We start from the raw sequence: 57671 nt of genomic DNA on the forward strand, positions 1-57671 counted from the left end.
AATCACTCATATACCCGCAGGAAAAGCTGTATGTACAAACCGATAAGGCAGCCTACATCAGCGGAGAAGACATCTGGTTTCGCGCACATCTGACGGATGCGTTATCGCACATACCCGATACTACCAGCCGCTATGTATATGCCGAGCTGCTCAATCCGGCCGATTCGCTGCTGAAACGTGTAAAGATAAAACCTGCAAACGGAGTATATCAGGGATATATGCCTACCGATGAAGATATTCCTGCAGGCGAGTACCAGTTGCGCTGCTATACAAAATATATGCAAAATATGGGTGAGGACTATTTCTTCAGGCGGAAGGTGACTATAGGCGATCCACTGTCGGCGCTTTACCGCACACACACCGACTTCGAATACACCGAGGACAAGAAAAAAGTAAACATAAAGATCTATTTCACCGAAATAGAAAGCGGCAAGACTATACTTCCCGAAAATATCATGATATCGGAAAGCGACGGCGACCTGAAAAAACATAAGATAAAAGAAGACAGTTGTATCTACCTTTCGCGCAAAGCCCCTGCCGATAAAAAAAGCCGCGTATTATACATATCTTACGACTATCAGAAAAAATTTCATAAACAATACATCCCGATCCCCTACCCTCATAACGAATTCGACGTAGCTTTCATGCCCGAGGGCGGTAATCTGCCAGCAGGCATACATTCCCGCATCGGATTCAAGGCGATTAATGCAAACGGAACGGCGGAAGATATCACAGGTATCGTTGTCAACGAAAAAGGCGATACACTAACCTATTTCGAATCCAAGCACCTCGGCATGGGCTCGCTGACGACATTCTCTCTTCCCGGGCAGAAGTTCTTCGCCATATGCAGGAACAAAAACAATGTAGAAAAGCGGTTCCCGCTGCCGGCCTCTACTGCAAATACAGTCTCACTGCAGGCATACTGGCTACGAAACCAACTGAATATCGCACTGGCAAAGTCCGAAGATATAACCTCACTCAACTCCGATTACTATCTCGTGGTGCATTGCCGCGGCAACGTGCTGTACTCTGAGAAATGGAACAACAGCAAGGACTTCATCACCTTCCGCAAGGAAGAACTGCCTACGGGCGTCATACAGGCAGTACTTGCCGATGCACAAATGAACCCCGTCAGCGAACGGCTGGTATTCAATATCAATGAAAACGACCTGACAAAGGTATCCTACAGTACAGCCCGCCAGCAATATAAAAAACGGGAAAACATAGAAAACCGTGTATCCGTTACCGACAACGCAGGCAACCCGCTGAAAGGCGATTTCTCCATATCGGTAACCAACAGCAACGATATACTGCCCGATTCTACAGTCAATATCCTGTCGTCGATACTGCTGGCATCCGACCTGAAAGGTAATATCGAATCGCCCGCATCTTATTTCAGGGGAGACCTTACGAATGCACACCCCGGGCTGGATCTGCTGATGATGACGCAAGGCTGGCGGCGTTACAACATAGGCCGAATACTAAAAGGTGATCCGGAGTCGCCGGCCATTATGCCCGAAACGAGCCAGACCATATCGGGAATAGTAAAAGGCGGGTTGTTGATGACCAAACCGGCAGCCGAATATCCGGTGAATATACTGGCAACTAACTTCCCGTTTGTAGCAAGTGGGGTTACGAATAAAGACGGGCGTTTTGCCATGACAGGATTCGAGACTCCCGACAGTGTGAGGTTTATCATACAGGGAAACAACAAGAAAGGCGGTTCGCGGGTAGAACTGCTGCTTGATATCGATACATTCCCGCAGATAAGGAGGTCGGCACCTTTGTCTTTGTCAGGTATCGACGGTTTCGAAAAATATATGCAAAAAGCCGACGAGAAGTTTATGATAGACAACGGCATGCGGATGATATACCTCAAAGAAGTGGAGATAGTGGCTAAACCGAAGATAAAAGTAGGGAAACTGCCTTATTCATCCCCTATGAACAGGCTCTTTACGTCTGAAGATATAGAGAAAACGCATGCCCATGACATGTATTCGCTGCTTGGCCGTATGGGAGGCATATGGGTATCGGGCACGAGAATTACTATGCGCAATGCAGAACCGCTTATATTAGTAGATAATATGGAAATGAATAATACAGAACTACACATGATACTTCCTGAGCATGTTGATGAAATAGAAATTTTTTCGAGTTCAAGTGCTTTCTTTTATTTCGGGCAACGTGCCACCAACGGCGCTATAGTGATAACCACTAAAAAAGGGAATATGGGTATTCCCGGCAAAGAACCGTTCAATATAAAAACAATAACACCCTTGGGTTATCAACCCCTCAGAGAGTTCTATTCCCCTAAATACGAAACGGCCGAACAACGCAACGATGCCACTCCCGACCTGCGTACTACAATTTATTGGAATCCCACTATCAAAACGGCAGACGACGGTACGGCAACTTTCAGTTTCTATTCGGCCGATACTTCTGCTGCATATTCCGTTGTTATCGAGGGTATGACCAGCGACGGAAAAGTGATATATACGACAGGAAAGATAGAAGTAAAGTAATAGCTTTATTAATCACTAAAGTGAGTGTAGAAACAGCATACAGTTAGTTTCTGCACTTTCTTTGTGTCACATTAACAAAACTTAGCATTAGAAGCCCCTATTCTTAAAATGTAATTATAACACAATAATATTCGACCTTTAATGTAAAAGAAAGTTAAAAACGAGGGGTGCCGGACAGCTTTTTCATAATTTTGTCCGTCTAGTATTTGATTCTGGTCGATCCGGAAGCAGACAATCCCGTCTGACGGCCAAATCGGTAAATGCATTATCTCACTCCATTTCTGCACACGGTATTATTTCTATTTTATACGGCCTTACTGTATAAGGCTGCATATAACTTCACATCCTAAATAAAATTTGCGACAGGCAGAACTCAGGAGACGGGTTCGGCAATAAGGAGACAATTTTTTTATCTGATAATATTTTAACCAGAGAATTATTAGAGCTTTATTAATTAAAAATTTTATTTATGAAAAAGTTATTTTATTTGAGCTTTGCAACATTAGCAATGTTGTTTTCTACTGTGTCTTGTAGTGATGACGATGAAACACCGCCACCGCCACCCCCTGCTAAAACACAACTTGAAGAGGTTATCGAAAAACTGGGCACAATCGAAGATGTTACCAAATTTACTGAAGTGCTGAAAAATGTAGACGGTGCAAACCTGGGTGAAGATGCCCTTACTGTATTTGCCGTAAAAGACAAAACAGAAGAACCTGCACCTAAAGCCGAAGAAGGCGAAGAAGAGGAAGAAACCGAAGTTACCAAGGATAACATTACCCGCCATATAGTCAAAGGAGACGTTACTTTCCCTGCAACCGAAGGAGAAAACATTATCGTTGAAAGTGTGAAGGGCGACCCTGTAAAGTTGACAATGAAAGACGGTAAAGTGCTCGTCAACGATGTGGCACTGGAATCTACAAGCGCTACCGAAGCAGGTAAGAGCAAGATATATGTAGTGGCAACTGTACTTCCCGATCTGGATATACCTGAATTCAAAGCTTCATACACAGTATACGAAGCTAACGAAGAATGGACAGGAGGCGTTGCTGAAAAAGTAGTATCGGAAAATGCCAAAATTACATTCTATGTGCTCGACGGCGAAGAATACAAGGAAGTGGGCAGTGTAGCCACCGACAAAGACGGAAAAGCTGCTTTCGAACACTACTATGAAGAAGGATTACTATACAAGGTAGAAAAAGAAGGTAAGACATCGCTCCGCGATAATTATTTGCTAGTAGGCCTTTTCACTACGCTGGAACAAATAGAAGAAGCCCCGGAATACAAGACAGAGACAGCTTTGGATAAGGTTGCTTTGGGATCGTTGAGAGTGGCTGACATAGACGGCGACAATATTATCGATGAAAAAGATAAAGTTGCCGACTATCTGTCAGTTGACAATGAAGCCGAAAACACCGACCTGTTCATTGTCTCTGCCACCTATAAAGCAGAAGAAGAAACTGAAGAGTAAACAGCTCATTAAGGAGACTTTTTTAAATTGGTTAATTTTTGTCCGGGTGAGTGATCATCCGGACTTTTTTTATGCCCTCCGGTCAAAAGATATCCGCACGGTGGTAAATAAGCAGGGCGAGCAGGGCGCAAGCCACAATAAGGGCGATATAGCCTACTTTCCGCCTCAGAGACAATCTCTTCCCTTCTTCGAAATACGAAAAAACGGAAAAAATATAGGCTCCGGAGGTAAAGAGCAGCGTGGCATAAAATACGTAAGTGGAGATATTATTTCCGGTATTATCTTTCAGCATATTGCCTCCCTCGTAATTACTGAAAAAATAATCGTCGAGCAGGACAAAAGCGAAGCCCGAGACGATGTACAGGAAGTAATAGCGCCGCCCCTGAATGACTTCGGGAAACACAAACAAAAGTAGCGGTATGACAAGGAAGTTGCACATCATATGCGCCATAGGAAAAAAGTACCTGATCAGTGTCCAGATCAGATAAACGCCAAGTATAAAACCTACGGCTTTCGGCCAGTTGTAGGCTACATTCTCTTTAAAATTTCTGTGGTGAAATATTTCACTCATATGTATTAATCTCTTCAAAGGTACTGCCATTATCATTTCGTGAGTAAACATGCAAAAGCAAAAGAAAGTTTATAGTGTGCATCTATTATGCAGCAAATAAACCGATATAGGCAGCCTTTCTACATCCCTGTATATATTTAGACTTTAGTAATTTGTGTATACCCATTTCAAATATAGGTATTTATTTCTTATTTTCTATTTATCGGAATGAAATATATTTATCTATAGTGTAAATCGGCCTTTGACTTTTTGTTTTGAATCGTAGATTGAATTATTTCTAACGCACCCTACCGGCTTTGTTTTTCATTTTGCCCTGATGCAAAACGAAACAAAAGGTGACGAGAATTAATATACTTTTCCAAGTATCATCGTGCGTCAGCCTGCGCCGTTAGCTTCAAGTACGGGGTACCCGTAGGGTGAAAAAGGCGTAAAACAAAAACGTGTTTGAGCTTATCTGCCGATACGGATTAAGCAAAATTCTGAGCAAGTTTTTTTGTTTAGCCTTTAAGCCCGTTACGGGTCGGGCATTGAAGTGGGGCGCTAAAGCGTTTTTGGTTCCTTTTGGGGATTAGGCCAAAAGGAACGCAAATAATTTTCAATTACGCGCAGCAACAAATATTTAGAAACTACAATTCAAACATTAAATAACAATAATCAAAAAATACACTATGCTAAAAATCGAATTCAACGAACAAAAAATCTCCGTTCCGCAAAGCTGGGAAGAAATCAGCCTTGCCGACTACGAAAAATGGTTTATGCACAAGCCAGAAGATAAAATGGAATATGTGCGCCTGATTGCCGACATCTGCAAGACAGACAGCGAGCTCCTGCTCAACTCCCCTACCCAGCTCTTCGAAACCATATCCGGTGCGCTGCAATTCGTATTCGATACCGAGTTTGATCCTGCCACAAAGGTGAATATCGGCGGGCAGGACTACTTTATCTCCCTGTCGGACAAGCTTACACTGGGCGAATGGATAGACATAGAGGAAACATTGAACAGCGACAGCGAGACCAAGATTTCGGAGATACTGGCTATCGTATGCCGCCCTGCAGGCGAAAGCTACAATACCGATACTGCCGCAGAACGTAAGGAACTGTTCCGCAAGCTCAGCTGTGACAAAGCCCTGCCGTTGCTCGCTTTTTTTTTGCACAGAAAGAAAGAATCAGAAGCGATTTTGCACCATTATTCGACAGTAGTGGCTCAGGCAAACCAGTTTCTAAAGGATACAAAGACTTTTGCAATAAATGGGGGTGGTATAAAACGATTGCCGATCTGGCAGAGGATAAGATATATCTATTTGACCAAATCACTGGAAAAGCAGTTGTCGAAGTTTTCGGATTTCTCCTCTATCGGATAGACAAGTCACGCGCTGAGGAAGAGCAGTATAAATTTGAAAAGCAAATAAGGAGGTAGCAGACGAAAGGGAGTATGTTGAAACTGAATATCAGCCTGCTCCCTTCATTATCTTCTTACCCAATAGAAAAAATGCAGTAAATTTATTTTTCCTTATCAGTTTTATCAGATAATATATAGCTGTGGTAACTATCAGCGCCGGAATAAAATACAGGAACGAGGTCATAAAATGCCCACTACTTTCCACGAAATAAAAACGGGAAACAGTAAAGCAGGCCAATCCCTGAATAAGGTAAATACCCATAGTCTCAGTACCCAGTTTGGCTACGAATCCGGTAAACCGCTTTTTAGCTGCCAGTTCATAAATATAATACGTCGCCGTAAGGAAGCCCACCGACATTATTATTCCCGTGAAAAGGCGCAGGATAGCTGTCCGCAGGTGATAGATATCAGAGGGGGTGAAGTATATAAGATCTTCTTTAGTCCACACCAGATAACATGCAGCCGAGAGCAGCACAATTATCAGAAAATATTTCTTACAGATCGCGTACAGCTTACTTATATCCACAGAAGCCAGTAAGTAGCCGATGATGAAAAAACAAAACATATCTTTGGTAAATGCCAGTACTACATTGCTGGTAAAGAAAAGCGGCACCAGCATAGAAAGCAAACCGATGAGGGCGATGAGATACCTGTTCGTTATTCGCAACAGTTTCATGCAGCCCGCCAGCACCGAATGTATCAGCACTGCCCAGATAAACCAATAAGACGAGATAATAGTTGCAAAAACATAATACCATACGTCGATATCGCGATGCGGAGAGATTGCAATATCCACCGTAGCCATGATCGAACCCCATACTATAAGCGGTATAAGCAGGGTATAAAGCCGTTCCCAGATAAACTTCCCTGCAGATTTCCTTTTCAGCGAAGAGTAGGCAAAGTAGCCGCTGACGCCGATAAAGAGGGGCATATGAAAAGTATAGATGAACTTATATACGTAATCGTCCCAGAAGCCCACACCCGCATACTTGAGGTATTGTATGGCGTGGCCGGAGACTACCAGCAAGATAAGCAGTCCCTTCAGGAAATCGGCATATATATTACGATCCTTCATACTCATTGGCTACGTACGTTTTTAAACTTCTAAATACTTTGCAGTACAATTGTCAGTAATCAAAACGTTTTCTTACCGACAGGCATGCAAAACTGCGCCGGTAATACTATAGCTTCTGAAAAAGGAATGAAAAATGAACCGTAAAGGAGTATACAGGTTTATATTCCGTGCCGATGCATAAAATGCATTTTCAATCCTGCTGATAAAAAGTAAATATGCTATGGTTATACCAATAGCAAAAAGAACAAATAATTGTTCCATAGTTTGCATAGTTTGCCTTTATTGTCATATACACTTATACAAATATACTGAAAAACCTTTTTATGCAAAAGTTATAAGCAAAAAACTTACTTGATATCAGGCTGATAGAACAACAAAATAAAAAAGCCGGAACAGATATTTATACTGTTCCGGCCGTATGTTATACAGACTTATAATTGTCGACTATCGTCATTCACTTTCAAATCCGGTACCCTTCTCTATGAACTTACCGTCTTTATCGAATTTGAGACTAACTTTCAGTTCGGGCATCACCAGATACTCTCCCTCGTAATTATGCCCTATTCGGAAAATCTTGTTATCCGGATAATTATCGGCAACATATTTCAGCACTGAGGCAGGCAGCAATGCAGTCAGCTTATCCGGCAAAACTTCTCCTGATAAGTGGCATTCCACCCAGTCACCTTTTTTATCTACCTGTAAAAAACAATTCCCGACATCTGCCCGAAAAGTGTATCTAAATATAATCCGTTTCGGATTATCGGTTTGGCGGACAGGCGATATTGCGCCCACCTTCTCACTTATATATTTTTTAATGAAATCTTCTACAACTTTTGTCGGCGGTTCTATTATACCCGATTCGTAATCTATAAGTAACTCTGCTCCTCTGTCGTTAGATACAGTTATTTTACAATAAGTTTCATACTTCTTGAGAGTTTGTATTTTCGGCTCTTTATATCTTTCATACAAAGCATCTGAAACAGTCTTAGGCAAAGTTTTCAGTAATGCATCCGAGACGGTGCCCCCAGACTGATACCAGTTGTCACCATTGAAAGAAACAGTCGACCCTCCGGCGAATCCTACCTGCAGATAACCTGATAACTCCAGCTTATCTTTTTTAAATAATTCGACTACATACTCTATTTTCTCTCCTTTGAAGTGGTCGGTAATAAAAGTGCTTATTTTTTGTGGCAAAGGCTTCTTGCCTGTTACATCATAGCCTTCGATACGGTCATGTGCAGTAGCAATGACAACATCATTATTCAAATATACCCTATACCCGTAATCGTAAAGCTGGTATTTAAGGACTTTGACATTTGGCTGTATCTTTTTCAAATCATCATAGAATCGGGGCCACAAAATTTCTTTATCAGTGGCAATGCCGTTCGGGCATTCCACCATGCGCCAGAATCCGAATTTATTAAATGTCGCAGTCACATCACCGGAAAGCTTCACGGTATATTTATCATATTCGGCATACTTATCATATTCGCCGTTATCTACATCGATATTCTGTACTGTACTGTTCGGGAAGTGCTTTTCTATAAAAATACGGGCATCTGTGGGCAGTTTGTTGTAAGGAAAACTTTTTTCATCCTCATTATCATCAGAGCAGGCTGAAAAAAACGTTATCAGGCTAAAAATTAAAGTAAATACAAGTTTCTGTTTCATAGTGTTTCGGGCTTAATAATTGAAAATTATCCAAAGATAAATAAAAAGCGGAATGCTGCAGAGTATTATATATTAATTATTTGCCCGCAAATACACTATTCAACAGAATTCGGAAACTTTATCTATATCATAAAAACATCATTTAAACAAACCGGTATGATAAACAGTATTTTAAAAATCTTCCGCCAGCAGGCGCAGGAGCACAAGACAATCAAAGCGTTTTATTACAACCGCAACTACGAACTGGGCAGCGGCAAGGAAACACATCCCCTCTTCTGGCTCGAAGACCCCGTTACGGGGCGCAATCAGGATAATGTATTCAGCAATTCTGTCAACTTCTCCGTTCTCTTCCTGCCGTCTACCGAAGAATCGGTGCAGCATCTGCAAAACCTTGCTTTCTCCATCGGTCTGAACATCATAGAACGGATTAAGAAAAATCCGGCCTGTGGCATCAGCATCCGCCCCGACTGGACATATACTACACTGCGCAACTACTATGATAATGATGCCTGCGGGTGCCGTTTTTCGGTGAACTTCACGCAGGTGAATATGCAGAATCTGTGCCTGATAGATGAACAGTTCGAGGAAGGAAAACAGTTCGAAGAAGACAGCAAACTAAACGATTTCGAAGTGTCGCCTGTCAATAATTGTGAAATTTTTGTCCACAAGCTGCCCGATTTCGACATTAAAACCAGAAAATAATGGAAACGGCAGTTACAAAAGTTATCGAAGCCATTGCCGCCGATGTGATGCTGCTGTCGCAAACCCTGCTCGGCAACGACAGCATCGGTATAAATAGCAAGACGGGTAGAAACACTTTGAAAGGCAGTTCTTTAGTCGACAATATGAAAGTAAACACACGTATCAGCGGCGAGTCTGTCGTTATCGAAACCCTGTTCGACAACTATATAGAATTCATAGAGCAGGGACGCAAACCGCGCTCGGGCAAACAACCGCCTATCGATTCTCTTCGCGACTGGGCGCTTTCGCGCGGCATACCTACCGACAACAGTACACTGTTCCTTATCAGCAGGGCTATCTGGCGCGACGGACAGGAGCCCCGCCCCATATTGGCTACACTGGAAGAGGAAATAGAAAAGCAATTCGACGACAAATGGGCCGATATGCTGCTGGATGCGGTAACGGAAGAGGTAAGTAAATATTTTGAATAAAAACAGTAAAGTAAATATAAATCATGGGAATAAAAACAAACGATATAGCTAATATAGAGGAGCCTGTGGAGGTGTCTTTGGCGGGGAATCCTAATTTTGTGGTATTTGAGGGGAAAAATGGCAAAGCTTTTAAACTAAAGGTAAAACTTAAAAATTGGGGGGAGTACTTACCATATGATGAAGAAAGATTGCGATTTGCTAACTATTCGGCTTTTTCTGTCTGGGATAAAACAAAGGATGAATATTATCATTTTATGGGTAAACCGACCGGAGCTATAGAATATAATATACAAAACGGACGGGTCATAGATGAAAACGTATATGATGACAGAGACTATTCATTTTTTACTATAGGTTTGGAAAATGGTCCTGAGCAATTTGTAAGTTTTAAGGATACATTGGCAGCAAGCCCGTTTTTTAAAGGGAAATATGATGTCACTTTCGAAGATGAAAAAAAAGAGGTTATATTATTTACATCGAAAGGCTCAGGAGAAGAATATGATTTCGAATTTATCCTATACCATGCCGACACAATAGATTATTCCAAAACAGTAGGAAACTCGAGCACTTATAAAATTGGTTTCAATGTTATAAGTACAAACCTCCATTCAGATAATAAACCCGCAGAGATTAAACTCATAGATACAGCAACCAAAACAAAACATATACTGAAAGCAACTACAAATATAAGCGAAGTAAGCAATGATACATTTTTTGTTGCAAAAAATAAAGATTATTCGGTGACAGCTGAGAATATTAGGGCTTGCATGATGAATAACTCTTTTTTAAAAAGTAATTTTCATATTACAATACCGACTGAAAAAGGAAAAAACGGAACAACTGTTTGGCTTATTCCAAAAGGCAAAGGTGCTGCATATACATTTGATGAAATTGACCCAAGCTTTTTTATTAACAAAATAGAAAAAGAATTTGAAGATGGCGATGTAGATATTCTCTTACAAGACAAAGAAAGCTGTGAAATCCAACTCGACCTTTATAAATACATAAAACCGGAACCGGAAGATGAAAGTCTGAAAGATGAATACATAACTACCTTATCAAAAACCTATTACGGACAACCTGCATGGTTCGATGTTAATACTATATGGGCAAATACAAACCAATACTCCGATAGTTTCCTTAATGATGCTATTAACTGGTGCGATACGGGTACGGATACGGCATTTCGGTTTACGGCAAGAAAGTTTGACGGAATAAATAATGAAACATTTTTCTACTCGGATAAATTATATGCTATTACCGGATATGACCGCAATCTGACAGAAAATGATCTGTCGAAGTATGTTTACAATACGGGTAAAAACAATGAAGTGTTTCCTCTTACCCGTCAGCCTGTTCTGACGCATATCAAAGATCAAAAGCAATATTTCAATTTCATACTTTCCGACACAGACAAAGACACTGATTGTAAGCTCGGTATCCTTTACAAAGCTTATACACAATCGGGTAGTTATCTGGGCACTGCAAAAACGGATGATCAGGATAAATCGCTATTTAATGTGGTGAATACTATCCGTCTCGATATAGATAATGCCGTACTGGATAAATACCCCAAGGCGGGCATTGTAAAAGTCTGTCTGTGCCGCAATGGTGAGGCGGTTAGCAAGCCTCTCACGTTCAAGATTCTGCCCGACTGCCTGTATAAAGTCAATGATTTCGCATTCCTAAACGCACTGGGCGGCTGGAGTTCTTTTAACTTCGGTGGCATGGAGCAGACTGATTTCAAATCGGACAAGACGACTATCCATCGCACGCAAACACCGGGTTTCAATATAAGCAGCCGCATCGAATCGGTTTTCAATAAAGAAGTTACCGAGCAATTCGTTGTACAGACAATGCCTATCACAAGAGAGGTTGCCGAGTGGTTGAAAGAACTGAGCACATCTGTAGCTGTGTATGAACTGTCGACATCTCGTTATGTAATTGTAGATGAACTGAATGTAAAACATACCAGTAAAGACGATTTGTTTACATTACAGATGAAATATCATTATTCCGATTCGTATAATGCGAATATAAAATAAGATGGTTTGTTGAATGTAAAATAGCCCCTCCCAACCTCCCCAAAGGGGAGAAATAGCCGCTCCTTCGGAGGGGGTTGGGAAGGCTTATCTTACATTATCCAGATCAATCACCCTGCTCACTCCTACCTGACCGGCAAAATACGAATCGTGCGAAACCAGCAATACCGTACCCCTGTATTCATTTACGGTATTGGTAAGTATTTCTATATTCTGGATATCGATATTGTTAGTGGGTTCGTCGAGGATAAACATATCGGGTGTACTTTCGGATACCATCAGGCAGCACAGGGCCATTTTCATCTTCTCTCCCCCGCTGAGCAGCCTGCAACTTTTATTCCATGATTCGTAAGGAAAAAGGAAACGATTGAGGATAGTCTTTATCTCATAATCCTGCATTCCGCTACTGAATTGCTCAACTTGTTCATACACGGTCAGCTTATCATTTATTATAGAATAATCCTGATCGAGGTATACGTAGCTGAAATCTGCCTTCGTTAATATGCCCTCCGCCGGCTCCAATTCTCCGGTTATCAACTTTAGCACCGTAGTCTTTCCCGACCCGTTGCTTCCTCTGATGGCTATACGGTCGCCACTCCTTATCTGAAAGTTGAGAGGCTCTGTCCATAAGAGAGAAGCCCCGTAGCTAAATTGGATATTTTCGGCAGTCACCAATATTTTTCCCCTGTGGAGCACCGAGGTGTTAAAATCGGTCTTCATCCCTTCAATGTCGGGTATCCGCGCTTGCAGTTCGGCTATATTCACGGCTATGGAGCTCATTTTGTCGGCATGTATATCTTTCAGTTTCGAATTGCTCTTCTCCGCCTTATCCTGCAAAGTATCCATCGCCATTTTGCCTACTCCTTTCTTCATGTTGTTTTTCTTGCCTCTTACTTCATGCTTTTGCTTGCGCTCGGCTACTTCGCGTGCTGTTTTGCGGGCAAGGCGGAGTTCTTTCTCCTTGTCTTCGAGACGTGCCTGCAACGCCTGCAGTTCAAGCTCTTTTTGCTCTTTATAAAATTCGTAATTGCCGGGATAAAAAGCCATGCCGCTTTTGCTCAGTTCGTAGATAGCCGACATACGGTTGAGCAGTGCGCGGTCGTGGCTGATGATAACAATAAGCCGCCGCGACTGCCCGATAAGATGATACAGCTTTTCCCTGTAACGGAAATCGAGATGATTGGTCGGTTCATCCATCAGTATTATATCCGGCTGGTGTATCTCGATACCCGCCAGAAAAACTTTGGTCTTCTCTCCCCCGCTGAGGCTATCGAGCTGCGTAGAGAATGAAATATTTTCCAGCCCCCATTCGGATAAGGCTGCCAGAGAACGCTCTTCTATAGTCCAGTCGTCACCCAATATAGCGAAGTTCTGTTCAGCCGCATCATTACTGAGAATTGCATATAATGCCTGCAATTTATCATCTATTCGCAATGCTTCTGCAACGGTCATATGATTGTATTGACCGAAATGCTGAGGCACATAATAAGGCTGCGACGAACAGATAATCTCTCCGGAAGAGGGCACGAGATTTCCGGCCATTAATTGCATCATAGTTGATTTGCCCGAACCGTTATCGCCTGTTATGGCTACTTTGTCTCCTTTGGAGACATAGAAGCTGATATCCCTGAAAAGAACTTCCTTATCGGGATGAGTATATGTAATTTCCTGTACCGATATAGACATAATATCATTGGTTTAGATGGTAAGACATAAATTTTACGGGATTGCGGGAATAGCCCGCCGGAAAGTACGGATGCAACAATGCGTTACATAGCTGACTTTGTAAACGGAAGTATCTTAATACTTGAATTTTTATGAATTACATGTCGGTAAAATTGAATCTAACAAGTGAATAAAAAGGATATATCACCAGATCCGGCTCTGATGAGCGGACAACCTGTATCTGGAAAGGTTTTTTTAGATTCTCATTGGAGTAATTTTGATATTATAGTGCAAAAGTAATAAATATTTCTGTATGTGCAATACGTTATGGTCGTGAGTTTTGAGGTATAATGGCAGCAGCGTCTGAAAACTTTTAAAGGAAAGTATTTTTATTTTTACAAAAAACACTATCTTTGCACTCGCTAAAAGCAATTAAGGTGAGGTCCGGTAGCTCAGCTGGATAGAGCAACAGCCTTCTAAGCTGTGGGTCGTGGGTTCGAATCCCGCTCGGATCACTGAAAGATCGGAAACTAACAGACAACTTTCCGGCAAAATAGGACAAAATCCTCTAAATGATTAATTTAGGGGATTTTTTTATTCCCCCTCTTTGACAAGAAACGACATATTGAGGTAATCATATGACCCTAAATCGGTGCCAAAATCGGTGCCATTTGAAGGTCTATTGAAAATGGCACCGAATTAGAGTATAATTGTTTGATTTGTCGGAATTTGGCAGCGTAATGTCTTCCATGTTTTTGTAGTAAAAATTTAGTTTTACAAACAAAAAACAAGAAGATTATGAAAGCAACATTTTCAGTTTTATTCTATCTCCGTAAAAGTGGAAAAAACGGTAAAAACGACCCCTTAAAAACGGCGGAAAATGGCCATTAAAAAACGGTCGAAACTGACCCCTTGAAAACGGATGAAAGTGATCCCCTAAAAACGTTTCAAACTGACCCCGGCAAGGGTAATTGTTAAAAAGTTGTTCAAAGATGGTATTAAAAGTGTAAGATTTTGTTAGCTTGACCGGCGACCAAAATCAGAAGATTATGCCGAACATACCAATTAAGATGAACAAACTTAGAACCATTATCCGTTTGTATGAGGAGCAAACGGGTTTAAAGACCATCGCAGCGATGGCTCGCACCTCACGTAATACAGTAAAAAAATACGTTCAAAAGTGGAACTCTTTGAAAATGACCTACGAAGAGTTTCATGGCAAAAGTGATGCCGAGCTTCACGACCTGTTTTGTGTACCGGCTTGTATGCTTCAACCTAATCCCCGCCTGGAAGAATTGGAAGGTTTAATGCCCGATATCTGCAAAGAACTTGGACGTAAAGGAGCCACTACCCTCCAGCAATGGGATAAATATCGACAGAACCATCCTGATGGCTATGGACTTACTCAGTTCCGATTGGCTATCCAGCGTTACCGGATGATTACCAACCCTTCGATGCGGATGGAGCATAAAGCCGGGGATAAAATGTTTATCGACTATACAGGAGATAAATTATGGATATATCCTCATGGGGAATCTCCCCGTCAGGTAGAAGTCTTCGTAGCTATATTGGGCTGCAGCCTGTTAACTTATGTAGAAGCGGTTTCCAGCCAGACAAAGGAAGATTTTATATCAGCCTGTGAAAACGCTTTTTATTATTACGGTGGGGTCCCTCAGGCAATGGTTCCCGACAACCTGAAAGCAGCCGTGACAAAAGCCGGACGTTACGAATCGGTACTCAATGAAGAGTTTGAGCGTTTTGCCGAGCATTATGCCGTAACCGTTCTACCAGCCCGTGTGCGTAAACCTAAAGATAAATCAGTAGTAGAGAATGCTGTAAAATTAACATACAAAGATATCTTTACCCGGATAGAACATCTGCGTTGTCCGGACTTAAAGTCATTGAATGCGGCTATACGGTCAGCCCTTGAGATACATAACTACCAGCTTTTAAGTCGTCGTAATTACTCCCGCAGGAGTTATTTTGAGGAGATTGAGCGCGATGTATTGGGTCCGCTAAATCCGATACGTTATCAGATAAAAAAGCACATTATGGCAACAGTAGGTAAAGACGGCTATGTCCGTCTGCGTGAAGATATCCACTATTATAGCGTCCCTTATATCTATATCGGTAAAAAGCTGAAGATATCCTATACGACAAGTGATGTGGAGATATTTGACGGCTATACCTGTGTGGCTTGCCATACCCGTAACCGCCTTGAGTTTAAACATACAACCAATCCTGAACATTTGTCTCCAAAGCATAAGGCTATCCTGGAATGGTCACCTGAGACCTTTATTAAACAGGCTGCCGAGATAAATGAAGATGTCGAGTTTTACATCCGTAAGGTATTGGAGAAGAAGCGCTATGTTGACCAGGCTAATAAAAGCTGTTCGGGCATCCTGTCTTTAGCCCGTAAGGTAGGTCCTCTCAGGCTGGCTGCCGCATGCCGTCTTGCCGACAGCTATGGCAGGTATAGTTTCCTTGAGATACAGGATATACTTAAAACCCAGTCTGAACTTATTGAGGTTCCCGAAGAAACGGCAGACATCCCGGAGCATGAAAATATCAGGGGGAAAGACTATTATAAATAACCTTTAATAAATAAAACAATGAACAATCAAACATTAGACAAAATGCGTCAGATGCGCCTTTTTGGTATGCACGACGCCTTCAAGACATCACTGGAAAATACATTGAAAGAACAAATGACCCAGGATCAGTTTATAGGACACCTGGTGGCCAGTGAGTTCGACAACCGCCGAAACAGGGCTATTGAAAGGGCGGTTAAAGCTGCTTCATTCCGTTACAATGCTTCGATAGAAGAGATTGATTACACCTTTGAGCGGGGACTGGACCGTAATCAGGTTGAGCGGTTAGCTGCCCTGGAGTTTGTCGCAGAAAGTAAAGACCTGTTCATAACCGGACCCACAGGAACAGGTAAGAGCTATCTGGCTACCGCATTGGGTAATAAAGCATGCCAGGATGGATATAAGGTATTATATGCCAGTACTGCAAAACTGATGAGCCAACTGAAGATTGCAAAGGTCAAAGGCTCTGTTATAAACGACTTTAAACGTATCGAGAGGATGGACCTGCTTATACTGGATGACTTCGGTATGCAGGCTTTCGACTCTCAGGCAAGGGGAATACTGATGGATATAATAGAAGACAGGCATCAAAAGAGATCTACTATTATTACTTCGCAGGTCCCTGTTAAAGGTTGGTATGACGTTATTGGTGAGAAAACAGTTGCCGATGCCGTACTCGACCGATTAGTACATCATTCCCTGAGGGTAGAGTTATTTGGAGAATCAATCAGAAAAAGGAAAACTAAAAATGAAAATATGTATCGCTGATAAATTATGTGGGTCCGAATATAGAGATGTTGGGACTTATACCTATTTTTGTAAAATCTGTGGACCCATTACCTGGGTAGACCGATAAATATTAAGTTTAACTCGGGCTTAAATCTTCTTCTTTTAGACCCCAATCCCGAGAACAACTTTTTACTGTTTGAACGGCATAACTTCAAGGGATCATTTTCCGCCGTTTTTAAGGGGTCGTTTTTACCGTTTTTTCCACCTGTCAACAAGTCTTTTTCAAAACTGATTTTTTCTATACTACTATCAGAAAAGGGCATAAAATCACGGGAGAACTCACCCATACCAGCTGAAGGATCAAGAAAACGATTTACATCAATACCACTATCCTTTATAGCATCACCGATAGCCTGTACAATTTCAGGTGGTGTATAAAAAGCCGTCAGTACCGAATTACGGATACTGTCAAAATATTGCTTATACTCTTTTTCCGATGAAGTAATGTCCCGGATCGTGCGGTGCAGTTCTGCTACCAAAGGAAATAGATCCAATTCGGACTTCGACCAGCTGCTGATGTCTGTAAGAGAGTTTGCAGGATTCAGAACACATTTCAATCCACCGAATCCCGAATAGCCCTGCATCAGTTCCTTTTCATCATCCGTTGCCGTCCTTTTCTCTTTATCGAGGATAAGGACGGTACGGATAGCCTCTATATTGGCCCGGAGATGAGCCTTTTTATTATAGCTCATTTTACAACTCGTTTTCTTCCAGCCAGAGAGAAATGAAACCGGTTAATTCCGTATAGAGGGTATTGTATTCGGGAGAATCGGTAAACTCATCCGAGAGGGTATATTGCAGGAATATCAGTTCGCATTGGGAGAGTATTCTCTCTGCATATTCTTTTGCCCGAGATTGTGGAATAATATCCGAAAACTCATTCCATAATACATTAATAATGGTATCATATCGGGAAAACAGTAAATCACGGAATAATGTCGTGTTTGCCAGTTCTTCAGCCTCTGGATGGGATAAGCCGTCTTTAATCGCATTGGAATAGGCTTCGGAAGCTTCATCGGATCTGGTTGTAATAAACCCGTTATCGTATGCAAGGTTGGGATGGCTTTCTTTGAGATAGGAAAGCAGAGTCAGCCTGTAATAGGATAACTCCATAGGGATATTTCGATTATTATTCTTTTTCATCTTTTTAATTTATTAGTGGATAAAAACCGGAATAACCGCTAACTTTGTCATACTTCAATTTATCTAAGCACTCAGTGCTTTTTTATTGTGTTTTCTTCGATAAATACCGTAAGGTGTATCGGGTTAGACCGGATAAGTTGGATAATTAGCCAGGCACTTGGGAGGGATACCCAAGTGCCGTTTGTTTGGGGGAGCCACAGGCTCTTTTGTTATTAGATAGTATAAAAACTATAATTGTTATTTAATCTATTATTTTTTCGGTTTTCCCTTTCCTTTTTTATAATTGGTATTGCTGCTATTTTTTCTTTCAGGAAATACAAATTTGACATTCAGTTCCTCATCCAGTATCATTGATGCCTCAAAGTCGTTACCGGCTTTGCTCTTAAAGCCTTTAAGCGGTCCCAGTATTTTCTTTTCAAAGAGTTCGGTTAGTTGGGCATCTGTCAAAGTTTTGCCGGCCTTCGTCCTGAAACAGGTAAAATCGCAATGCTCACTGCTGCATCGGGCAACCATCGGATAAAACCGTATATTCCCTTCTTTACATTTAGGACAGCATACATTGGAGCTTGTTTCTTTGAATACGATGTTAGAGGATAAGAGTTCAGCTGTTACCTGAGAAGTATAAACTCCTATACTTTTCATAAAGGTTTCAGCATTATCTTCTCCCCGTTCAATCTTAGCCAGTGTTTCTTCCCACATTCCAGTCATTTCCACATCGGCAATACGCATGGATTTGACAATGCCATAGATAGCCATTCCTTTTTCGGTTGGGATAAGTGTTTTCTCTTTGCGGATAATATATCCCCGTGAAATAAGTGTTTCGATAATGGCAGCACGGGTAGCAGGCGTTCCCAATCCGCAATCCTTCATGGCTTGACGTTGGGTTTCGTCATCCAGTTCTTTGCCTGCATTTTCCATAGCAGTCAATAGGGAACTTTCGGTAAATAAGGGTTTCGGCTTGGTCTGTTTTTCTATCAGGCTGCATCCGGTGGATTGAAGTTTTTCATTTTCAGAGAGTCCGGGCAGCAAACTATTGGGGACGTCATTATTTTTATTGTTTTCATCCTTATCTTCTGTTTTATCACCCGACTTCTTTTGTACTGCCCGCCATCCTGCTTCAATAATGACAGAACCTTTGGCCTCGAATTCCATATCGTTGCTGACAATAGAAACGGTGGTCTGTTCTTTCTGGCACTTGGGAGAAAAAGCTTCCAGCATCCGGCAGACAATCAGGTCGTAAACCTGTCGCTCTTCCTTTTTGAGTTCATTTGCGAACACATCGGTAATAAGCAAGGCATGGTGGTCGGTTACTTTTTTGTCGTTTACCGCCTGCCTGTTCAATCCGTCTTTCAGTAATCCAATCGTGTATTCCCCGTATTTGGGATGTGCTTTGATAAACTTCATTGTTTCAGGCACCTGTTCAAATACATCTTCAGAGATATACTTACTACCTGTGCGGGGATAGGAAATCAGTTTCTTTTCGTAGAGGGTTTGCGCAATGCCGAGCATCTTCTCTGCCGGGAATCCGAACAGGCTATTGGCTTTCTTCTGTAATCCGGTCAGGTCGAAAAGTAAGGGTGCTTCCTCCGATATGGCTTTCTTATCGACTTTCTTAACTTCTACTGTAGGATTGGCTTTTAATAACCGGTATCGTTTTTCGGCTTCCTCCTTATCGGAATACTTTTCTTTAGATTGTGCTTTAAAAGAGATATTGTCTTTTTCAATACCCACTCCCAGTTGCCAGTATTTCTGGGGTATAAATTGTTTATTCTCCTTATAACGGGAGCAGATCATTGCCAGTGTCGGGGTTTGTACCCGTCCGAGTGAATAGACACCATCGCCGACAGTAATACTTAATGCCTGGCTGGCATTGATACCGACAAGCCAATCGGCTTCGCTTCTCGATTTGGCGGCATAATACAGGTTGTCGTAATCCGTTCCTTTTTTCAGGTTATTCAAGCCTTCCCGGATAGCCTTTTCAGTAAGGGAACTGATCCATAAACGCCTGAATGGTTTATTACATTCCAGATAGGAATAAATATACCTGAAAATCAATTCTCCTTCGCGTCCGGCATCGGTAGCGACAATAATACTGTCGCACCGGTCGAATACTTTTTTAATGACACGGAGTTGCTTTAATGCTCCGGGATCGGCTTTATAACCTTTCTCCGCTTTTACCTGCCGGGGTTGCAGGGTAAAAGTTTCGGGGATGATGGGCAGGTTCTCCCGTTTAAAGCCTTTGAGCCCGTAATTCTCGGGCATGGAGAGCCCGATTAGATGTCCCAATGCCCATGTTACTATATAATTATTTCCTTCGATATAACCTTCCTCGCGGGATGTTGCTCCCACAATCTTGGCTATCTCCCGTGCTACAGTTGGTTTTTCTGCTATTATTGCTATCATATTTTCTAATTGTTTAATGAGGTAATATGCCGATGTGCCAATTTAGTTACAAGTTTGCCTCGCCTTCGCTTCGGCGATTTTCAATTCTTCACCCTACGGGCAGTTACGAGTTACAGTGATTCAAGTTGTTAGCTATTATCACTTTATCGCTTTGCGTAATCGGCACATTGGCATATCAGTAAATTGGCACATTACATTCTTATCCCTTTGGATTTTTGTACTTTCTGTTCTTGTTTTTCGTCTTGCTTTTCTTCCTTTTGTTCTTCCTGCTTTTGGGTCGGTTTCCCCTGTCCCTGTTTGAGCGGTTCTTTAATGTCTTTGGTGGCTTCGTTGTTTTTGCCTTCCGAGTTGACAGCAACCTGTGTCTTGCTGTTGTTGTCGGGCGTAACCTCCGCTCCCTGCCTGATAGCTTTATCAGGATTCCATCTGAAGAAGTCCAGTTTTTCTTTTTCGGTATTAACTTTGACATAGGCATTGAAGGGTTCGCCCGCCCTGTCGGTCATGCCGGTGACATAGATGGTCTGCCCTGCTTTTAGCTGGGTTTGTTGTGCCGGAGTCAGTTCCGCTCCCAATAACCTAGCGGGAATGCGCAGCCGTGTTTCGCCTTCCTGTTTCTGCTGCCGTCCTTCCTTTTGTTCTTTTGACAATTTATTGGCATTATCGAATTTAAATTCGATGCCCCTCCTGTCGGCATTGATTTGTACGGATGCACTGAAGTCTTCGCCTTTTTTTGACTTCATACCTTCGAGGTATACGGCTTTTCCTTCGGCTAATTCTTTTCTTTGCTGTTCATTGAGGGTGACGCCTTTAATCTCATTGGGAATCTTTATCTTATCCGCCCTGATGGCTACCAGTTCGTTCGTCATCTTGTCGATAGACAGGAATGCCGGCATCTTATGCCCTTTGACGGGTTCTATCTCCACCAGCCGCCCTGCATGTCCTGTACGGCGAAGGTTCTGTTTATCGTCTTCCGTCAGACGGACACCGTAGACAAACCCGTCTAACTGTGGTTCTTTGCGCAAGGCATGTACAATCAGGTTCAATTTGCCGTCGGGGTTCTCGCGTAAGGATAAGCGGGCGTCGGTGCGGATAAGGGAATCGCCTATCTCTGCCTTGACAGGAAACAGCATCGGCGTCTTTTGCCAGTTCAACAGCTTGTCGAGGCTCTTTTTGTCAATCATCTCCTTTTTTATTCCTAACTTCTCGAACTGTTCCCAGTCGATACGGGATTCGTCTATGGCCTGATAGGGCTTCTTTGAGAATTCTTCGGGCACTACCCGATGTGTATCCAGCATTTCTTTATTGGATGGCGTTTCGGGTTCTTTCAGCATTTCCTGTAATACGGATACGAAACTTTCCACTTTCTCCAAGGGCGCCCTGAAGAAATGGAAGTGGGTGGGCTCTTTACACTGGCGAATAAAGTTGGACATAAAGTTTTCCAGTGCGTTTCCCTGTTTGTCGATGCGCAGGAACTCCGGCTCGTTTTCCTGCCTGGGACTGGTGGTTCTGGGCGTCCCGTCTTCATTCATTCCTGTGACAACATTCAACTTGCCGCTGTCTTTTTCTGTGACCAGCAGAACATCCTGGTCTTTTACTTCTTCATTCATCTTTTGGATAATTAGGGGGTCGCAGACCCTTTGGTTTTTACTTAGCCTGCGATTACAGCAGGCCGGTTTGTTAATAAATCACCCGGGGATATCGGGTACGGGATTTATCTCAGGCGAAAGTATCATTTAAGAACGGGTTGATAATGAGGTTTAAAAGGAGTGGAGTCCCTTGTCCGGCGATGTCGCACCTGGATAATGAGCCGTTTGGGGTGAGGGATTATCAGGTGATAGTCATTTCCTCTCCCTTATCCCCGGATTGTCCGTCCCTATTCTGCCTCTTCTTATTTAAGAATTTAAATACCTCGGATTCATAATAGAAGGGTTTGCCTGCCACGCGTATGAAAGGCAGTTCCCCGGCAGCGCGATACCGTTGCAGGCTGCGGGGCGTCAGCTTGAACATGATGCAGATATCCTGATTGTCGAGAATGGTTTCGCCGTTCAGGCGGTTTTTAGCTTTGAGCAGGCCAAAGAGTTCGTCCAGCCTTTCATCGAAATGCTTCAGGCTGTCATCGAATTTACTGTCTTGTATTTCCATGTCATTCTTATTAATTGGGCAATACAAAGTTGCAATATCATGCAGAGCGATATTCACAACTTGGGTAGACTTTTTTCGATATTTTTTATTTATGCGCTGATATAATGACGCTTAGCGGCTGAAAGACGGAATAAATAATTTTTTGTTTAAAAAAGCTGCTTGGGTATTAAGAAAAATTGGATATAATTTAACTGTTTATCAACTGATTCCGCCAAAAAGAATGGTTATATTTGGTATATCATTTGATTCCCGCTTGGGAAGGCCTGACAAGTAATAAGCTAAGAAATAATCTATTATAATTTGGAGGTGTAATCTTGTGCTTGTGGAGTCTATCTATCACTGATCGATATGTGATAATGGAATATAAGGATATATGAAAAAATAGCGTGGAAACCTGTATTTTCAAAACAAAGGTACTGGTATACCCTACAAACGAAAAAACGGTCATCCACGCTATATATTTACTATATAACATTCGATTCACGTTTCTTATCCCGTTTGTTATTAAAAAATTACCAGTTTTTTGTTTTGGGTCAGAAGCAGACGTAAATTTATCCGAATAAATCGGTTAATGCAACATTATGACATCTTATGTTCCATTTTTTCCTCCCTATCCATTTTGAGTATTAGCACACTGCGCAGCTTATCCAAAAAAGCCGTCCTTGACTTACGGATACATAACTCGAGGAATGTGCGCGATGGATTGCCTCCCAGATCCACATTAAACACATTTTCAAAATAGGCGGATACTTCTTTGAGCGTTGTTCTCCCATGGTTGAAAACACCGGCTTCGATAAGGGCGTAGGTTAGTTCCACCAGGTCGGACTTACTGCCTGTCCAGCTCAGCTTGCTCTTGGGATAGTTGTTTTTTGCCAGTCCCAGGGTTAATTCGTCGGTTCTTGCCAGTTCGCCGTAGATATACTTTTCCAGTTTGTCGTTGGCCAGTATGCGGGTCATCTTCAGGTCGGCGGCAGTAGAGAATAAAGGGTCGCGTTCATGCGACAGGCAACCATGATAGAGGGTATGGTCCGTCTTTCCCCGCAGGAAGTACTGCCTGTCCATGGCTGTACCCTTCGAGCGGTAGTAACAATAAAAGGCTTCGTTCTTCTCGAAGAAGTCCGTGATGCGGAACAATTCCTTCTTCAGGTAGGTCTTCAGTTCGAGGCTCCTGCCGGCAGGGCGGTGGACTTCGAGGTTGTACATCTTCTGGTAGAAGACAAGGTCGCAGAAGAGCTTGGGCTTTATCTCCTTGAAGAAGAGGATCTCTTCGGCTTCGTCCCTGAATTGATAATCGTGGATAAAAAAGCGGAGGCGGTTGAAGGCATCTTTCAACAGCGCGGTTATCTCCGCGGCTTTTTTCAATGTGTCGGCGTCCATCTTCTCTATGGCAGATAAAGATGAGCCAACTTCCTGTTTAAGGGCTGTGGTAAATTGAATCATACATACTTGTTTTTAAGTGAATATTTAGTTTTGGGACACGTCTGTCCCTTTCCTGACAATTACCGGTTCAATTTTTTTATCATAGAACAGGCATATAGCTATTATTGCCGTTTCTTATTTACACATTACGGGTGACAAGTATAAAAGCGTTTAAGAATTTGTAACTTGTAACCCGTAATTATGCTAAGCATATGGTAACTTTTTAGTCGGCCGTACCGTTAAAGGCTCCACCCATTGTCCAGCCTTGGATTGTTCCCTTAGCCTCCACTTCGTTCTTTTTGACCGTTACGTTAAACGTATAGATATGCGCTGGTTTGAGTTCGGTAACCTGAGCATTCGCATCACCGACATTCTTACTCATCGTCCATGAATAGGTGTTTCCCCCGACGGTAAATTCTACAACGTGGCTGCCAGTAAATGTCACAGGTAACAAAATCGCCTCGTAATTGGTTGAAGACGGAACATTATAAGGAGTAATATCTGCCACATCTGCCTCATTGCTGATAGCCGGACTTACCAAATCAAAATCGGCTGTGGTATTCATCCCTTTAATTTTTACGGTCATGCCGGTCAGATCAGCGACTCCCGCACCCTTTGTTACCTTAATAACTACTTTCGTCAGCTGATGGGAAAATTTCATATCCACAGCTGTAGTGCCCTGCGACTTGTCATAGCCTGCTCCTGATTTATCTGCAGTAGCGTATAATAGGTCGATAGCCGACTGGTTGGTCTGTGTTGCAACGTTTATCGGATATTTGAAATCCGTCAACGTGCTTTTGTAAGGATGGTAGGCGATAAAATCTGCCTTATCGCCGTTTACCGGATAAAAGATAGGCGATGATATAGCGGTAAATGCGGTAGACATTCCCGTATCTTTCGCTTTATATTCGACATTATCCGCACCTTCGAGGATATTAGCGGCAGAAAGAGCCTGCCCGTGCTTTACCATAAAGATACCCACCGGATCGTTTTGATCCCATGTGCTGCCAACATTTCCACCCACCTTCGGCGTGGCGGCATTTACCCCCGAAGAGAATAATACCCGTCCGTCGTTCACCTCCGGTGTGTTGTCGTCGTCGCTGCTGCACGAAGCGAATAAGAGTGCTGTAACCGCTAATGCTGATAAAAATTTTGTTTTGCATAAATTACTCACGCTCGGCAAACCCAAACGGGTTTGTCTTTGCTCTTGTTTACTCATAATTTTCATAATTTGTTTTTATTAAATGGTTTATAAATAGTTATTTTAAGCCTTTAGCTATTAGCTTTTTCATTGTTTATTTTTTTCGTCCTCTTCACCCCGTACGGGGTGACTAAGAGGGACTGTTCTTTTTTTCCGCTGACCGGCTACGCCGGTATTTTTTTTCTCGCCTGCCTTTTTCGCTGCGGTCGTCCCTCCCTTGCCCTTTGGCAGGCTCGCAGCTCAAGGTGGATGGATGAACTAAGGGACGAAAACTACCCGGAAACCGAAGTTGATGTCAGCATTGCCGGGATTCGAGTCGTTACGATAGGCAGAGCGACAGTACTGGGCGTCGCCGTACCAGTGGCCGCCACGCAATACGCGGTCGGCACCCGAAGTGGGACCGGTAGGGTCTGTTACAGGGTCACTGGCATTTGTACTTCCATAATTAGCAGCATACCAATCCTGGCACCATTCAAAGACATTCCCGTGCATATCGTAAAGACCGTAGCTATTTGTATAACTTGAATAACTTCCTACTGCTTGGGTAGAACCTTTGTATATGCCACTTGCATTATATGATTGTTGCCCTCCGGCATCGTAATCATATATGTAACGCCCATCAAAATTTGCCATATCACCTGTCAGTTTTTTACCCTCTCCAATTCCAAAAGGTAGCGTATTGGTTTCGATAGCCTTATTGGCATACGCACCACGGCATGCGTATTCCCATTCGGCTTCGGTTGGTAAGCGTCCGCCTATCCATTTTACATATTCATATGCGCCATACCAGGTAACCCAGATTGCAGGGTAATCGTCTTTTCCGGATGCGGGAACCCATGTGCTGCCATTCCAGTTCAACCCCCCATTAGCTCCCGTTCCGTTTCCTTCAAATACTAGTACCTGTCCATCATTATTCCCCCAGGTACATTTACCGCCTGTCATATTTCCTCCCCAGCCTGGATTATATATATTAGTTTCTGCCTGCACTTTCTTATCATTCAAAAAAGCAGCATATTGTACATTGGTAACGGCATATTTGCCCATATAAAAATCATTTGTCAGGGTTACCTCATGCTGGGTTTCGTTAGTCTGGCGGTTCGGCTCAAACGTAGGGCTACCCATCTGAAAGATTCCCTTAGGAATGCGCACGGCTTCTATAATCTCTACATTTTCTTCGCCATTTTCCTTAGTATCCCAGTTGTTGATAATAGGTGTGGCGACAGTCACTCCTGTGCGATTGACTGTTATTTCGTATGTATATTCCTTGCCGCTTTTATAAGCATGGGCATCGGTATCGGGGATGTCGTATGTAAAGGTTTCCCCGCCGAGAGTAAAAGTCATCGTGCGCCCGGTATACTCATTCTCTGCCTGCGGTATAACCAATGCCTGATAGCTTGTGCCCGAACCGTTAGGGGCAATAGCTGCTACATTACCTTTATTATCGAATGTGCCGTCCGCCAGCTTAAAACCGGCAGTTGTCGGCATACCCGTAAAAGTTACCGTCATAGCTGCCAGTTCCGCATCTGTTACCCCTGTACCTTTTTCCATATTCAGTACAATGCGGCTAAGGGCATGCTTGAAGGTAAGGCTGACCGCCGTATTGTTTTTATTCTTACCCGTGGCGTCGTTGCTGTACAACAGGTCGATGGCATCAGGGTTGCCTTGTTTGCCTGTGCTTACATCCACCGGATATGTATAACCGGTAAGCGAGGCAACATACGGATAGTAAGCGATAAAATCCACATTGCCCGACTGGGGGAGATAGATAATTTCATTGGCATTTGCCGGGGCGAAGGTTGCCGTTTCAGTTTCGCCGCTTTTTGGCGTAGCTTTATATTGTATATTATCCGCCTCTTCGGAGATATTAATCGAAGATAGAGGTTGCCCCATCTTCTTCATAAAGATGCCTACGAGGTCATCCTGCTCCCATTCATTGCCATTGGAAGCGGTCTTCAACCCTCCATTCTTCACTTTTCGTTCTTCACTCTTCGTTATCCTGAACGCCCTTGTTTCAAACCCGTCTTTATCCATATAGTCAGTATAAGGGATACCCGAAGGGGTGACGCCGGAAGTGCCGTTTACGGCTGCCGCTTTGGGTACGGCTATCCCCGTGGTTCCGGTCGAGAAGCTCACGGCTACGCGGTCGCCGTTATCGGCTACCGGGTCATCGTCCTGTGAACAGGAGAAGAGCAGCAAGGCAAGAAGCACCCCACCCGCCCCCCAAAGGGAGGATTTGGACAAAGTCCTGCTTAATAATTGTTTCATTCTTTTCATATTTTCTTTCAGTTTATATTTTTTTATCATAGTGCGTTTTTTAACTAAAAAGTAACAGAAGTAACGGTTTTAGCTATTAGCTGATAGCTTTTAGTCCTTAGCTTTCCATTTCTCTCTTCTTACTCTCTGTCATTGGCTTCGCTTTGCCCAACTTTGTTTCTGACCATAGAGAAGGGGTCTCTTTTTTCTCAGCTATCGGCTAATAGCTTTTTCGACAAGTGATGCTTCGTCCCTCAGCATTACAACCTCAGGAGGGGCTGCTTTTTAACTAAAAAGTGACAAAGGTTACACTTTTTCCACTTTTTTGTCATGTAACTTTTTTGTTGCAGTGCATTCGTTATCCGCCTATTCTTACACTGACCTGTCCCAGCATTTTCAAATCTTCAAATTCGCTAATTTTCAAATTGATTTCGGCTTCGCTAAGCATTTTATATATAGATAAATGGATTCCAATTTCGTTATCCGGCTACGCCGGTATTCATTTTTTTCTCGCCTGCCTTTTCGCTGCGGTCGTCCCTCCCTTGCCCTTTTGGCAGGCTCGCGGCTCAAGGTGGGTGGATGAACTAAGGGACGAAAACCACCCGGAAACCGATGTTGCTGCTAGCATCGGCGGGATTCGCGCCGCTACGATAGGCAGAGCGACAGAGCCGGGCGTTGCCGTACCAGTGGCCGCCACGCAATACGCGGTAGGTACCCGAAGTTCCGAGGGGGTCAGTTACTGCACCGGAATCGTAATCGTAATCGCTCCATCCATCCCATTTATCCTGGCACCATTCATAGACATTGCCGTGCATATCGTAAAGACCATAGCTATTGGCATAATTTGGATAACTTCCTACTGCCTGGGTAGAATTTGGATAATTATTTTCATTATCTTGATATTGCCCATTTTGATCTAAATCATACGAATATTGCCACCAAAAGTTTGCCATTTGATAGGTCAATTTCTTTCCATCGCCTATACCGAATGGCAAGGTATTTGTTTCGGTTGCCTTATTGGGATAATCGCCCCGGCAGGCGTTTTCCCACTCGGCTTCGGTTGGTAACCTGCCGCCTATCCACCGGGCATATTCATCCGCCCCGTACCAGGTAACATAAATCACCGGATGGCTTTCATAGCCGGATACGGGAACCCATTTGCTGTCGGCTGAATTCCAGTTCAAGCCCCAGTTGTAGCTTCCATTACTGTCTTTTATCAGGGTTTGCTCCCCGTCACTTGTAGTGGTGAACCTGCCGTTTTGTCCGATACCCTTTTCATTCAGAAAAGCGGCAAACTGCGCATTGGTCACCTGGTATTTACCCATCGTATAGGCTTTTGTCAGGGTTACATCGTGCTGGGTTTCATTGCTCGAGCGGTTCGGCTCGGTAGCAGGGCTACCCATTATAAACTTACCCGCAGGTATTATTGCCCCTTTATGTATATACGTCGGCATCTTTTGGGTAAAGAGTTCGGCTTTGTTCTTCGTCACAGCCAGTTCACTTGTCAGCCTTGGGCTTTCCATCAATAAGCCGCCGTTTGTTATCCGGCAGATGCTGAGCCCTTCCGCTATGGTTTGCACGGGTATCAGGGCGCGGTAGGTATAACCTTCTATGTTGTACATCTTTATCTCTGCCGCTTCGCCCGATGCGGTTACGGCCTCCGTACCCAGATTCAGGGTAGAGCCTGTCTTTACGTTGCGCAGCTTCACGGTCAGTTCTTCGTTGGGGTCAATCGCCCCTGTTTCGTTATCCAGCGTCATCTGCACCATTGCCAGCATATGTGTAAAGCTAAGGTTCACGGTTTCCCCTTTGGTATAGCCGCTACCGGAATTATTGTCTTTAGAGGTCATCAGGTCACTCAGGCTGTAGTTTGCCGCCGTGCTCTGGTCTGCTTTTACATTAAAAGTAATGGCGGTAGGGTCAAGGTTTGCATTATCTATATAAGGGTAGTAGGCATAGAAATCGTAATTTTGCCCGGTTACGTTTGGCCAAAAGATGTCGCCGCTCCATGTGCCGCCGTTATATTTCAGCTTCACATTATGGATAGGGTTGTTTGCCGATGCTAAAGCTTCACCATGCTTTACGGCAAAAACACCAATTTCATCCCCGTTTTCAAACACGCTTTTGAACAGGGCATCAGTGGCTATTTTCAATTTACTATCAGTTTGCGGTATTATTCCTATCTCAAAGCGGATGTCACTATTGCCACCTGTGGGAGTGGGATTTTGTCCGAGGTCGTCATCGCTGCTGCAAGAGAAAAGCAACAATAGGAGGAGCCCCCCCACCCCCCATAGGGGGGATTTCAGGCCTCCCCAACCCCTCCGAAGGAAGGGCTTTAGTGCCTTTAATAAGATATTTTCTTTTGTTTTCATATCGTTTATTTATTTTCTGTTTATTTAATCAATTACCTTGTGGCTTTGCCCGGTTCTCCTCTTAGGGGAGATTAAGAGGGGCTTCTCATGGCCTTGCTCAAAGCCTCCCCTTGGGGAGGTTGGAGGGGCCCTACCACGCTATCCCGCTGCTACCTTCCACCACTTTCCATCCTGTGATGGTCGCTTCAAAACCAGCTTCCACAGGCGTATTCAGGTCGGCAGTCATTGTCAGAGGCTTATACTTATCCGTATTGAAGTTCGAAAGCTTGGCAGTTACATCGCTCTCCACCGTTTGCACCTTTCCATCGTTGAAAGTAAGTGTTAAGGTTAATAGTTGTGTCTGATTGGAAAGTCCCAGCAAACGGACGGTAGCCGTCAGCTTATCGCCATTGCGTGTAAAAGCGGGAACAACGCTCAGGTTATCCCCTGTATAAGTATTCGTTTTAAAGTCCATGCCGTTAGCCATCCCGCTCAATGTGGCTTCTGTGGATTCGATTCTTGCCGGGTCGCCCTCTTTTATTGTCAGTTCGATGGTCAGCTGGCGCACCTGCTGCACTATGGCGGCGGTCACGGTTTTTTCTTTATCTGCTTCATAGGTTATATCTCCTATGTAGGTAAAGAGCCATCCCGGCTTCGGGTCAACGGTGTTGTTTTCAGTTGCAACTTTTACCGTCGTGCCGCTTGGCGTTATCTTCTCCGCCGTATTGTACATCAGCAGGGGATAGGTGCCTGCCTCCAGTTCGGGCAAGACATTGGTATTCTTATCGAATGTCGATTCTTCACCATTGAAGATGGCAGTATAGGTTGCCGGTATGTCGATTCCTGCCGAGCGTTTCGACCAGTCGGTAATAAGGGTTATCTTGCCTTTTGTGGGTTGTGGCGGCGTTACCGGCATATCTTCGAGGTCGATAAGGGTATCGCAGGAAGGGAAGATGAGGAGTACCAACAGGAGCCCCCCCGCCCCCCGAAGGGGGGATTTGGACAAAGTCCTGCTTAATAATTGTTGTATTGTTTTCGCGCCTATGCTGCGCAAATTACTCACGCTCGGCAAACCCAAACGAGTTTGTCTTTGCTCTTGCTTAATCGTAATTTTCATATATTGTTATTTTAGCTTTTAGCCATTAGCTGATAGCTATTAGCTTTTTGTTATTACTTCTGTATTTTTTTTCGTTGCTTTGCTAAGCCTCCCCTAGGGGAGGTTGGAGGGGCTACATCTTCCACACAAATGTCACACTCACTCCCGTAGGCCCCCAGTAGCCGTTCGATGATTTGGCTTTGATACGGTAGTCATGTCCGTCGATACGGTTGTACTCTTCCTTGTCGTGCAGATAGAGATAACCCAGCGACAGCCCGAGGTCAACCATCAGGTTGCGTCCGCAGTAGAACTGGTGTCCGAGGGTTAGTCCTCCACCCATGTATTTCCCCTGATTCCCGGTCAGGTTGTATTCGCCCATAGTGTATTGAAGGCCGATATAATTGTTTTTCAGGCTGCCGGTGTAGTAGCGTACCTGTGGTGCAACATTCCATACATGCCAGTAGCGGTTTTGGGTGTTCAGTTTCCAGTGCGCATAACCGCCTTCGACCAACAGGCCGAGGTTGTCCGTGGCTTTGTATTCCGCTCCAAGGTTCGGGGTTAACAATAGCCATGAGGCAGCGTTGGTGCGCAGGCTCAGGCTGCCTTTAGGGAAATAGGTTTGTTCTGCTTCTTTGTTTTCCTGGGCATTTAAGGAAGGAAAGCATAATAGCAGTAATAAGATGAAGGTAATAATCTTCTGTTTCATATGATATTATTTAGGATTTGTCTGTTTATCAGGATAATATTTCAGATGGGTATTTTCATGTAACAGGAAAGCAATGGTCTTTCTCATCTTATTTACCCGGCGATGATAAAAAACGATCCTTACTGTCAAGGCGACGATAATTACTGATAAGGCTATGATGATTATATATGGAGTCTCCATTATTTCTTGTTTTTTGTTTATCATTTTTCTTATTCCATACTATTGTCTTCTTGTGATGGGTTTTTATCCGGTTCACAAGGGAGCATCAGCCGGTCTAACAGGTTATATAGTTTTTCTTTCTCTTTGTTGTTTCCCCTTGTAAACTGCAACTGTTCGCGGATAAAGCGGCTCTGGCAGATTATGACTGTTATCAGTCCGATGATGATAACCGATAGGAACAGGATGATGATATGGGTTATTTCCATAATGCTTTATTATATATAAGATTCCTTATTGTTCTTTGATACCGTTTTCCGATGACTGTTTCTTCTCCTTTGGGCGTGGGAACATAATCCGCTCGAACAGGTTGTACAGGTTATCTTTTTCCTTGTCGGCACGCCAGGCAAACTTCATCAGGTCGCGCATAAAACGCCTCTGGCAGATAAGTGCTATCACCAGTGCGATGATGACGACCGAAAGGATAATGATGATGATATGCGCTGTTTCCATCTTGCCCGATACATTGTTTATGACATGGGACAAAACTATCCGGAATGGCTTTCCGCCGTATGACACAGCGTCCATTTTTTGTGACATTCCGTACAAAAATGCAGTTTAAGGAAAGTAGGTGTATTTAAACATAAAACCGTTTATAGTTCGTAAATCACTGAAAATAAAAATATTGTATATTATCGCCGGAGTTTTGACTTTTATTCTTATTCAGGCTGGTAACAAAAGGTTTCCGGCAATCATTTAAAATTGCCGGGATGAGAAATAATTAAGTAAAAGATTTTTTATCGGTATGATCGGGTATCAATCCGCTTCCGGGATGTCTTCTTCGCCGCTCTCTTTTTGCTCCAAGGCCACTTTACGGTATGCGGAAGGGCTGAGGTTGTAGCAAGCCTGAAACTGACGGTAAAGTGTACGCACTGACGAAAATCCGCATGTTATGGCGATGTCTTCGATTAACAAATCGGTGCTTTCCAACAACCTTTTGGCTTCCTGTAACCGCAAATGCCTGATATATTCCTGCGGGGATTTACCTGTAAATGTTTTTAAGACCTCGAACAGATAAGTACGGTTTGTAGAAAGCCGGGTAACAAGTGTGTTCACATCCATATCCTGCAGGGCGAAATTCTTATTAGCCAGCAAATATTCATGCACGCGGATATAGAGTTCCCGCTTCCGGTGGTCATCCGTACATTGATTGATTGAAACCTCGCCGGCAGTAGGCTGTGTATTCTCATGGAGCAGTATCCTTTCGTGCATGGCACGGACGGCATCCTGTTCTTTAATCCGAAGGTAAAGATTACGGTTTTTTTGTTGCAGTTTCTTATAAGAACAGATAAGTATCACCGATATAATCAGACTTAAAAAAAGGATAACGGAAATAAGGATTGTCTGTGTTTTCTGCTTTTGAAGTTTTTCTTCTTTTAATGCATTCTCTTTCTCAAACACCTGTTGTTCGGCATAGGCTACAAACTGAAAATTATACGTTTTTTCTTCTTCAGCTTTAACAATAGAAACAGAATCTATATATAATGCCGCCTTATCTATATCATTTGTTTTAAGGTAATAATCGCGAGCCAGCGCATAATATTTTTCCCAGTTGCGGATTGGAAACCCTCCGGCAATCAGATATACCCGTGCCGAATCTATCAGTTCACGTGCTTTACCCAATTCTCCTTTTTCCATATACAGGCGGCCCAGACCAACGGCATATCCTCCGGCAAGGGTGATATCCTTCACTTGTAAAGCTCGTGGAAGAGCAATGGTGTATAATCGCATGGCCTCTTGCTTATTTCCACGCGCATTAGCATTATTGGCTATAGCTCCAATGGCTATAACATCGTAAATAGAACGGCGATTCACATTATACGGGCAGCTCAGCATGGAGAGATAAATCGAATCGGATCGTTCATAATCGCCTTTAAGCGCGTAATAACTACCAAGATAGTCTTTAGCCACCATTGCATTACTGGTAAAGAATCGTTCGTCCGATTGTCGGGCTGCTTTCTCAAATAACGGGATTGCTTTGTCGTAATATCTGCATCTGTAATATACAAGTCCTATCATAACATGAAGATATCCCTGATCATATTCATATGGCTGGTCTTCCAGCTCTTCCAATGTGGAGAGAATCTCATTCATGAGTTCGATTACGGGTACCTTTTGGATTTCTGGTAGCTGTATCCCGCGTAACGAGTCCATAAGAGCGCCATTCCCGATAAAAAGCATACGCTGCATTATGCGCAGTTTGGTCTGTAAATCCCCTTCTTGCTCATATTTTTTTAAAAGTTTTTTCACATACTCCCAATCGTCTTGTGTTAGCGATGGTGTAATTTTCCGGTAGACATCCATAATGTCTATTTCCTTTGCAAGGGCAGGACTTTTGTAATTTTCGTTTGCTTTCATCATTTTCCGGTAAGCGATATCGAGCGTTCTATCGGTAATAGATGTTACAAAATAGAAATATCTTAAATCTTCGAGGATTTCACTAAATTCACGGGTAGCGATGTGATGACACATTGAATCCACATTAAAGTATAATGTTCTTCCATCCCATATGACTAATGAATCGCATCCTTCTGTCGGAGGATAAACCTTTTCTTTCTCCCATTCCAGATTAAGCAGACTGTCGGGAATAATCATCTGTGCTTTCACATCCATGTAAAATAACGGCATAACCAATAATATAAAGGCTATAATCAGTTTCCTAAAAATGGATGATGAACACTTTTTCATATAGCAAATATAACGTCTTCCACTTGAAAAGCGAAAAGAAAGTGAAGCTTTTAACTACTGCCCTGTCCCGTATGCAGGAGTATTCTTATCGTACCAGATGCGTTCGTCCTGTAAGGTCAATGGGTTGTTTGTTCCCGGAGTAAAGCCCTGCTGTCTGAAAGCATTTTCTTTTATTGAATACATCTGGTCGGTAGGGCTTAATGCAGGTATAGGCATACGTCGTGGGATGATATAATTTGGATTGGATGAATCGAAGGCTTTCCTTGCTAGTAATGGACTTCCTTTTTTTGGATATCCCGAACGGCGTACGGTAACAAACAGTTCATTGGGACTATATACAAAATGGATGTATTGCTGTATATTATGGAAAAAACGGTAAAAACGACCCCTTAAAAACGGCGGAAAATGATCCCTTGAAGTTATGCCGTTCAAACAGTAAAAAGTTGTTCTCGGGATTGGGGTCTAAAAGAAGAAGATTTAAGCCCGAGTTAAACTTAATATTTATCGGTCTACCCAGGTAATGGGTCCACAGATTTTACAAAAATAGGTATAAGTCCCAACATCTCTATATTCGGACCCACATAATTTATCAGCGATACATATTTTCATTTTTAGTTTTCCTTTTTCTGATTGATTCTCCAAATAACTCTACCCTCAGGGAATGATGTACTAATCGGTCGAGTACGGCATCGGCAACTGTTTTCTCACCAATAACGTCATACCAACCTTTAACAGGGACCTGCGAAGTAATAATAGTAGATCTCTTTTGATGCCTGTCTTCTATTATATCCATCAGTATTCCCCTTGCCTGAGAGTCGAAAGCCTGCATACCGAAGTCATCCAGTATAAGCAGGTCCATCCTCTCGATACGTTTAAAGTCGTTTATAACAGAGCCTTTGACCTTTGCAATCTTCAGTTGGCTCATCAGTTTTGCAGTACTGGCATATAATACCTTATATCCATCCTGGCATGCTTTATTACCCAATGCGGTAGCCAGATAGCTCTTACCTGTTCCTGTGGGTCCGGTTATGAACAGGTCTTTACTTTCTGCGACAAACTCCAGGGCAGCTAACCGCTCAACCTGATTACGGTCCAGTCCCCGCTCAAAGGTGTAATCAATCTCTTCTATCGAAGCATTGTAACGGAATGAAGCAGCTTTAACCGCCCTTTCAATAGCCCTGTTTCGGCGGTTGTCGAACTCACTGGCCACCAGGTGTCCTATAAACTGATCCTGGGTCATTTGTTCTTTCAATGTATTTTCCAGTGATGTCTTGAAGGCGTCGTGCATACCAAAAAGGCGCATCTGACGCATTTTGTCTAATGTTTGATTGTTCATTGTTTTATTTATTAAAGGTTATTTATAATAGTCTTTCCCCCTGATATTTTCATGCTCCGGGATGTCTGCCGTTTCTTCGGGAACCTCAATAAGTTCAGACTGGGTTTTAAGTATATCCTGTATCTCAAGGAAACTATACCTGCCATAGCTGTCGGCAAGACGGCATGCGGCAGCCAGCCTGAGAGGACCTACCTTACGGGCTAAAGACAGGATGCCCGAACAGCTTTTATTAGCCTGGTCAACATAGCGCTTCTTCTCCAATACCTTACGGATGTAAAACTCGACATCTTCATTTATCTCGGCAGCCTGTTTAATAAAGGTCTCAGGTGACCATTCCAGGATAGCCTTATGCTTTGGAGACAAATGTTCAGGATTGGTTGTATGTTTAAACTCAAGGCGGTTACGGGTATGGCAAGCCACACAGGTATAGCCGTCAAATATCTCCACATCACTTGTCGTATAGGATATCTTCAGCTTTTTACCGATATAGATATAAGGGACGCTATAATAGTGGATATCTTCACGCAGACGGACATAGCCGTCTTTACCTACTGTTGCCATAATGTGCTTTTTTATCTGATAACGTATCGGATTTAGCGGACCCAATACATCGCGCTCAATCTCCTCAAAATAACTCCTGCGGGAGTAATTACGACGACTTAAAAGCTGGTAGTTATGTATCTCAAGGGCTGACCGTATAGCCGCATTCAATGACTTTAAGTCCGGACAACGCAGATGTTCTATCCGGGTAAAGATATCTTTGTATGTTAATTTTACAGCATTCTCTACTACTGATTTATCTTTAGGTTTACGCACACGGGCTGGTAGAACGGTTACGGCATAATGCTCGGCAAAACGCTCAAACTCTTCATTGAGTACCGATTCGTAACGTCCGGCTTTTGTCACGGCTGCTTTCAGGTTGTCGGGAACCATTGCCTGAGGGACCCCACCGTAATAATAAAAAGCGTTTTCACAGGCTGATATAAAATCTTCCTTTGTCTGGCTGGAAACCGCTTCTACATAAGTTAACAGGCTGCAGCCCAATATAGCTACGAAGACTTCTACCTGACGGGGAGATTCCCCATGAGGATATATCCATAATTTATCTCCTGTATAGTCGATAAACATTTTATCCCCGGCTTTATGCTCCATCCGCATCGAAGGGTTGGTAATCATCCGGTAACGCTGGATAGCCAATCGGAACTGAGTAAGTCCATAGCCATCAGGATGGTTCTGTCGATATTTATCCCATTGCTGGAGGGTAGTGGCTCCTTTACGTCCAAGTTCTTTGCAGATATCGGGCATTAAACCTTCCAATTCTTCCAGGCGGGGATTAGGTTGAAGCATACAAGCCGGTACACAAAACAGGTCGTGAAGCTCGGCATCACTTTTGCCATGAAACTCTTCGTAGGTCATTTTCAAAGAGTTCCACTTTTGAACGTATTTTTTTACTGTATTACGTGAGGTGCGAGCCATCGCTGCGATGGTCTTTAAACCCGTTTGCTCCTCATACAAACGGATAATGGTTCTAAGTTTGTTCATCTTAATTGGTATGTTCGGCATAATCTTCTGATTTTGGTCGCCGGTCAAGCTAACAAAATCTTACACTTTTAATACCATCTTTGAACAACTTTTTAACAATTACCCTTGCCGGGGTCAGTTTGAAACGTTTTTAGGGGATCACTTTCATCCGTTTTCAAGGGGTCAGTTTCGACCGTTTTTTAATGGCCATTTTCCGCCGTTTTTAAGGGGTCGTTTTTACCGTTTTTTCCAAATAGCAATCAGAGTTAAATTGAATGACTTAACTCACAATATGGATTTGTCAAGAATGCCGGAACCTGATACTAAAGATTTAGATCGATTGAAAAGATATAAAAAAGAATACCGGACCATTCTGGAATATTTGGGCCCCGTAAGCTGGGACTGGGACGATTCCGATTAACTATCCACTAAAACTATATAGCATGGAAAATACAAACGACAAAGAAGAATTAACTCTCCAAAATGTACCAAAGGCTGTTAATTATCTCATTAACGAAATCGCCGAAATGCGAGCTGTCTTAGTAAGTATTGAAACCGGATTAGGACTGGGTGCTCATAAGCACAGACCAATTGGTATTGAAAGAGTATGTGAGATTTTAGACCAAACTGAAAGGGTGGTAAAGAAAATGATACGGAATAATACGATTCCCTACTATAAAGTAGAAAAGAAAATCTACTTTTTTGAAGATGAACTGATCAAGTGGATAGAGAAATCCCGTGTTCCTACTTTTGATGAAAGATATGCCAATACCAGAAGAAGATATTAAAAACTTTTGCTATGAAACTTACAAGAAAACAATTATACGATCTGGTTTGGACAGAACCATTAACGGCTATATCCAAACGTTTAGAAATATCAGGTGCAGAATTAGGTAAACGTTGTGCAGCTGCAAATATACCGCTTCCTCCTAATGGTTACTGGTCAAAGCTTATATATGGAAAGAATATAGATAAAGCACTACTTTCAGGTGATGAAAATGAAGAAGTGGATTTAGCACCTTACTTAACTCCACAACAGATTATAGAAAAGGAAATAAGTAAAGGTGATCAATCCGTATTTAAAGTTCCCGAAATTTTATACGCTAAAGACCCTTTAATTATTGATACGAAGGAAAAACATAGAGAGGATATGATTCCCTGGAGTCAAAGAAAAAATCCTTATAAAAGTAAAATCAAAGAATCTTTAAATGTATCCGTTGGAGAAAAAACTATAGATAGGGCGTTATGTATATTTTCGACAGTAATCAATGTTTTACGATTAAGAGGTCATAGTATAAAGATCCATAAAAAGAATGAATATAATTCTGTAACCTATGCGGTGATTAATGGAGAAGAGATCAAGATAGACCTGACAGAGAGGCGACGTATGAAATCTGATGCGACAAGTACCAGAGATACAGAATACAGTGGAGAACTTCATTTCAATATTTATGGAGAATGGAGGGATACAACTACATATAAAGATACAACACATACTCGTTTAGAAGACAAGATAATAGAGATAATTGCCAATTTAGAATTCCGTTCCAAAAAAATCAAGGAAGACCGAGTAGCCGAAGAAGAACATATCCGCAAAGAAAAGGAAGCCAAGGAGAGGGAAGAGCGTGAAAAGTTTGAAGCTAATCGACAAGCAGAGCTTAAGGAATTCAGGATGATGTTCAATATGGCGGAGCGGCTTCGCAAAGCTAATATGCTCCGACAATATATTGCGGACTATGAAGAATATTTAAAAACCAGCGATGTAATGGATGACGAAGTTACACAGAAATTAGAATGGGCCAGAAAGAAAGCAGATTGGTTAGACCCGTTTATTGATGTTGAAGATGAATATCTGAATGAAGATGATAAGGATCAAAGAATAGAACCTGTAAAAACAGAATCAACTGTCCGGCGTTCATCCACTACAGAAACTGAAACATATAGTTTTTGGACCAGGCCTTACCGCTGGTTTAATAAAAAAAGATAAAGATTCTAATTTAAATATTTGACTTGTTTTTCAAAAAATACCAGTATATTTGTAATTAGAAGTCAGGCTTACAGAGGTTTGCCATCACAAAGAAAAGACATCATATAAAATCGTTACGAATTCGTTACGGCATGTCTTCCAGAAATATATAACAAGCTGAATATTATAGCTATTACGAGATAAAAAAGTGTTCCCGCTCGGATCACGTAAAGGTCAGAAACTAACAGACAAGAATCTGACAATAAAAGACAAAACGCTCTAAATGATCAATTTAGGGAGTTTTTTTTATTCCCCTACTTTGACAATAAACGACATGTTGAGGTAATTATCGAAATGTTGTATCTTTGTCTTTGTCATTAGATACACAAAAAAAGATTATGAGAGATATATACATGTGGGGAATATTTTTAATCTGCATATTTCTGCTTACAGTCTCATCTTGTAAGCAAACTGATGAGACGAAACTGGAAGAACTAAGCCAAATACTCATAGACAATAAAGACGTAGAGAAAATTCCTCAATACATACAAAATATAAAGGATGGAGCACAAAGGCAACAAAATGACAGATACTTGGGTACAGCTCATTACTATATAGCCTTATATTATAATCAACCGGATAATATATTTAGTGTAAACCCAATAAATATTGATAATGACAGTATTATGTATAACCTGCAGCTTGCCCGGAATTATTATAAAAAGGCAGGTTATGAAAGAGGTGAATTATTAGTAGACCAACAAATAATAGGAGGCTTGATCAAAAACAATAGTTATAATCTTGCATTAAACAAGATCATTCTTTTAGCTAAGAAGGCAGAAGCTCTCAAAGATTATTATGTGTTAATTATGTCTGATATATATCTAGCGGAATTATATCTTTCAAGGGATAAGCCTGATCGAACTTTAGCAATTTTGGATACAGCTTCTGTCCGCAGTAACAAATATCTGGAAGGAGAAGAAAAAAAGTCTATAGATATTAATATTCTTATATTTAAAATAAACGCAGCTTTCTGGAACGGTGATTATATGCTGTCTCTTTCTTATATAGACTCATTGCAAAATTTAATCGATTCATCAAAATTACCTGATCAAACAGTTAATTTTATCAATTGGTGGAGTTTAGATTCGCCTAGAGCCGAGAATTATATTAAGTTAAATAAGATAGAAGAAGCTAAATCTATAATAAACAAAATGTCTTTGTCTATAGGTGAAGATTATGACAAACGCGGCAGGGAACATTACATGAATTCTTTACTTTCCAAATATTATTACAAAATACATAATTACGACAGAGCCTATCAGTATATCGACAAATTTGACCCATCTGTTTTGGAAGAATGTGGATTATCTACGCCTCGTGACCAGGAGCGCTTATTGAAAATAGATATACTGGAAGCTAAAGGGGAACATAAGAAGGCTCTTTCGATGATGAAAGAGTATTATCAATACACCGATTCTCTGAACAGGACAGATATAGCCAGACAGATAAATGAAGCCGAGAGTTTGTTGAAAATAGAATTTCTTACTACCGATTCGGAGAGAAAGCAAAAAGAATATAAGACAAGGCATATGCAGATTTTATTATTCTCGTCGTTGATTGTTTTTTTCCTTATTATAGTGATATCTGTTCAGAAATATAATTCCAAACAACTAAGAAAAAAGAATGAAAAGATATTTGCACAATATCAGGACTTAGATAGATATCGCGAAGAGATGAAAACTCTGAACTCATCTGTAAATGAAAATAAGCAAGCAGATAGTATCTCTAAAGACCAATCTTTATTTGAGAAAATAGAAAACTATTTAATAGAAACTCATTGTTACCGGGAACCCAATATCACACGGGAGTCGCTTGCATCGGAGCTTGGTACTAACCGACAATATTTGACTCAGGCTATTCAAAATAATGTAAATATGACTTTTTCAGAGTATATAAATTTCTACAGGCTCGAATACAGCCGTGAATTACTGACATCGCCTGATAACTATACCATCGAATACATTCATATTTCCGCAGGATTCCTCAATAAAAGTACCTTTTACCGCCTGTTTAAAGAAAAATACGGAATGACCCCTAAAGAATTCAGAGATATAGCCAAGTAAAATAATAGATAATTCCTTTTTATATTTTCGCTATAATTGATGAAATAAGTAAGAGTTGGGAAGTAAATTTTCCAACTCTTCCTTTTTGAATACGATTCATCTTATCAAAAATTTTATTTTACGACTTTTCCCCCTTTTCTTCATTCATGCAATTTTGGAGATATGATGCTCTTATTAAATAGCTCTGAATATTATTTTGCGAATATCATACCTTTTATAGTACTTTTTTAATATTAAGCTACTACCCTTTTTTGCGATAGTCATACTTTCTTTTGCGACAGTCGTACTGCATAAATTAAGCTGTTTTTTAGTTTTGTTCACGAATTAAGAGAGACGAAACTTTGTAGAGAACTACATAGATAGGGCCGCCTAAACTGAATATGGGATTTTGATAACAAATAGAATTCTTCTTAAAAAGGACTTATACGAGTAATATAACTAAATAAAAGAAATATGAAATTCACTAATGTACGATTATTAGTCAAAGACTACCGCAAGTGTTTCAATTTTTACACCCAACAACTCGGTTTTGAAGCAGCATGGGATGTTGAAGAGTGTTATGCAAGTTTTAAAGTGGCGGACGGAATAGAGGGCCTGGCCATATTTACATCCGATATGATGGCGCCTGTCGTTGGTAATGCAGACAAAATGCAGCCTGTCGGCTTTCGTGAAAAGTCGATGGTATCTTTTCAGGTTGATAATGTTGACGAAACCTATCACACCCTTTTGGCTAAAGGTATTAAATTCATAAACGAGCCGACCGATATGCCCGATTGGGGTATGCGTTTCGTTCATCTGTACGATCCGGAGGAAAATCTGATCGAAATATATTCACCTCTTTTTGCAGAATGAGAAGAAACAACAATTACGAATAGAGGCGCTAAATTTTGTACCTCTATTCATATAATATCTTAAAAAATTAGCTTGAGAATCAAACATCTTTTTTGCAAAATAAACTCAAATAAATGCAACAGGTAAATATTGAAAGAAGGTATTGCCAGAGCTGTGGGATGCCACTAAACATCGAAAAGAAAGAATTTTCAGGAACCGATCGTGATGGGAATAAATTAAATGAATATTGTCGTTACTGTTTTCAAAATGGAGAATATACAGCAAACCGCTCTATGGCAGAGGCGATTGAAACCTGGCTTCCGTCCCTGAAACGTCAGCAACAAAAGAATACTACCAAGAAGATACACTATGAAATCGTTAACAACGTTCTTACTTATATCAACAACCATTTGTTTGAGGAGTTAGATGCCGAGCGGTTATCGAAAGTAGCCAACCTTTCTAAGTTCTATTTAATACGGGTTTTCAAGGATATTACAGGAGAAAGTATCGGAAATTATATGCTGCGAATTCGCCTTGAATATATTGCACATCTGATGGTAACAACAGATTTGCCTCTGAATGATATTGTAAATGATGTACACTATCACAGCAGGCATAGTCTGTCAAAGGCCTTTAAAAAATATTTCGGATTATCTCCACTTGAATACCGGCAAGCACACAAAGTTAGAGAATGAAATTTACATTCCTATAGAGAAAATTTCTTCTAACCGAAGTTAAAGAACGTATCTGATTAACTTTTTAAGCATCTGTTAGAAAAAAGAATAAAATGATTGGTGGTCTCGGCCTTATTTCCAAAATTTCTTTTACTTATCGGAATATAGTCCGACCCTGTTCCCCTCACAGTCGAGAAAGATTGAAAAATATCCACTCTCTTCACCTTCGATTTTTGTTTTAGAGATAAGTATTTTTCCTCCGAATTTTTCTATTAAACTTATGGCCCTTTCGATATTTTCGATGTTAAAGCTTACCATTGTTCCATTCTCGGAAGGGAGGAACCGTTTATCCTTTGCCCATGAGATTGCTCCGGGGCATACACCGTTTTCTGCGGGAAATAATGCCATTTTATCGTGTCCGCAATCCATTGCCGTGAGATTGACATTCAATACTGTTTCATAAAATTTAATTGCCCTGTCGAAATCAAGAACAGGGATTTCGAAAAATGCTATTGATGCTTTCATATTTTTGAATTTTAATTTATCCTATGTATTAATTTACAAGCCCCCTGTTTCTCAACATATGCTCAGGATTCGGTTCTGCTCCTTTAAATCTTTTATAAAGAATCATCGGTTCTTCGGAGCCTCCTTTTGATAAAATATTATCTCTGAATGATTTGGCGGTTTCCTGATTAAACAATCCTTTTTCAATGAATGACTGGAATGCATCAGCGTCTAAAACTTCTGACCACAGGTAGCTATAAAAGCCCGAAGAGTAACTTTCGCTGAAGATGTGCCTGAAGTAAGTACTTCTATGTTTAGGCAGGATTGCGTCAATAAGACCAGCTTTCTGTAATACACCTTTTTCAAATTCGATAATATCAAAATCCGTTTTGCCTCGTACTTTATCTACCGACGTTAACGTGTGATATTCCATATCCAGCATTGCTGCAGATACCATTTCTGTCAGTTTGAATCCCTGATTGAATGTTCTGGCATTATTGATTTTTGCAATTAGTTCGTCCGGGATTGTTTCTCCGGTATGATAATGTTTTCCATATATTTTCATCACTTCCGGCTGAAATGCCCAATGCTCCATCAGTTGAGAAGGAAGTTCGACAAAGTCGCGAGCAACGGCCGTGCCTGAAAGTGTTGTGTAATTACATTGTGATAACAATCCGTGTAAGGCATGTCCGAATTCATGAAACATAGTTTTTACCTGGTCAAGATTCAATAAGGCAGGTTTGCCGTCTGACGGGGGATTATAGTTTCCTACGTTGTATATGATGGGATAAATTCGATTACCATCTTTTATTGATTCCTTGCGGAAACTTCCCATCCAAGCCCCTTGATTTTTTACTCCCGGACGGGTGTAGCTGTCAAAGTAGATAATCCCTATGAGTTTTCCATCGGCTTCGGTAACTTTGAAGGCTTCTACGTCTTTATGATATACGGGAACATCTATTTTATTAAAGTTGATACCATATAGTTTATTTGCTACGGCAAATATTCCTTCCCTCACATTGTCAGCTACAAGATATTCTTTAATTGCTTCTTCATCCAATTCATATTTTTCTTTACGTAACTTTTCAGCGTAATACCACCAATCCCACGATTCTATTTGGTCTATTTTGTGGCCTTCTTTTTTCGCCATAGCCAGAAGGTCAGATGACTCTTCTTTCGCTTTTGGGATGGCATATTTCCATAGGTCGGAAAGCAATTTATTCACATTTTCCGGCGTTTTTGCCATTGTTTCGTCCAATACATATTCTGCATGTGATTTGTACCCCAGAAGGTTCGCTCTTTCTAGTCTGAGAGATACGATTCTTTTGATATTTTCTTTGTTGTCAAAATCATTGTCATTATTGGCACGCATATAAAATGCAGTATAGATTTCTTTTCGGAGATCTCTATTGTCTGCATATTGCAGGAAGGGTTCCCAACTGGGTTTGTCGAGGGTAAATATCCATTTCCCTTGATGGCCTCTTTCTGTGGCTGTTTGAGCGGCGGCTGCAATGATGTCGGACGGAAGTCCCGCCAAATCTTTTTCGTTATCTATCACCAACTGGTAGGCAGATGTTTCTTTCAGTACATTGTTGTTGAAGCTGAGGATGTGCATACCCATCTCTTTATTGATTTCCCTCATGCGGGTTTGTTTTGCTTTATCCAGAGCAATGCCTGAGCGAATAAAATTTTTATAGTATTTGTCTATTAGCTGTCGATCTTCTTTCGAACGTCCTTCGTAATCGTTTTTCTTTACTGATTCTATGCGTTTAAAAAGATCCGTATTCAGATTGATATTGTCGCTGTGTTCTGCCAGCTTGGGTTGGATTACTTTGGCAATGGAGTCTGTTTCTGGATTGGTATTTGCTCCCTTTACTGCGTAAAATACGTTGGATACCCTGTCGAGCATTTCACCGGATTGTTCCAATGATATGATTGTATTTTCTAATGTGGGCTTTTCAGTATTGTTTATAATAGCGTTTATTTCAATAGTATGTTGTTTCATGCTTTCTTCGAAAGCCGGGAGATAATGTTCCAGCTTTATTATATCAAACGGTGGTACTCCGTAAGGGGTGTTAAATTCAGTAAAGAAAGGATTGTCTGCACTTGTTTCTTTTATGTTGCATGAAACAGTCATTATCATAAGACATAGAATAAGAATGTATTTCTCCAGCATATTCAGTATTATTGAAATCGAGTTTATATCCTTTCTGGTATTTCTTTAGTTAATTCATTAGTCGTATCGCCAGTGTTCAAGGTCGTCTCAGGTTCGAAAAGTAAAACATGAACCTCTTCTTCTGCTACAGGTTTATGCTCTATACCACGAGGAATGATAATAAACTCACCTTCATTGATTGTTACTTCTTTATCAGGGAGTTCTATCTTTAATACTCCTTTGATAACATAGAAAAACTCGTCTTCGTTATCGTGTTTGTGCCGGACAAACTCACCTTTAAATTTTGCCAGTTTTATGAGTTGTCCGTTTAACTCACCAACAATTTTAGGTGACCAGTAATCTGAAAAAAGACCCAATTTTTGTTCAAGATTTATTTTGTTCATATCATTAACTGTCGTGTATAGTTTGTTTTAAGGAAAGAGCCTTTTTTATAAGTTCCGCATTACTTGTTGCTTTTATATTTTCATCAATAAACACGGTATCTTCAAAACCAATCCGTGTGCTATATTTTCGCTCAAATGCTTTCTCAACCAAGCCCCAACAGGTATCATTATTATAACCATGCAGAAGAATATCATGAGAGGTAAGAACCGGCAATATTATTTTCTCAATTTCGGAGACATTATTCAGTGCATCCTGGAGCGTTAAATCGTCCGGTTCAATCAGGATGCGGAAGCAATGCTTCAATAATCCTGACTTTACCAGTGCTATGACTTCTTGTGGTGTTGAAATACCCGCCTCAATGGATATACCCTTTTCTAACAGTATTTCTATGATACCTTCAAAATTATCCTCACTGATATTGACGGAAACAAAATCCGGTAAAACCGTCCACTCTTTTATCAACTGTTTTCTTTTATCAACATCAGACTCCATCCACTCTCCGGTACTAATACCAATCGGTATCTGTGGAAGAAAGCGCTTTAATAACGACATCTGTTCAGCCACAAATTGTCCGTTTAATGATTCTATGCCGTTTTTATCCCTGACATGAAAATGAATCTCCTGTGCACCGGCAATAACTGATTGTACTGCTTCGTTTAAAATCTCTTCGACGGTTACCGGTACATTTGGATTATCAATCTTCGTTCTTCCTCCGTTTAATGCTGCTTTTATAATCATTATCTAATTAATTTATGTTCAAATTTTAGAAACGGATTTTCTGCAAAGGTATCTTTCATGTATAAAAACGTGTTGTCCTTGATTGCCAACTTTAAATATATAATGGATTTTATCAACATTCATAAAACACACTGTTCCTTTAATAATTATAAAGTTAGCAACACAGGACAACTCTATTTGTAATTTGATAAATATATTTGCACAAAATTACTTGACAATAATAAAGACGAATTAATGAAGGGGTAGAAATGTTAATACTGTAGCAATTGATATTATTAAAATTCACTTGACAAATTCACATTACAGAAGACAGTATCGTTACGGAATAAAAAAGCTTAAATCTTATTTCCTTTTTCGGTTTTAGGAAATAAAAACATATTTATCATATAATGATGAATAATCCCGTATAAAATATCCCAAAATTAGGATTTAAAAATAGCAATCTGAAAGAAAATTCTTTCAGGCCAAAAGTTACATTCAAAAAAAATGAAAAGAGAAAGACTTACCTCATTGATAAAACAATTGTAAATCAATGCAATAACCTTAAAATGGCTTTATAAATTAACTCATAAATATAAAATTAGAAGAAAAGTATGGAAAAAACCTTCACAAAATCTTACAGGTACAGAATTCTTGTATTTCTGGTTATGTTATTAGCAACTAATTTCTGGCTCAATGCACAGGTAACCATCGGCGATGGAATTGCCCCTCAGGACTATTCCATTCTGGAAGTAGTATCTAACGGAACTGGAGGCTTTCGTCTGCCCCAATTAAGCAGTCAACAGCGAAACGGCCTTAATATGAGTAGCATTACCGATGCAGAGAAAAAAGCAAAAGCTATCGGTCTTACTATCATGAATACTGATAACGGCTGTTATGAATATTGGAACGGCGCGGAATGGATAAGCCTTTGCGAAGGCCAAAGCGATATTGGTTTTGTCGATGAAAATGGCCAAGGAGTAGACCCTACAAAGCCTCCGTTTGTATGTGAGGGAGGTAGTCGTGGCCCTTTTACACCGAAAGAAGAAAAGCAATGTTCAGGAATATCTACACCATATACTTATACAGTTGTATCGGGGCAGACAATGATAAATTTGCAGGTTATAAGTCCTGCAACAGGGAAATTTACCATATCGGTGAATGAAAATCCTACAGCTCGAGTTCGTACGGCAATTGTACGTGTTACAAACAATTGTACGGGAAAACACCGTGATTTACTTTTTGTACAGGAAGGATGTGGTTCAAAGTTATGTAATGAAAGTATAGCAAAGCCAGTGGTAAATGTCACTAATAACGGGCAATTATGTCAGAACGGTGCAGTGTACATGCATATAACTAACCCTGATAATAATGCTACATATATCTGGACACTTCATGATGTAGAAGTGGGACAAGGAATCTGGTATACAGCAAACATCCCCGGAGAATATATTGTATATGTCAATGCCATCGGTTGTGTAAATTCCTCCGACCGCATAAAAATTACAGAAAGCAATACGGCTGCACCATCTGCCAATATAGTAATACATGCCACCAACAATGGCATTATTTGTGGTAATAGCGGCACTGTACGTATAATGGCGTTCAATGTTCCTGCCGAGGGTACACTTACATGGTATAGAGATGGTCAAAAAACAACCAAAACTGGTAATCCCATAACTCTTGGCAGTTCCGAAACGGGTAGTTGGTTTGCGGTGATGGAAGACGGAGATTGTACTTCACGCCCAAGCAATAAAATCGATGTAGTGGTGAGTAATCAATCCGAATCGTTAATACCGCCTATTGTTCATGTCAATGGAAGCCTTTTATCCACCATTAGCAGTTTCTGTAAAGGAGGCCGTCTTAATTTTGAACTCATCAACTACGATGATTATTATACTACACATCAGGTTGCCGTGACGGTAGATTGGTATAACGGCACAACTCATTTGGGCGAAGGTCCTTCGATATCGGTTATTGCACCTTTTGCTGAAGAATTCGTATTACGTTGCGTAGTTTCGGATAATACAGGCGTATTCTGTAGTTCCGAAACAATGGAAACCAAAACACTTTCGGGAAATGCACCTAAAGTACCGGGTATATCCGGTGTGCCGTATATCTGTGGAGGTGTACCTACATCCCTTACCGCAATGGTTAGTGGAACAGAAACCTATACATACAATTGGTATAAAGATGATATATTATTGCCTGAAACGGGTCAGACACTTTTCATCAATGAAATAGGGACATATCGTGTTGCCGTTGTAAACGGAGAATGCATATCTGACAAATCCCTACCGGTAACAGTAAGCTTATCGGATTTTCCGGAATTAAGATGGTCTACCGGAGCCGATACAGCAGAACCGAATCAAGTAAAAACTTATCTGGTAGAAGGATTTTATAATCCTACCAAATATACATGGCAAGTCGATAACGGTGCAAAGATAGAAAATGGACAGGGAACCCGGACAGCCACTATTCTTTTTCCAGATAATGAAACAACCGTAAATATAAGTGTTGTGGCAGAAAACCATTGTGGAACGGGCAATACATTAACGAAAGAAGTAATAGTAAAAAAAGCCTGTACATCACCTAGTATAGCACAGGTAACAATGACTCCCTCATCCGGGACAATCGTTGCCGGAAATAGTCTGAGTATGCAGGTCAGACTCAATGAATGTACTCCCCCATTCACGTATCGATGGTTGCATAACGGGGCTATGGTACATGAAGAAATTTCAGATTATCGTGTAAGCACATATACCATTCCCAACATACAAAAAACTCAGGAAGGTACTTACTCTGTCGTAGTCAGCAATCACTGTGGAAATGCAGGTCCGGAATTAGCAGGAACCATTATGGTAAGGGATATGAATATTCCTGATGGTGAAGGAAGGCTTTCAGGGATAGATTGTTTCGATGTTGTTCAGTCAAACGACAATAGCGACTGTGGAAGACTAAAGATAAGAGAACCGTATAAAGCGGATTTTACGAAAAAATACGATTATACTTTCACAAGTATGGGACATGGGAACAGTAACCTGACTTTCTTTATCGATGATGCCGAAGAGGCTGTGGAAAGCTATACTGTACAACCTAATATCCCTCCAACTTTGGCAAACGGTGGAAAATATACCATTACTGTAAAATATAAAGAATCCCTGATGCAAACCGCAGCCGGACGTGATAATAATAACCCTATTACAGTAGTGATTTATGCCTTATACAGAAGTGGAGGTAGAGAAATGAAAACAAGAAGATTTGTTACTATCAAAGACTGCGACTGTTGTGCAACTGTGATGGACCTGGAAGAAAATGAATATACTGCCCATCGTTTTGGGGATGCCGGTTGCTGGATGACAATGAATCTTCGTTCAACCTATAACGAAACGATGTGGAAGGGTGCAATTGTGGAATCTTCAAAGGCAAGTATAACTGATTCGGAACTGAAAGCCTACTATTATCCATTAAAAGATAAAACTATATTAGAAAGACATCCTGAAGCCGGATTATTATATAGCTGGCTGGCAGCCACATATGGTGTAATTGCTGAAGTTATACAGGAAGGCGAAGCCGGAAAAACACGATCAAAGGTGCAAGGTATTTGCCCCGAAGGTTGGGTATTACCAAGTGATTTTGACTGGAGCGAACTCGAAAAAGCTATTGCTTCAGAACCAAATAAGTATTCGACTATGCCGTCTCAGAATCTCTGGTACGAATCAGCAAGATATGAAACAGGAATTAGAGGAAATTGGGGCCCTGCCTTCATTTCACCAAACCCTTTTGCAGCCAAGCCATCAGGAGGACAAAGTAAAAATGATGGTACCGGATTCAATGGTCTCTTGGTAGGTGAAATACTAAATAATTTACCTTTTCGTGTAGGTGAACATACAACATGGTGGGCTACTGCAACAAATTATAGGTATCTGCAAGATACATATGCCCGCAGTTATCGTGCAGATAAAAATAAAATGGATAGAGACTATAAAGCACAACGTTTTATTTTAAGTAGTGTCCGTTGTAAGAAATGGGAAGAATAATTTTATTACAAAAAATGATTTATTAAAGTTTGATTAGCAGGCGGTTCAATTCCGCCTGCTTCAATACCTAAAGATATGGATTCTTATCCTTCCTAATTTGTTCAAAATCAATTAAAAAAATTAATATGAAATCAAGAAAAATATTTATTCTTTCCATAATGATTATTGTGTCTGTAACATTGTTCGGGCAAACAGGAAAAGCGCTTAGAGGCGTTGTTGTCGACATGGCTTCAGGAGAATCGTTACCATCGGTAACTATAACATTATTGAACTCTGCGCAATCGCAGGGAGTGATCAGCGATGAAAATGGAAACTTTGCTATCGAAGGTCTGAAGATTGGTCGTTACGATGTACAGGCATCCTATATCGGATACGAGCCGATGATATTCAGAGAAGTCGTGGTATCAACATCCAAAGAAGCATTTATAACTATCTCGCTTAGAGAAAATATAAATAAGCTGCAGGAAGTAGTCGTAACACCGCAAGTAAACAAACAGGAGCCATTTAATAATATTGCATTGGCAAGCGCGCGTATGCTAAGTGTGGACGAGGCAAGCCGTTATGCGGGAGGTTATGACGATCCGGCACGTTTGGTTAGCGCTTTTGCAGGAGTAGCGGGAAATGTATCCAGTAATGCTATTTCGATCAGAGGTAACTCTCCTCAATTCTTACAATGGCGATTGGAGGGAGTGGAAATACCCAATCCGACACACTTTCCCGATATTACCGGAGTTGGAGGTGGAATATTGACAGCTTTGAGCTCTCAGATGTTAGCTAATTCTGATTTTCTCACAGGGGCATTTCCTGCACAATATAACAATGCGCTATCGGGAGTATTCGATATGAATCTTCGTAACGGAAACAGATGGAGCCATGAGCATACGGCACAGATAGGAACAATGGGATTGGAGTTCAGTTCCGAAGGTCCGTTTAAGAAAGGTGGACAGGCTTCTTATTTGTTCAACTATCGCTATGCGACTATGGCTTTAGCCGGTGATATTTTTGGTGATATGCTGGGTGATGCGGCCGGAATGAGATATCAGGATTTATCGTTTAAACTTAATTTCCCCTCCAAGAAAGCCGGAACATTATCCGTTTGGGGAATAGGTGTAATAGACCGTTTCAAAAATAAAGAGGAGGAAGATATATCTAAATGGGAGACGGCGGATGATAATACATCTGCAACATTTAAACAGACGATGGGTGCAGGCGGAATAGGGCATAAATATTTTTTCAATAACGATACATATATCAAAAGTGCATTGGCTGTGACATATAGTGAAAACGGCATTTTTGCAGATTCTTATGATACAAATAAGGTGCCTACAAAGATAGCGGATATGCAAGGCTCTAATTGGAATGTTTCGTTTAATTCCTATGTAAATAAAAAGTTCAGTGCAAGACATAGCAACCGTACAGGTATTAATATATCGAATCTGCATTATGATATGGATTATAGTATCAGTCCGTCATTCCCAACTACGAATCAGCCGATTGAAAACTTTGCGAAGGACAATGGAAGCACCTATCTGGCTTCTGCTTTTACAAACTCTACTTTTCGTTTGAGTAATAATGTAACTACGAATATTGGAGTTAGCGGACAGTATTTCTTTTTAAATAAAAATTGGACAATAGAGCCTCGTGCCAGCATACAATGGCAGATGCTTCCTAAACATTCATTGGCTTTAGCATATGGAAAACACAGCCGTCACGAGAAACTGGATTATTATTTTGTGACTACACCTCAAACGGGAGATAAGCTTGTGAATAAGAAATTAGATTTTGCAAAGGCGCATCATATTGTTCTTTCTTATGACTGGTCGGTTTCGGATAATGTACATATCAAGGTAGAGCCATACTTCCAATATTTATATGATGTTCCTGTAGAGGACGGTACTTCTTACTCGATAATCAACCAGAAGGACTGGTATCTTAATAAAGCTTTGGTAAATGAGGGAAAAGGACGTAACTATGGAGTGGAAGTTACACTAGAAAGATATTTAGCTGACGGATACTATTATCTGCTTACCGGTTCGGTTTTCGATTCCCGTTATAAAGGTGGTGACGGTGTCTGGCGTGACACTCGCCTGAACAGGGGCTTCATGTTTAATGCGCTTGGAGGTAAAGAGTGGAAAGTGGGAAGACGCAAGCTGAATACATTAGGAGTAAATCTTCGATTCTCATATCAGGGAGGCGACCGCTATTCTCCGATAGATGAAGCCGCATCGCAAATAGAACAAGATGCTGTATTTGATACATCCAGAGCATACGAAAAACAATTGAATCCTGCGTTTATAAGTAGTGTCACAACAAATTACAGAATAAATAAAAAGAATCTGAGTCATGAGTTTGCATTCAAACTAATAAACGCAACAGGTCATAAAGAATATGAAGACCATTTGTACAATTATAAGAAACAAGAGGTTGAAATGCTTAAATCATCGGTGGTAATGCCCAATATAAGTTATAAGGTGGAGTTCTAAGTATGGTCAGAGCGATTAAAGCTGACCAGTAATGCATTAGTAGCGTTCGATGCAAAAAGTGGAAAAATGATTTATTAAAGTTTGATTAGCAGGCGGTTTAATTCGCCTGCTTTATTAAATAAAGACATTATGAAACAGAAATATATGCTATACAGGATTTTATCTTTATGCCTGATAATGTTATCATCCATATCTGTCAGTGCCCAGCAATCTACAGGATTTCTGACAGCAAAGGAAAAGTTGCCATTATTAAAAAACATTAGATCGTTAACAGACTTACAATCTGCTAAAGAGTTTATCGAAAAAGAACTCGACTTTCAAGCTATTGAAAACACATCCTTATGGAAAGATTATATTCAATACTGGGTTGCTTTTTATGTCCGTCCTGATATTTCATCTGAAACCTTTGCCAAGGAATTTGTTCCAATAATCAAACATACCATCGATCGGATTAATAAAGATTATCCTAAAACTGCTATTCATATCTCTAATGACCTGATAGAACTTTTTGACGAATATGGTTTAGATAATGCTGCTGCATCTATCACTGCTTATGCTATTTACGCCATCGATGTTCCCGAAAACGAATATAGTGTTGTAGCTTCCCGCATTCTGACAGCTTCCCGGTTAGAAAAGGGTGGAATAGCACCTCCATTGGCAGGAGTAAATGACACGTTTTACAGAAATACAATTATTGTCTTTTATGACACAGGTTGCGGTAATTGTGAATGGCAAATGGAACAATTAGCCGATACTTATAAAGAATTAACCCATAATGGTTACAGGATTATATCGATATCAGCCGATAGGAATCAAGAAATTTTTGAGAGCAAATCGAAAGATCATCCATGGCCTGACAAGTTATGCGATTATGAAGGATTTGAAGGGAAGAATTTTAAAAACTATGGAGTAATATCCACTCCTGTATTTTATCTGACAGATAGCGAAGGCTGTGTCAAAGGTAAATATGCCAGAATTGATAATATGATATTAAATAAAACGATTAAAACAAGAAAATAAAAACTATGACACGAAAGATTATTTTCACTCTATTTCTTCTTTTTGCTGCAAATTCATTTTCACAGGAAAATCCCCAAAACAGTGCGATTTATAATGTGAAAGCAGAGATATCACAGTTAAAAAACCGTACTTTGGTTTGTAAAGTACGCGATCATTCCATAATAGTAGATCAACCAAAAGAATTCGGAGCGGATAATTTAGGCCCTACTCCTCCCGAAATGCTTTCAGTAGCATATGGTAGTTGTGTGATATCGACAATGCAGTTATTGGCCTTGCAACGAAATTTAGCTATCAGCAACATAAGGGTTACAGTTGAGGGACAGATCGATTTTTCGAAAGCATTAGGTATTAGTGAAGCCAATCGTGCAGGGTTTTCCGGACTTCATATTAGTATTAAGTTCGATTCTTATATGACAAAAGAAGAGAAGAAATCATTTATCAATGACGTGCTTAAAGTTGGAGCAGCTATAGACAACATAGACAATCCTACTCCGGTTAGTTATGAAATAATAGATTAAAGATATTTTTTTACATATCGGAATAATAACAAATGCAAACTAATATAATATATATAGTGCGGAGTATCCGAAGAACTCCGCAATATACTAAATAGATCAGATACCTTTCAGTTTTTTCACTCCTTCCACAAGTTTGGTAAACGATTTCTCTTTCTTACGTTTCTCATGTTCCGAAGTAGTGAAATGCCATGCTTCCCGCTTCAGTTTCTGAAAGCTTTCATATACTTTGGCATCTAATAGGCCATTATCTACAGCTTCCTGAACTGCACAGCCCGGTTCGTTGGTATGTGTACAATCTTTGAAACGGCACGATCCGGCATAATCGGAAATATCGAGTATTTCGGCAAGTGAGTCGGTGTTATCTACCGTTAAGCCAAATTCCCGAACGCCCGGAGTGTCGATTAGAACGCCCGAACCATCCATCAATACCATTTCGCGACGGGTCGACGTATGCCGCCCTTTTCCTGTAGACGCACTTATATCGGACGTAAGTAGTACCGCTTTCTCGCTTAGAGCATTCACCAGAGAACTTTTACCGACACCCGAGGAACCGACAAATACAACGGTTTCGCCTTCAGATATGAACTCCCGTAATAGACTTACACTTTCGGGTCGGTGAATACTGGTATAAAATATAGGTATCTGACGGGCAATATGCTGGATTTGTTCTTCAACTTTCTGCCTGTCAAATTCCAGATCGGCTTTGTTGAGTACCAATACAGGACTGATATCTTCCTCCAATATCTGAACCATAAAGCGTTCTGCCCTGCGCATATTGAAGTTATCGTCGAGGCTTTGCACAATAAATGCCTTGTCGACATACGAAGCAATGGCCTGCCTGTCGGCAACCGTCCCGCTTTTCTTACGGTACAGTGTCCGTTCACGGGGCAGCATGTCTACAATAATTCCCTTGCCTTCATCGAAGGGCTGGAAAATTACCCAGTCGCCCACGCAAGGCAGTTCATAGTCCGGTTTGCCGTATAGCATATTTCCCGTCAGTTCGCATTGCAACAGCCCGTTTTCGGAAATGACTTCATAGCAAGTGCGATGCACAACGGCTACCCGTCCGTGGGACAATGACGAATGTGGAGACTGCTGTTTCAGTTGGTGAAGCTTATCGCTCCAACCATATGTTTCTAACTGTTCCATTGTTATATCTTTTTTCCGATGTAAAACACATAGCCGTAAAACTCATTGTACTTGCGGTATATTTCCGCATCATAACGTTGAAGTTCTACGAATTTCTCGACAGCCTTATTTCCTTTATGTTGATTAAGGAACATTTCCTGCACCTTGATCATTGGGGTAAAATAATGGTCTGTCCAGCAAGTTACAGGCAGAATAAAGGTAGCTACGGGAATATATCCGGCCTTCTCTATTATTGCTACTTTGTTGGAAATGGTATCCATTTCGGGGAAATGCGGCATACAATAGTTCTCAATTTCCGAAGGGCGCTTTTCGGTAAACCATGAGCTTTCGGAAACGGCGATGTATCCTCCTGTTTTCAGAAATTTCCGCCATTCGTTCAGCCCCCGTTCAAAGCCGATGTTATAGATTGCTCCTTCGGACCAGATAAGGTCTAACTCCTCATCCCCGAAAGGAAGATCGTCCATCGAACGGACAACACCCTTTACTCTATCCTGAAGATTCAGTTTCGCGGCGTTCGCATTGAACAGATTAATAAATTCCGGAAACAGATCGAAGCCTGTAATATTTCCCGGCGCATGTGTGGCCAATGTCATGGTCTGTCCGCCTGTACCGCAACCGATATCGGCGATGAGGGATTTAGCGGTCAGGTTGTCTATAAAGCTGAGTGCTTTCCGCGTAACTTCGGGGCTACCCGGCCCTTGGCGTTCGAGATGTAAGAAAAACTCGCAGATTAAATTAAAGTCGAATTCGTGAATAGTTGTAATATTTTCGTTATTCATTGTTGTAATGTGTTGTGCATACAATTGAAGCATAACAATGCCTTCATCATTGTACACAGTTTTTTAATTATTTATATAAATAGAAATTACCCTCGAATAGGATTACTCAAGAATATACGAAAGGACAACCTGTAAGGAAATACAGATTGTTTATTAAACCAAATCCGACTTATGTAGATTTTTTGTCATCCGGCAAAGATAAGTATTTTTTTATTGTGATGAAAATACATTCCGGTTAAATATCCGGTTCTTCCAGCATTCTGATTAAAGAAATTAACAACAATAATTAGATACAGATGTTTATATCTGTAGTAATTAAAATAAAATCAAAATGGAAAAAGAACTTATAATAATCACCGGGGCAAGTTCGGGAATTGGAATGGAAACAGCCAAACAGTTTTCCAAAATGGGACATCCGTTATTGCTTTTGGCTAGACGGACAGAACCAATGCAGGCATTGAGCCTCCCTGATGCAATTTGCACGTCTGTAGATGTAACCGACAGGGAAGCATTGAAAGAGGCTGTTCAATCTGCCGAAAGCAAATATGGACCGGCAGGAGCTATTATCAACAATGCAGGAGTTATGTTGTTAGGGAACATCATATCCCAAGACCCGCAAGAATGGGATACTATGTTTGATGTGAATGTAAAAGGATTATTGAATGGTATTCATGCTGTTGCAGAAACTATGGTAAAGCAAAAGAAAGGAACCATAATCAATATCAGTTCTATTGCCGGAATCAAGTCATTCCCTAACCATGTGGCATATGTAGGAACTAAATTTGCCGTGTCAGGATTATCCGAAAACCTGCGCGAAGAGATGGCTCCCCATAATGTCCGTGTAATCACAATCGAACCCGG

Annotated in this window: 48 protein-coding genes and 1 tRNA gene (2 of these 49 cut by a window edge); 20 read left to right on the forward strand and 29 right to left on the reverse strand. The window is 41.2% G+C overall.

From position 1 onward, the window contains the following. A protein-coding gene (locus K348_RS0101855) for a TonB-dependent receptor plug domain-containing protein (RefSeq protein WP_197027613.1) crosses the window boundary here: on the forward strand, nt 1-2522 show its 3' portion. The gene continues 100 nt to the left of window position 1, outside the view; only the last 2522 of its 2622 coding nucleotides appear in the window; the start codon falls outside the window, past its left edge; its stop codon occupies nt 2520-2522. 469 nt (nt 2523-2991) lie between these two features. Continuing rightward, nucleotides 2992-3993 carry a fasciclin domain-containing protein gene (locus tag K348_RS0101860; RefSeq protein WP_029902360.1) on the forward strand — a complete coding sequence of 334 codons (1002 nt, stop codon included), beginning with the start codon at nt 2992-2994 and terminating at the stop codon, nt 3991-3993. An 82-nt stretch (nt 3994-4075) separates the two neighbouring features. Here K348_RS0101860 and K348_RS0101865 read toward each other — a convergent pair whose 3' ends face one another. Continuing rightward, complete coding sequence (locus K348_RS0101865; protein WP_156032717.1) at nt 4076-4564, reverse strand: hypothetical protein; 489 nt, start codon at nt 4562-4564, stop codon at nt 4076-4078. 668 nt (nt 4565-5232) lie between these two features. Between K348_RS0101865 and K348_RS0101870 the strand changes: the two genes are divergently transcribed. Next, a complete protein-coding gene (locus K348_RS0101870) occupies nt 5233-5925 on the forward strand; it encodes a hypothetical protein (protein ID WP_029902362.1) in 693 nt (230 codons plus the stop codon). A gap of 87 nt (nt 5926-6012) precedes the next feature. Here the strand turns inward: K348_RS0101870 and K348_RS0101875 are convergent, their stop codons facing one another. The 3 genes from K348_RS0101875 to K348_RS0101885 form a co-directional block, all read right to left on the reverse strand. After that, nucleotides 6013-7044, reverse strand: coding sequence for an acyltransferase family protein (locus K348_RS0101875; RefSeq protein ID WP_081852482.1), 1032 nt, complete (start codon nt 7042-7044; stop codon nt 6013-6015). 66 nt (nt 7045-7110) lie between these two features. Next, a complete protein-coding gene (locus K348_RS19250; protein WP_197027614.1) occupies nt 7111-7299 on the reverse strand; it encodes a hypothetical protein in 189 nt (62 codons plus the stop codon). A 189-nt stretch (nt 7300-7488) separates the two neighbouring features. Continuing rightward, nucleotides 7489-8709 (reverse strand): PepSY-like domain-containing protein, encoded by a 1221-nt coding sequence (locus tag K348_RS0101885; protein ID WP_029902367.1) that lies wholly within the window; start codon nt 8707-8709, stop codon nt 7489-7491. Nucleotides 8710-8865: 156 nt separating this feature from the next. Here K348_RS0101885 and K348_RS0101890 point away from each other — a divergent pair, with 156 nt between their 5' ends. The 3 genes from K348_RS0101890 to K348_RS0101900 are packed head-to-tail and all read left to right on the forward strand — an operon-like array spanning nt 8866 to nt 11926. Continuing rightward, nucleotides 8866-9411: a hypothetical protein gene (locus tag K348_RS0101890; protein ID WP_029902369.1), complete on the forward strand. Its 546-nt coding sequence runs from the start codon at nt 8866-8868 to the stop codon at nt 9409-9411. Then, nucleotides 9411-9881 carry a hypothetical protein gene (locus tag K348_RS0101895; RefSeq protein ID WP_029902371.1) on the forward strand — a complete coding sequence of 157 codons (471 nt, stop codon included), beginning with the start codon at nt 9411-9413 and terminating at the stop codon, nt 9879-9881. The genes K348_RS0101890 and K348_RS0101895 overlap by 1 nt, the downstream gene beginning before the upstream one ends. A gap of 23 nt (nt 9882-9904) precedes the next feature. Then, a complete protein-coding gene (locus tag K348_RS0101900) occupies nt 9905-11926 on the forward strand; it encodes a hypothetical protein (protein ID WP_051697496.1) in 2022 nt (673 codons plus the stop codon). Between the two features lie 84 nt (nt 11927-12010). Here K348_RS0101900 and abc-f read toward each other — a convergent pair whose 3' ends face one another. Further along, a complete protein-coding gene (gene abc-f, locus K348_RS0101905; protein WP_029902375.1) occupies nt 12011-13609 on the reverse strand; it encodes a ribosomal protection-like ABC-F family protein in 1599 nt (532 codons plus the stop codon). Between the two features lie 420 nt (nt 13610-14029). Here abc-f and K348_RS0101910 point away from each other — a divergent pair. From K348_RS0101910 to istB (K348_RS0101920), 3 genes are all read left to right on the forward strand, one after another. Next, nucleotides 14030-14103 (forward strand) — tRNA-Arg (locus tag K348_RS0101910). A gap of 555 nt (nt 14104-14658) precedes the next feature. Beyond that, a complete protein-coding gene (gene istA / locus K348_RS0101915) occupies nt 14659-16182 on the forward strand; it encodes an IS21 family transposase (protein WP_036930072.1) in 1524 nt (507 codons plus the stop codon). Nucleotides 16183-16200: 18 nt separating this feature from the next. Continuing rightward, on the forward strand, nt 16201-16947 hold the full coding sequence (gene istB / locus K348_RS0101920; protein ID WP_029901791.1) for an IS21-like element helper ATPase IstB: 747 nt from the start codon (nt 16201-16203) through the stop codon (nt 16945-16947). A gap of 68 nt (nt 16948-17015) precedes the next feature. Here istB (K348_RS0101920) and K348_RS0101925 read toward each other — a convergent pair whose 3' ends face one another. From K348_RS0101925 to istA (K348_RS0102010), 18 genes are all read right to left on the reverse strand, one after another. Beyond that, nucleotides 17016-17660 (reverse strand): hypothetical protein, encoded by a 645-nt coding sequence (locus K348_RS0101925; RefSeq protein ID WP_029902377.1) that lies wholly within the window; start codon nt 17658-17660, stop codon nt 17016-17018. A 1-nt stretch (nt 17661) separates the two neighbouring features. Continuing rightward, entirely contained in the window at nt 17662-18111 is a 450-nt protein-coding gene (locus tag K348_RS0101930) for a DUF1896 domain-containing protein (protein WP_029902378.1), read from the reverse strand. Nucleotides 18112-18360: 249 nt separating this feature from the next. Further along, nucleotides 18361-20514 carry a type IA DNA topoisomerase gene (locus K348_RS0101935; protein WP_029902380.1) on the reverse strand — a complete coding sequence of 718 codons (2154 nt, stop codon included), beginning with the start codon at nt 20512-20514 and terminating at the stop codon, nt 18361-18363. A 191-nt stretch (nt 20515-20705) separates the two neighbouring features. Then, on the reverse strand, nt 20706-22121 hold the full coding sequence (locus tag K348_RS0101940) for a DUF3945 domain-containing protein (RefSeq protein WP_029902382.1): 1416 nt from the start codon (nt 22119-22121) through the stop codon (nt 20706-20708). A gap of 220 nt (nt 22122-22341) precedes the next feature. Next, nucleotides 22342-22656, reverse strand: coding sequence for a helix-turn-helix domain-containing protein (locus K348_RS0101945; protein ID WP_029902383.1), 315 nt, complete (start codon nt 22654-22656; stop codon nt 22342-22344). 579 nt (nt 22657-23235) lie between these two features. Then, complete coding sequence (locus K348_RS0101950; protein ID WP_029902385.1) at nt 23236-24096, reverse strand: RteC domain-containing protein; 861 nt, start codon at nt 24094-24096, stop codon at nt 23236-23238. Between the two features lie 202 nt (nt 24097-24298). Next, the gene (locus tag K348_RS0101955) at nt 24299-25294 is read right to left on the reverse strand and encodes a fimbrillin family protein (RefSeq protein WP_197027615.1); all 996 of its coding nucleotides are present in this window, start codon (nt 25292-25294) and stop codon (nt 24299-24301) included. A gap of 240 nt (nt 25295-25534) precedes the next feature. Then, nucleotides 25535-27580: a fimbrillin family protein gene (locus tag K348_RS18270; RefSeq protein WP_036930028.1), complete on the reverse strand. Its 2046-nt coding sequence runs from the start codon at nt 27578-27580 to the stop codon at nt 25535-25537. A gap of 533 nt (nt 27581-28113) precedes the next feature. After that, the gene (locus K348_RS18690; RefSeq protein ID WP_051697498.1) at nt 28114-29901 is read right to left on the reverse strand and encodes an SUMF1/EgtB/PvdO family nonheme iron enzyme; all 1788 of its coding nucleotides are present in this window, start codon (nt 29899-29901) and stop codon (nt 28114-28116) included. A gap of 130 nt (nt 29902-30031) precedes the next feature. Beyond that, nucleotides 30032-30997 carry a FimB/Mfa2 family fimbrial subunit gene (locus K348_RS0101975; RefSeq protein WP_081852483.1) on the reverse strand — a complete coding sequence of 322 codons (966 nt, stop codon included), beginning with the start codon at nt 30995-30997 and terminating at the stop codon, nt 30032-30034. Between the two features lie 112 nt (nt 30998-31109). After that, nucleotides 31110-31682, reverse strand: a complete 573-nt coding sequence (locus tag K348_RS0101980; protein WP_051697502.1) for a DUF3575 domain-containing protein — start codon at nt 31680-31682, stop codon at nt 31110-31112. A 6-nt stretch (nt 31683-31688) separates the two neighbouring features. Beyond that, nucleotides 31689-31862: a hypothetical protein gene (locus tag K348_RS19150; RefSeq protein WP_156032719.1), complete on the reverse strand. Its 174-nt coding sequence runs from the start codon at nt 31860-31862 to the stop codon at nt 31689-31691. 29 nt (nt 31863-31891) lie between these two features. Beyond that, nucleotides 31892-32107 (reverse strand): hypothetical protein, encoded by a 216-nt coding sequence (locus K348_RS0101985; protein WP_029902396.1) that lies wholly within the window; start codon nt 32105-32107, stop codon nt 31892-31894. A gap of 25 nt (nt 32108-32132) precedes the next feature. Continuing rightward, on the reverse strand, nt 32133-32438 hold the full coding sequence (locus K348_RS0101990; protein ID WP_156032721.1) for a hypothetical protein: 306 nt from the start codon (nt 32436-32438) through the stop codon (nt 32133-32135). A gap of 216 nt (nt 32439-32654) precedes the next feature. Next, on the reverse strand, nt 32655-34586 hold the full coding sequence (locus tag K348_RS0101995; RefSeq protein ID WP_081852484.1) for an AraC family transcriptional regulator: 1932 nt from the start codon (nt 34584-34586) through the stop codon (nt 32655-32657). A gap of 54 nt (nt 34587-34640) precedes the next feature. Further along, nucleotides 34641-35018: a hypothetical protein gene (locus K348_RS0102000; RefSeq protein WP_029902401.1), complete on the reverse strand. Its 378-nt coding sequence runs from the start codon at nt 35016-35018 to the stop codon at nt 34641-34643. Nucleotides 35019-35175: 157 nt separating this feature from the next. Continuing rightward, complete coding sequence (gene istB, locus K348_RS0102005) at nt 35176-35922, reverse strand: IS21-like element helper ATPase IstB (RefSeq protein WP_029901791.1); 747 nt, start codon at nt 35920-35922, stop codon at nt 35176-35178. 18 nt (nt 35923-35940) lie between these two features. Then, on the reverse strand, nt 35941-37464 hold the full coding sequence (istA, locus tag K348_RS0102010; protein ID WP_036930072.1) for an IS21 family transposase: 1524 nt from the start codon (nt 37462-37464) through the stop codon (nt 35941-35943). 271 nt (nt 37465-37735) lie between these two features. On the opposite strand from istA (K348_RS0102010), the gene K348_RS19490 reads away from it, so the two are divergent. From K348_RS19490 to K348_RS0102040, 6 genes are all read left to right on the forward strand, one after another. Then, nucleotides 37736-37864 carry a hypothetical protein gene (locus K348_RS19490; RefSeq protein WP_255359396.1) on the forward strand — a complete coding sequence of 43 codons (129 nt, stop codon included), beginning with the start codon at nt 37736-37738 and terminating at the stop codon, nt 37862-37864. 22 nt (nt 37865-37886) lie between these two features. Continuing rightward, nucleotides 37887-38231 carry a helix-turn-helix domain-containing protein gene (locus K348_RS0102020; protein WP_029902404.1) on the forward strand — a complete coding sequence of 115 codons (345 nt, stop codon included), beginning with the start codon at nt 37887-37889 and terminating at the stop codon, nt 38229-38231. Between the two features lie 11 nt (nt 38232-38242). Further along, complete coding sequence (locus K348_RS0102025) at nt 38243-39430, forward strand: hypothetical protein (protein ID WP_029902406.1); 1188 nt, start codon at nt 38243-38245, stop codon at nt 39428-39430. Between the two features lie 377 nt (nt 39431-39807). After that, nucleotides 39808-41535 carry an AraC family transcriptional regulator gene (locus K348_RS0102030; protein WP_029902408.1) on the forward strand — a complete coding sequence of 576 codons (1728 nt, stop codon included), beginning with the start codon at nt 39808-39810 and terminating at the stop codon, nt 41533-41535. A gap of 453 nt (nt 41536-41988) precedes the next feature. Next, a complete protein-coding gene (locus K348_RS0102035; RefSeq protein WP_029902410.1) occupies nt 41989-42387 on the forward strand; it encodes a VOC family protein in 399 nt (132 codons plus the stop codon). Between the two features lie 113 nt (nt 42388-42500). Continuing rightward, nucleotides 42501-43061, forward strand: coding sequence for a zinc ribbon domain-containing protein (locus K348_RS0102040; RefSeq protein WP_029902412.1), 561 nt, complete (start codon nt 42501-42503; stop codon nt 43059-43061). Nucleotides 43062-43190: 129 nt separating this feature from the next. Here the strand turns inward: K348_RS0102040 and K348_RS0102045 are convergent, their stop codons facing one another. Genes K348_RS0102045 through K348_RS0102060 form a run of 4 tightly spaced genes read right to left on the reverse strand, consistent with a single transcriptional unit; the run spans nt 43191 to nt 46842 of the window. Next, on the reverse strand, nt 43191-43565 hold the full coding sequence (locus tag K348_RS0102045; protein WP_029902414.1) for a VOC family protein: 375 nt from the start codon (nt 43563-43565) through the stop codon (nt 43191-43193). Between the two features lie 28 nt (nt 43566-43593). Then, entirely contained in the window at nt 43594-45720 is a 2127-nt protein-coding gene (locus tag K348_RS0102050) for a M3 family metallopeptidase (protein ID WP_156032723.1), read from the reverse strand. Between the two features lie 23 nt (nt 45721-45743). Further along, nucleotides 45744-46103, reverse strand: coding sequence for a cupin domain-containing protein (locus K348_RS0102055; RefSeq protein WP_029902418.1), 360 nt, complete (start codon nt 46101-46103; stop codon nt 45744-45746). Between the two features lie 4 nt (nt 46104-46107). Continuing rightward, nucleotides 46108-46842 (reverse strand): 3-keto-5-aminohexanoate cleavage protein, encoded by a 735-nt coding sequence (locus tag K348_RS0102060; protein WP_029902420.1) that lies wholly within the window; start codon nt 46840-46842, stop codon nt 46108-46110. A gap of 593 nt (nt 46843-47435) precedes the next feature. On the opposite strand from K348_RS0102060, the gene K348_RS0102070 reads away from it, so the two are divergent. The 4 genes from K348_RS0102070 to K348_RS0102085 all read left to right on the forward strand — a co-directional run bounded on the left by K348_RS0102070 (nt 47436) and on the right by K348_RS0102085 (nt 54882). After that, a complete protein-coding gene (locus K348_RS0102070; RefSeq protein ID WP_029902422.1) occupies nt 47436-50861 on the forward strand; it encodes an FISUMP domain-containing protein in 3426 nt (1141 codons plus the stop codon). Between the two features lie 125 nt (nt 50862-50986). After that, nucleotides 50987-53344 carry a TonB-dependent receptor gene (locus K348_RS0102075; protein WP_029902423.1) on the forward strand — a complete coding sequence of 786 codons (2358 nt, stop codon included), beginning with the start codon at nt 50987-50989 and terminating at the stop codon, nt 53342-53344. A gap of 129 nt (nt 53345-53473) precedes the next feature. Next, nucleotides 53474-54364 (forward strand): peroxiredoxin, encoded by an 891-nt coding sequence (locus K348_RS0102080; RefSeq protein WP_029902426.1) that lies wholly within the window; start codon nt 53474-53476, stop codon nt 54362-54364. Between the two features lie 5 nt (nt 54365-54369). Then, nucleotides 54370-54882, forward strand: a complete 513-nt coding sequence (locus K348_RS0102085; protein WP_029902428.1) for an OsmC family protein — start codon at nt 54370-54372, stop codon at nt 54880-54882. 96 nt (nt 54883-54978) lie between these two features. Here K348_RS0102085 and rsgA read toward each other — a convergent pair whose 3' ends face one another. Continuing rightward, complete coding sequence (rsgA, locus tag K348_RS0102090; RefSeq protein WP_029902430.1) at nt 54979-56031, reverse strand: ribosome small subunit-dependent GTPase A; 1053 nt, start codon at nt 56029-56031, stop codon at nt 54979-54981. A 2-nt stretch (nt 56032-56033) separates the two neighbouring features. Beyond that, the gene (locus K348_RS0102095; RefSeq protein WP_156032755.1) at nt 56034-56843 is read right to left on the reverse strand and encodes a class I SAM-dependent methyltransferase; all 810 of its coding nucleotides are present in this window, start codon (nt 56841-56843) and stop codon (nt 56034-56036) included. Nucleotides 56844-57141: 298 nt separating this feature from the next. Between K348_RS0102095 and K348_RS0102100 the strand changes: the two genes are divergently transcribed. After that, nucleotides 57142-57671, forward strand: the 5' portion of a protein-coding gene (locus K348_RS0102100; RefSeq protein ID WP_029902433.1) for an SDR family oxidoreductase. It continues 193 nt past the right edge of the window; 530 of the gene's 723 nt are visible here — the first part of the coding sequence; the start codon lies at nt 57142-57144; its stop codon lies off the right edge, out of view.

The organism is Prevotella sp. 10(H), from assembly GCF_000711235.1.
In the GTDB taxonomy this organism is placed as follows: domain Bacteria; phylum Bacteroidota; class Bacteroidia; order Bacteroidales; family Dysgonomonadaceae; genus Dysgonomonas.

Coding starts and splice junctions, on each gene's coding strand:
- K348_RS0101900 (WP_051697496.1), top strand. CDS start 9,905: ATGGGAATAAAAACAAACGATATAGCTAATATAGAGGAGCCTGTGGAG.
- K348_RS0101875 (WP_081852482.1), bottom strand. CDS start 7,044: ATGAGTATGAAGGATCGTAATATATATGCCGATTTCCTGAAGGGACTG.
- K348_RS18270 (WP_036930028.1), bottom strand. CDS start 27,580: ATGATAAAAAAATATAAACTGAAAGAAAATATGAAAAGAATGAAACAA.
- K348_RS0102025 (WP_029902406.1), top strand. CDS start 38,243: ATGAAACTTACAAGAAAACAATTATACGATCTGGTTTGGACAGAACCA.
- K348_RS0101995 (WP_081852484.1), bottom strand. CDS start 34,586: ATGAAAAAGTGTTCATCATCCATTTTTAGGAAACTGATTATAGCCTTT.
- rsgA (WP_029902430.1), bottom strand. CDS start 56,031: ATGGAACAGTTAGAAACATATGGTTGGAGCGATAAGCTTCACCAACTG.
- K348_RS0101930 (WP_029902378.1), bottom strand. CDS start 18,111: ATGAAAAAGAATAATAATCGAAATATCCCTATGGAGTTATCCTATTAC.
- K348_RS0102040 (WP_029902412.1), top strand. CDS start 42,501: ATGCAACAGGTAAATATTGAAAGAAGGTATTGCCAGAGCTGTGGGATG.
- K348_RS0101860 (WP_029902360.1), top strand. CDS start 2,992: ATGAAAAAGTTATTTTATTTGAGCTTTGCAACATTAGCAATGTTGTTT.
- K348_RS0102055 (WP_029902418.1), bottom strand. CDS start 46,103: ATGAACAAAATAAATCTTGAACAAAAATTGGGTCTTTTTTCAGATTAC.
- K348_RS0101940 (WP_029902382.1), bottom strand. CDS start 22,121: ATGAATGAAGAAGTAAAAGACCAGGATGTTCTGCTGGTCACAGAAAAA.
- K348_RS0102020 (WP_029902404.1), top strand. CDS start 37,887: ATGGAAAATACAAACGACAAAGAAGAATTAACTCTCCAAAATGTACCA.
- K348_RS0101890 (WP_029902369.1), top strand. CDS start 8,866: ATGATAAACAGTATTTTAAAAATCTTCCGCCAGCAGGCGCAGGAGCAC.
- K348_RS0101895 (WP_029902371.1), top strand. CDS start 9,411: ATGGAAACGGCAGTTACAAAAGTTATCGAAGCCATTGCCGCCGATGTG.
- K348_RS0101975 (WP_081852483.1), bottom strand. CDS start 30,997: ATGAAAATTACGATTAAGCAAGAGCAAAGACAAACTCGTTTGGGTTTG.
- K348_RS0102075 (WP_029902423.1), top strand. CDS start 50,987: ATGAAATCAAGAAAAATATTTATTCTTTCCATAATGATTATTGTGTCT.
- K348_RS19490 (WP_255359396.1), top strand. CDS start 37,736: ATGGATTTGTCAAGAATGCCGGAACCTGATACTAAAGATTTAGATCGA.
- K348_RS0101985 (WP_029902396.1), bottom strand. CDS start 32,107: ATGGAAATAACCCATATCATCATCCTGTTCCTATCGGTTATCATCATC.
- K348_RS0102085 (WP_029902428.1), top strand. CDS start 54,370: ATGACACGAAAGATTATTTTCACTCTATTTCTTCTTTTTGCTGCAAAT.
- K348_RS0102060 (WP_029902420.1), bottom strand. CDS start 46,842: ATGATTATAAAAGCAGCATTAAACGGAGGAAGAACGAAGATTGATAAT.
- K348_RS0101950 (WP_029902385.1), bottom strand. CDS start 24,096: ATGATTCAATTTACCACAGCCCTTAAACAGGAAGTTGGCTCATCTTTA.
- K348_RS0102070 (WP_029902422.1), top strand. CDS start 47,436: ATGGAAAAAACCTTCACAAAATCTTACAGGTACAGAATTCTTGTATTT.
- K348_RS0102080 (WP_029902426.1), top strand. CDS start 53,474: ATGAAACAGAAATATATGCTATACAGGATTTTATCTTTATGCCTGATA.
- K348_RS0101865 (WP_156032717.1), bottom strand. CDS start 4,564: ATGAGTGAAATATTTCACCACAGAAATTTTAAAGAGAATGTAGCCTAC.
- istA (WP_036930072.1), top strand. CDS start 14,659: ATGAACAAACTTAGAACCATTATCCGTTTGTATGAGGAGCAAACGGGT.
- abc-f (WP_029902375.1), bottom strand. CDS start 13,609: ATGTCTATATCGGTACAGGAAATTACATATACTCATCCCGATAAGGAA.
- istA (WP_036930072.1), bottom strand. CDS start 37,464: ATGAACAAACTTAGAACCATTATCCGTTTGTATGAGGAGCAAACGGGT.
- K348_RS18690 (WP_051697498.1), bottom strand. CDS start 29,901: ATGAAAACAAAAGAAAATATCTTATTAAAGGCACTAAAGCCCTTCCTT.
- K348_RS0102045 (WP_029902414.1), bottom strand. CDS start 43,565: ATGAAAGCATCAATAGCATTTTTCGAAATCCCTGTTCTTGATTTCGAC.
- K348_RS0102050 (WP_156032723.1), bottom strand. CDS start 45,720: ATGCTGGAGAAATACATTCTTATTCTATGTCTTATGATAATGACTGTT.
- K348_RS0102095 (WP_156032755.1), bottom strand. CDS start 56,843: ATGCTTCAATTGTATGCACAACACATTACAACAATGAATAACGAAAAT.
- K348_RS0101885 (WP_029902367.1), bottom strand. CDS start 8,709: ATGAAACAGAAACTTGTATTTACTTTAATTTTTAGCCTGATAACGTTT.
- istB (WP_029901791.1), top strand. CDS start 16,201: ATGAACAATCAAACATTAGACAAAATGCGTCAGATGCGCCTTTTTGGT.
- K348_RS0101935 (WP_029902380.1), bottom strand. CDS start 20,514: ATGATAGCAATAATAGCAGAAAAACCAACTGTAGCACGGGAGATAGCC.
- K348_RS19150 (WP_156032719.1), bottom strand. CDS start 31,862: ATGGAGACTCCATATATAATCATCATAGCCTTATCAGTAATTATCGTC.
- istB (WP_029901791.1), bottom strand. CDS start 35,922: ATGAACAATCAAACATTAGACAAAATGCGTCAGATGCGCCTTTTTGGT.
- K348_RS0101955 (WP_197027615.1), bottom strand. CDS start 25,294: ATGAGTAAACAAGAGCAAAGACAAACCCGTTTGGGTTTGCCGAGCGTG.
- K348_RS0102035 (WP_029902410.1), top strand. CDS start 41,989: ATGAAATTCACTAATGTACGATTATTAGTCAAAGACTACCGCAAGTGT.
- K348_RS0101945 (WP_029902383.1), bottom strand. CDS start 22,656: ATGGAAATACAAGACAGTAAATTCGATGACAGCCTGAAGCATTTCGAT.
- K348_RS0101990 (WP_156032721.1), bottom strand. CDS start 32,438: ATGTCACAAAAAATGGACGCTGTGTCATACGGCGGAAAGCCATTCCGG.
- K348_RS0102030 (WP_029902408.1), top strand. CDS start 39,808: ATGAGAGATATATACATGTGGGGAATATTTTTAATCTGCATATTTCTG.
- K348_RS0101870 (WP_029902362.1), top strand. CDS start 5,233: ATGCTAAAAATCGAATTCAACGAACAAAAAATCTCCGTTCCGCAAAGC.
- K348_RS0101980 (WP_051697502.1), bottom strand. CDS start 31,682: ATGAAACAGAAGATTATTACCTTCATCTTATTACTGCTATTATGCTTT.
- K348_RS0101925 (WP_029902377.1), bottom strand. CDS start 17,660: ATGAGCTATAATAAAAAGGCTCATCTCCGGGCCAATATAGAGGCTATC.
- K348_RS19250 (WP_197027614.1), bottom strand. CDS start 7,299: ATGGAACAATTATTTGTTCTTTTTGCTATTGGTATAACCATAGCATAT.